Genomic DNA, 53,971 nt, shown 5'->3' on the forward strand with positions numbered 1-53,971 from the left:
CCGCGAAGCTCGACGAGAAGAGCGTAGACGATCTGGTCGAGGACGGCCGCGAATTCGTTCGTCGCAGTCCGGGCAAGGCGCTTGGTATCGCCGCAGTCGCCGGCTTCTTCCTGTCGCGCCTCTTCGGCCGTTCGCGCTGAACGCCGGGGCGCGGGGGCAAGAATGAGGGACGACGACAGCGATCGGGAGGCCGGAGAATATTCCGGCCCCCTCGACACGCCTGACGACTATGAACCCGAGGAGCAGGTGCAGGGCCACTCTGATCCATCACTCATGGATGACGTGGTGGCCTTGTTCGAGGACGGCAAGACGTATGCCGAAGCCGAAATTGCCTATCAAAAAAGCCGCGCCGGGTTTGCCGCCAATCAGCTTAAGGGGGCTGTGGCCCTCATTTTCGCCGCGTTTGGCGTATTTCACCTCGCCCTCATTGCCCTGGTCGTGGGTCTCGTTATCGCTCTGGTGCCCATCATCGGCCCGTGGGCCGCTACCGGTCTTGTCACGCTGGCGCTGATTATCGCCGGCGTTATCTTGCTACGGGTGCTGAAGGGACGGATCGATGCGATCCGTGACGCCTATTCGGAGAACGACCGATGAGTGATCGCCGCGCCCGTATGCTCGAAGATCGTTATTTGCGCGACAGTGCCCGCGCGCTCGTCGAGGCGGATTTCGAGAACCTTAAGGCGGATCTCGATCACAAAGGTCTGGCGACGCGTGCACTCGACACCTTCAAGGACGGGGCGGTCGACATATACGAGGAAGCCGTCGATATGGCCGATGACAACAAGGGTGCTCTCGCTGCGCTGCTTGCTGCCGTGGTCGTGTGGTTCGCGCGCAATCCAATCCTCGATCTGTTTGGTATGGGCAAGGACGACGACACGGATGATGAGCGCGCCGAACCGGCGGAACAATGATTGCGCCTCGCCCGTTCTAACTCCGAACACTAAATGCGGAGAAATCCATGTCCGAGACAGCCGAAAACACCAACGTCACCCCTATCAGCGCCGACAGCCAGCTGAGCGATGAACAGAAGCGCGCGCAGCTTCGCAAGAAGATCGAAGCCGGCGAGAAGCGCAATGCAGAACGCAGCTTCGCCGATCAAGCGAAGGACGTGGCCGATAGCGCAGTCGAATTTACCAAGAAGCATCCGTTTGCCGTCGTTGGCGGTGCCATCGTCATCGGACTTGCCATCGGTGCAATGACGCGTCCGGGACGTCGCTTGAGCCGCCGCGGTGGCGCACTTGCAACCCTCGCATTCGATAGCCTGCTCGCATATGGCGCACGCGCAATCGATGGCGCTGCAAATGCTGCTGAGTATGCCGGTGATCGGCTCGAAGATTTCGGCGATAGCGCTTCCACTACCGCACGTGGATTGCGTCGTGACGCAGCCTATCGTTTCGATGTAGCCAGCGATGCGCTCAAGGCGAATTCGCGCAAGGCCGCCCGGGTTGGCTCACGCAATGCCCGCTCGCTGAAGACTCGTTTCGGTTACTGATAACCTTCAAACCGATGCCAATGCGGCGCGGCAGGCTTGCCTGTCGCGCCGCTTTCGCTATGGGGCCGAGGCAATCTCCCTCCCCATCTGAGAAAGCGGTTCCATGGAAGAGAAAGAAGCCAAGCAGACACTGTACCTGGTCATGGGCGGCCGCGTGACCGATCCGCGCGACGTGACTTTTGCCGATCCTGAAAGCATCCACGTCGCCGGCGTATTCAGCGATTACGACTCGGCGGTCGATGCATGGCGCGCCAATGCGCAGCGCACGGTCGACGATGCCGAGATGAAATACGTCGTGGTCCACCTGCACAAGCTACTCGATCCCGCCGCCTGAAAAACCCGCATGGCCTATGCGATCCGTCCGTTTCGCGATGACGATGCGGAGGCGGTGGCTGACGTCTGCGCCGCGGCAATCGAGGCTATCGGTCCACGCGCCTATTCGAAAAAGCAGGTCGCTGCGTGGCGCGCGCGCCATCCGGGTGCGCAACGCTATCGCGATCTAGCCGCAGAAGGCGCAGAGATTATCGTCGCCGTCGACGACGCAGGCAATCCGGTCGCATATGCATTGCTTGAGCGCGATGGGCATCTGGACCATCTCTACAGCCACCCGGATCACACGCGGCAGGGCCTGGCGGATCAGTTACTGGCCGAAGCCGAAGTACTTGCGCGCAAATGGGGCGAGGAGCGACTTTACACCGAAGCAAGCGAGCTCGCCCGCCCGGCTTTCGAGCGGGTCGGCTACGCGGTGACGCACAAGCGAGAATTCGAGATCGACGGCGTAGCGATCCACAATTGGGCCATGGAAAAGGCGCTGGACTGACAGCACCTTTTCCGCCGCGCGCTCAGATGAACTCGATCTTCTCGATCAGGTAGAACTTGTCGCCCGAAGGAACGGTGACCTCGACCTCTTCTTCGACCTGCTTGCCGATGAGCGCGCGGCCGATGGGCGAATTGTAGCTGATCCGGCCTTTCGATGCGTCCGCCTCGGTCTGGCCCACGATCTGGTACTTGATCGGCTTGTCGTCCTCGTCGAGCAGAGTGACGGTCGCACCGAAGATCACCTTGTCGCCCGACAAGGTCGAAGGATCGATGATCTGCGCACGGCTGACCTTGTCCTCCAGCTCGGCAATTTGTGCCTCGACCTGACCCTGTCGTTCCTTAGCGGCGTGATACTCCGCGTTTTCCGACAGGTCGCCATGCGCGCGTGCTTCCTCGATCGCGTCGACGATCAGCGGGCGTTCCGCACGCAGCGTCTTGAGATCGGCAGTGATCTTTTCGTAGCCTTCGGCCAGCATCGGCACCTTTTCCATGGCGCGCGTCCTTCCTGTTCTCCCCTCCCCTTTTTCGACAATTCGAACCCGGCCCGCCGTTCTGCGGGGCCGATCGGGTTCGAATGTCGGGAGGAAATCGCGTTAATCTGTCAGCTATAATAGTCCTGCAGCGAACGCACTTCAAGCTGCTCCGGTGAAACCTCCGCAATCGCGCGCGCGGCGGCGAGGCTGGCGGCGGCGGTGGTGTAATACGGCAGCTTCTTCTCGAGCGCGGCTTCGCGGATGGACTGGCTGTCGAGCAGCGATTGCCAGCCTTCGGTGGTGTTGAAGATGAGCGCCACCTCGCCGTCGATGATCGCATCGACGATATGCGGACGCCCTTCGGCCACCTTGTTCACCTGCTCGACGTCGAGACCGCGATCCGCAAGGAAGCGATGCGTGCCACCGGTCGCGATGACGCGGAAGCCATGCTCGAGCAAAGTTTTCACTGCCGGCAGGATCACTTCCTTGTCGCTATCCTTGACCGAGACGAACAGCGTTCCCTCGCGCGGCGGGACCATACCTGCGCCCAGCTGCGACTTCAGGAAGGCGGCGGGGAAATCGCGATCGATGCCCATCACCTCGCCAGTCGACTTCATCTCCGGGCTGAGCACTGGGTCGGCACCGGGGAAACGCGCGAAGGGGAAGACGGCTTCCTTCACCGCCATATGCTTCGGACGGATGTCGAAGGGTTCGAACTCGTGCAGGCCCTCGCCCGCCATAACGCGCGCGGCAATCTTCGCGATCGGCCGGCCAATCGCCTTGGCGACGAAGGGCACGGTGCGGCTCGCGCGAGGGTTGACCTCGATGAGATAGACCTCGCCTTCCTTGACTGCGAACTGCACGTTCATCAACCCGCGCACCTGCAGCGCTTTGGCAAGCGCCTCTGCCTGGCGCTCCATCTCGGCGATGATATCGTCCGGCAGGCTGTAGGGCGGAATGGTGCAGGCGCTGTCGCCCGAATGGACGCCGGCCTCTTCGATATGCTGCATTACGCCCGCGATGCGGACCTCGAAACCATCGGCCACCACATCGACATCGCATTCCACCGCATCGCGCAGATACTGGTCGACCAGCACGGGGCTGTCGCCGGATACGTTCACCGCAGTGGCAATGTAGTCGTCGAGCTGCGCTTCGCTGTCGACGATCTCCATCGCGCGGCCGCCTAGGACGTAGCTCGGGCGCAGCAGCACCGGGTATCCGATACGCGCAGCCACGGCAGCAGCTTCGTCGCGACTGCGGGCGATGCCATTGTCAGGTTGCTTCAACTTGAGCTTGTTGACCAGCTTGGCGAACCGCTCGCGGTCCTCGGCCAGGTCGATCGCGTCGGGGCTCGTGCCCAGGATCGGGATGCCCTCCCGCTCCAGCGCATTGGCGAGTTTCAGCGGAGTCTGACCGCCGAACTGGACGATCACGCCGACGACTTCGCCCTTCGACATTTCGACGCGCAGGATCTCGAGCACGTCTTCCTCGGTCAGCGGCTCGAAGTAGAGGCGGTCCGACGTGTCGTAGTCTGTCGAGACAGTTTCCGGATTGCAGTTGACCATGATGGTCTCGAACCCTGCCTCGGCCAGCGCGAAACAGGCGTGGACGCAGCAATAGTCGAACTCGATGCCCTGCCCGATCCGGTTCGGGCCGCCGCCGAGAATGACGATCTTCTTGCGGTCGGACGGGTCGGCCTCGTCTTCGGGCTCGCCGAAAGTGGGGGCCTCGTAAGTCGAGTACATGTAGGGCGTGATTGCCTCGAACTCGGCGGCGCAGCTGTCGATGCGCTTGAAAACCGGAAAGACGCCGAGTTTGTGGCGCAACTGACGCACCTCTTCCTCGCTGGTCGCCCCGGCCATGGCGCGCAGGGCGTCGTGAAGCAGGCCCGAGCTTTTCGCCCGTGTCTCGCCCAGCCCGCCGGCCACGCCGACGGAACGCACCGCGAGTGTTGCAAGCCGCTTGTCGGAAAAGCCCATTGCCTTGAGGCGGCGCATCTCGTCGGCGCTATTGGGCAGGCCATTGTGGCCGATCATCTTCTCTTCGTAGATGATCGCTTCGATCTGCCGCAGGAACCAGGGGTCGAAACCGGTGATCTGGGCGATTTCCTCGACCGTGAACTCTTCGCGGAAGGCCTGCGCGATCTTGAGGATGCGGTCGGGGCGGCGCTGGCTGAGCGCGGCGGTGATCTTCTCCTTCGAAACGCCTTCCAGCTCGGGCACGCGATTGAAGCCGTCGAGCCCCGTTTCCAGGCCGCGCAGCGCCTTTTGCATCGATTCCGCAAAGCAGCGACCGATCGCCATCACCTCGCCGACCGACTTCATCGCGGTCGAGAGGTCCGGCTTCGATCCCTTGAACTTCTCGAAAGCGAAGCGCGGGATCTTGGTCACGACATAGTCGATGGTCGGCTCGAACGATGCCGGGGTCGCGCCGGTGATCTCGTTCTGGATTTCGTCCAGCGTATAGCCCACGGCCAGCTTCGCCGCGACGCGGGCGATGGGGAAGCCGGTAGCCTTGGAGGCCAGCGCCGAGGAGCGCGAGACGCGCGGGTTCATCTCGATCACGATCAGGCGGCCATCCTTGGGATTGACTGCGAACTGCACGTTCGAACCGCCTGTTTCCACACCGATTTCGCGCAGCACGTTGATGCTGGCGGTGCGCATGATCTGGTATTCCTTGTCGGTCAGCGTCAGCGCCGGGGCGACGGTGATGGAATCGCCCGTGTGCACGCCCATCGGATCGACGTTCTCGATCGCGCAGATGATGATGCAATTGTCCTTGCGGTCGCGCACCACCTCCATCTCGAACTCCTTCCACCCGAGGAGCGATTCCTCGATCAGGACTTCGGTGGTGGGCGAGGCATCGAGGCCCTCGCGCACGATCTTCTCGAATTCGGCCTTGTTGTAGGCGATGCCGCCGCCGGTGCCGCCCAGCGTGAAGCTGGGGCGGATGATCGCGGGCAGGCCGGTGCGTTCGAGCACTTCATAGGCCTCGTCCACGGTATGTGCCACGCCGCTGCGCGCGCTTTCGAGGCCGATGCTGTCCATCGCCTCGCGGAAGCGCTGCCGGTTTTCGGCCTTGTCGATGGCGTCGGCCTTGGCACCGATCATCTCGACGCCGTATTTCTCCAGCACGCCCATCTCGTCGAGCTTGAGCGCGCAGTTCAGCGCCGTCTGCCCGCCCATCGTGGGTAGCACCGCATCGGGCCGCTCCTTCTCGATGATCTTGGCGACGATTTCCGGCGTGATCGGTTCGATATAGGTTACGCCGTCCGGCCCGCCGTTTTCGCCCGCGACCATTTCCGGATCGGTCATGATCGTGGCCGGGTTGGAATTGACCAGGATGACCCGGTAGCCCTCCTCCTTCAGCGCCTTGATCGCCTGCGTGCCGGAATAGTCGAACTCGCAGGCCTGGCCGATGATGATCGGGCCAGCGCCAATGACGAGGATAGAGGAGATGTCAGTGCGTTTGGGCATTCTAGAGCCAATCTTTCATAATCGCGATGCTAATTGCGCCGATGGTTATTGCGACGATAACGCCAACCCAACCAGCCCAAGCTATTTCGGGTTTATCTGATTTTTGGGGGTGGGAACTCAGATTGTTTTCGACATTTACGACGACTTGTGGCGTAGTCTGAATGTCGTTCCCTGAGGTTTTTATGCTCTTGGCATGTGACGGAATGAGATCGCTCAATTCTGCGCGAGAAGCCTTCCAAACTGTATGCTCGTCCGTATCTTCGCGCTCGAATGCGCGTTCAGCTGTTGCCAGCCCTGCCCGGGTCACCTGATATCCTGACGCCCTCCAATTATCGAAATTTGAGCTGGCAAGACCAAGCGATACAAGGTGATTAAGTGATATTTTCGCACGTGCGTCCGTAGTCGCAGGATGAAATTTCGCAGCAACTTGCTTTGCTGTGATGGGACGCCCTGTTGTTTCAGCTTCCTCAACGAGAATTAGCAAACACGCACTGTCCATGTCCGCAAGCGACGCCACTAAAGCATTCCCACAAATTTCTCGAACAGGTAGAAACTGTCCTGCGGGCCGGGGCTCGCTTCCGGGTGATACTGGACCCCGAACGCCTTCTTGCCCTTGATCGAAATGCCGCAATTGGTGCCGTCGAACAGCGAGACGTGGGTCTGCTCAACCTCGGGCGGCAGCGTGTCGGCATCGACCGCGAAGCCGTGGTTCATGCTGGTGATCTCGACCAGCCCCTCGCTCTCGCCCCACTCGCCCCCGACGCGCTGCACAGGGTGGTTGGCGCCGCGGTGGCCCTGAAACATCTTGGCGGTCTTCGCCCCTGCCGCGAGGCCGAGCATCTGGTGGCCGAGGCAGATGCCGAACAGCGGCACATCCGCGTCCAGCAGTCCCTTGATCACCGGCACGGCATACTCGCCCGTCGCCGCCGGATCGCCCGGGCCGTTGGAGAGAAACACGCCATCGGGCTTCAGCCGCATGATCTCGTCAAGCGAAGTGCGCGCGGGCACCACCGTCACCTTCGCGCCCGCTTTCATGAGGTTGCGGAAGATATTGTCCTTCGCGCCGTAATCGATCGCGACCACATGCGGCTTCGCATTGTCCGCCTTCGCGTAGCCGGTACCGAGCTGCCAATAGCCGCCCTGCCAGTCCTCCAGCACGCCGCGCGTCACGCCGGGAACGAGGTCGAGGCCTTCCAGCCCGCTCCATTCCGCTGCCTGGGCCTTCAGCGCCTTCACATCGAACTGCCCGCGCGGGCTATGCGCGATCACTGCGTTCGGCGCGCCCGACAGGCGGATGCGGCGCGTCAGCGCGCGAGTGTCCACGCCCGACAGGCCTATCTTGCCATGGCTCACGCACCATTCGACGAATTCGTTCTGTGCGCGGAAATTGGAATGCGGGGTCACCGCCTGGCGCACCACCAGCCCGACTGCGCCGAGGCCGCGGCTTTCCACATCCTCTTCGTTCGCGCCGACATTGCCGATATGCGGGAATGTGAAGGTGACGATCTGGCTGTCGTAGGAGGGATCGGTCATCACCTCCTGGTAGCCGGTCATGGCGGTGTTGAAGCACACCTCGCCCACGGCAGAGCCGGTCGCGCCGAAGCCCTTGCCCCAGATGCAGGTGCCGTCCGCGAGAACGAGCACGCCCGTCGCGTCTTTGGGTTGCGCGTGCGAAAATACGGGCAGGGCCATGGGCTCTCCGAGTCAGGGGTTTCCGGCGATGTCGCTAAGCCCCACCGGCTAAGCGCGCTTGCGCATCCCGTCAAGCGGAACACTTGGCTTTGCGCCAGCTTGTTCTACATGAAGCGCCAACCATCCACAGTTTAGCGTTACGAGGCCCCATGCTCCGCGAGAAGATCCAGACCGAAACCGTCACCGCCATGAAGGCGAAGGACAAGGAGCGCACCGCCGCGCTGCGCCTGATCGGGGCCAAGATCAAGGATCGGGACATCGAGCTGCGGACCTCGGACAAGAAGCCCGAGGACGACGAGCTGGTCACCGACGTGTTGATGAAGATGGCCAAACAGCGCCGCGAATCGATCGCGATGTACGAGGATGGCGGCCGCCAGGAGCTGGCCGACAAGGAAAAAGCCGAGCTCGTTGTGATCGAGGAATTCCTGCCCAAGCAGATGAGCGAGGACGAAACCCGCGCGGCGATCGCGCAGATCAAGTCAGACCTGAATGCGGAGGGCATGAAGGACATGGGCCGCGTGATGGGCGAGCTGAAAGCCCGCCACGGCGCCTCGCTCGACATGAGCCGGGCCAGCGGCCTCGTGAAGGAGTCGCTTTCGTGAAGAGGCTCGCCCTGCTCGCCCTGCCCTTCGCCCTCGCCGCCTGTAGCGAGAGCGAGCCGGAGCCTGCGCCCACCCCCACCCCGACCGTTGCCGCACCGCGATTGCTGGTCGGCGCCGATCTGGACCTGTCGACGTTGGGCGCGAAAATCGTCGGCCCGCAAGGACCCGAGGTGGAGACGACGCTCAGCGCAGGCGGACGTCAGCTCGGCACGATGGTCAGTTACGTCGCCTGCCCCGAAGAGGTGACCGAGTGTGTGCCGGGCCAGCTGCCCGCCGATACGGTTTATACCTATGTGCATCAGATAACCTTGTCCGACGCCGATGAGGCGGAACCCGACGCGCAGCCAAGCGAGGGTCCGGAAGTCGTGGAAGCGCCCCCGACCCTGTTCCGCACCACGCAGCGCGCTCATGGCTTCAACCAGTCGATCGGATATTCGAAGGACCAGGCGCAAGCCGCGCTCGGCGATCCGGATGCAATCTCGATCAGCATCGACAATGGCAGCCTCATCTGGCGCGTGGTTGCCGGATCGGGCTGGCAACCGGGTTCGACCATCACCTTCTGGTGGCAGTCGACGCTTCCCCCGGCGGGCCCTGCCGATGCCTACCTGCTGGAGATCGACGGCGATCAGGCAAGCGCGACCGGACCGTTTCCTGCCGAACCGGAAAATCCGGCAGACGGAGCTGCTGGCAACTAGCGATTCGGCGGACCGGGTAGTAGGGATTCTCGCCCTATGGCCCTGTCACCCCAATGGCTCGACGAACTGCGCGCGCGGACCACGCTGTCCGCAGTGATCGGTCGTACCACGCGGCTGTTGAAGGCGGGCCGCGAGTTCAAGGCCTGCTGCCCGTTTCACAACGAGAAAACGCCTAGCTTCTACGTCAATGACGAGAAGGGCTTCTACCACTGTTTCGGCTGCGAGGCGCATGGCGACGCAATCCGCTGGCTGACCGACCAGCGCGGCATGCCGTTCATGGAGGCGGTGAAGGAGCTTGCCGCCGAAGCCGGGATGGAGCTGCCCGCTCCCGATCCGCAGGCTGCCAAGCGCGCAGAGAAGCGCGCCAGCCTGCACGATGTGACCGCGGCGGCGCAGGACTGGTTCGAAAGTAATCTGCGCGGCAGCGAAGGTGCGGCTGCACGCAGCTATCTTGCGAAGCGCGGGTTTACGGACGCCACGGTCCGCGAGTTCGGCTTCGGCTATGCTCCGGAGGACCGGCAGGCGCTCAAACGCGCGCTCGGCAAGTTCGACGAGGGCATGCTGTTTGATGCCGGCATGCGCATCATTGTCGAGGACAAGGAGCCCTACGATCGGTTTCGTGGCCGCTTGATGCTGCCGATCCACGATACCCGAGGCCGGGTCATCGCCTTCGGTGGCCGGATCCTCGATGCGGAGGCCAATCCCAAGGCACCCAAATACCTCAACAGCCCGGATACCCCGCTCTTCGACAAGGGCCGCACGCTTTACAACCTCCATCGCGCCGCGCCTGCCGCCCGCCAAAGCGGGCGGATGATTGTCGTCGAAGGCTATATGGACGCAATCGCGCTTGCCAATGCGGGTATCCGCGAAGCCGTGGCCCCGCTTGGTACGGCACTGACGGAGAACCAGCTCGGGTTGCTCTGGCGTCAGGTGGAACGCCCCATTCTGTGCTTCGATGGCGATAATGCCGGACAGCGCGCGGCTATGCGGGCCATAGGACGCGCGCTTCCCATGCTGCGCCCGGGTCATTCGTTGAGCATCGTGCGCCTGCCGACGGGCATGGACCCGGACGATCTCATTCGCGAGAAAGGCGTCGCGGCCCTTGAAGCCCTGCTTGAACGACCCGCGAGCCTGCTCGACACGTTGTGGGAGTTTGAGAAGGCCGCTGCTCCGCTGGACTCTCCCGAGGACAAGGCCGGCCTGAAGGCGCGCCTGCTCGATCATGTCGAAGCGATCCAGCATCCCGATATTCGCTCGCTCTACAAACGCGAACTGCTCGAGCGCTTCTCCACCTTCGCTTTTCCCCCCCGGCCCCAGCGTGATTATGGTCCGCGCACAAATTGGAAGAAGGGGGACTGGAAACGCCCCCTCCCCACACTCTCTCCGGATGTCGCGAACCAGCTGAAACGCGCCATGGCGGGAGGATCGCGCGACATGTTTTCGCGCGCCGTCATCGCCGGCCTCGTGCGCTTTCCCGATCAGATCGCCAGGCACGAGGATGCGCTGGCCGATTTCGCCCGGAGTGACCAAAATGTCGGCCCTGCAATAGATTTGTTGCTGGAGACCGCAGAAACGCTTGATTTGACCGGAGGATCGCCCATATCGCTCGAACGAGGCCTTCCCGCCCTGCCGGCAAAACCGAACTTCGCCTTCCTCGATGAAGGCACCGACCCGGATGAAGCGCGCGAGGATTTGGCCGAAGCTGTGTCGTTGCTGGTCGAAAGACCTGCGCTGGAGTCCGCCCTTGCGGAGGCTACGGCGCGTTTTGATCGCGACCCGGAAGGCTCCTTTGCCGAACAGGCCCGATTGCGTGAGCGCTTGCTGGCCCTTAACGAGCGATTGAAGCAGTTCGGGCGCAGGAAAGCGGCAGGGCCGGACGATTCGGATTCATGATTGCCGCGGAAGTGCACTCCGCGCGTAGCTAGAGATTGGGTTAACGCACCTTATGGCCACCAAGTCGAAGTCCGCCGACAAGGACGACGCGCCGCTGATCGATCTCAACGAGGCATCGGTCAAGAAGCTCATCACCAAGGCGAAGAAAAAGGGCTACGTCACTTACGACGAGCTTAACGATGCCTTGCCGCAGGGCGAAATGAGCTCGGACCAGATCGAGGATATCCAGTCCGCGTTGTCGGACATGGGCGTCCAGATCGTGGAAAGCGACGAGGAAGCAGAGGCGGCGGCCGAGGAAGCCGACGAGGTCGAGGAGATCTCCGTCGACGAAAAGCCCGGCAAGAAGGACGCGAAGAAGACCCCGGCCGCGGCGGCAAAGAAGACCGCTACCGGTGAACGAACCGACGATCCGGTCCGCATGTACCTGCGCGAGATGGGCGCGGTCGAGTTGCTGAGCCGCGAAGGCGAAATCGCCATCGCCAAGCGCATCGAAGCTGGCCGCGACATGATGATCATGGGCTTGTGCCAGAGCCCGATCACCTTCCACGCCATCATCCAGTGGTCCGAAGCGCTCAATAACGAGGAGATGCAGCTGCGCGAGATCCTCGATCTCGATGCTATGCTGTCCAAGGAGCCGCCGGCCGACAAGCTCGCCGACGATGCCGAGGACGATGACGACGACGGCGAGATCTCCGAGGAAACCGCCGGCCCGACAATCCGTGATGACGACGAGGACGAGGACGATGATTCCGACTCCGAGGACGAAGACGGCGAAGAGGGCTCCTCCAAGAAGGACGATGACGACGACGAGGACAACACCATGTCTCTCGCCCAGATGGAAGCCGCGCTAAAGCCGGATGCCATCGAGCGTTTCGCCCGCATCACCGACCTGTTCGGCAAGTTCGAGAAGCTTCAGAAGGAGCGGGTCGAAGTGATGGGCCGCGGTGAGAACTTCACCGCCGCGAAGGAAAAGAAATACGAGGCGCTGAGCGAGCAGCTTACGGCCGAGGTCGAAAGCGTTCAGTTCCATGCGACCAAGATCGAATTCCTGGTTGACAATCTCTACGCCTTCAATCGCCGGCTGACCGCTCTTGGCGGGCAGATGCTGCGCCTTGCGGAACGGCACAAGGTCAAGCGCGTCGACTTCCTCGACGCCTATATCGGCAACGAGCTCGACGACACATGGATGGACGAGCGGGTCAAGAAGGACAAGAAATGGGCTGCCTTCGCCGAGAAGGAAGCCGACGCGATCGATCGCATCCGGACGGAGATCGCCGACATCGCCAGCCAGACCGGTATGGCGCTGGAGGAATTCCGCCGCATCGTGAACATGGTCCAGAAGGGCGAGCGCGAGGCGCGGATCGCCAAGAAGGAAATGGTCGAGGCGAACCTGCGCCTCGTGATCTCGATCGCGAAAAAATATACCAACCGCGGGCTACAGTTCCTCGACCTGATCCAGGAGGGCAACATCGGCCTGATGAAGGCGGTCGACAAGTTCGAATACCGTCGCGGCTACAAGTTCAGCACTTATGCCACGTGGTGGATTCGCCAGGCGATCACCCGTTCGATCGCCGACCAGGCGCGCACGATCCGCATCCCGGTTCACATGATCGAAACGATCAACAAGCTCGTCCGCTGTTCGCGCCAGTTCCTGCACGACCAGGGCCGCGAGCCAACGCCCGAAGAGATGGCGGAGAAGCTCTCCATGCCGCTCGAGAAGGTGCGCAAGGTGATGAAGATCGCCAAGGAACCGATCAGCCTCGAAACGCCGATCGGCGACGAGGAAGATTCGCACCTCGGCGATTTCATCCAGGATCCGAACGCGATCATCCCGGTCGATGCGGCGATCCAGTCGAACCTGAAGGAAACGGTCACCCGCGTCCTTGCTTCGCTGACCCCGCGCGAAGAACGCGTGCTGCGCATGCGCTTCGGCATCGGCATGAACACCGACCACACGCTCGAAGAAGTCGGTCAGCAGTTCTCGGTGACGCGCGAACGTATCCGTCAGATCGAGGCCAAGGCGCTGCGCAAGCTCAAGCACCCGAGCCGGAGTCGCAAGATGCGCTCGTTCCTGGATCAGTGAGCGCGAAGCCATAGCGGCGGGGAGGCCGGGTGATGAAAAGCCTCGAAGCCGCGGGCGTTTACACCTACGCCGACTACGACGAGAAACCCGATCCCAGCCACCGCCCAATGTATCTTGCGCCGGTGTTGGAAGCTTTGCGCGAGATACCGCCCGGATCGCGCGTTTTGGACGCAGGCTGCGGGGGCGGCGACTTCGCAATAGGTCTGCATGAGGCAGGCTACGAAGTCCTCGGCAGTGACGCCTCGGCAAGCGCGATCCGCGCGGCCCGGGCGCTGGGCGTCGGACGGTTCGAACAAGCATCGCTTTACGACGATCTCCTCGCGCCCTTCGGCCATCCGGACATCTCGGCGATAGTCTGCGTCGAGGTCATTGAGCACCTCTACAGTCCGCTGACCTTCGTGCGCCGCGCGCACGAGGCGCTGCCCGATGGCGGACTCCTCATTGTAACGACGCCCTATTGGGGATGGCTCAAGAATGTGGCGCTGGCGGTCACCAACCGCATGGATCGCTCGCTCACCGCGCTGTGGGAAGGCGGCCATATCAAGCATTTTTCGCGCCGAACACTGACGCAGCTCCTGGAAGAGAACGGCTTCGAACCGGTGGCATTTCGCGGTGCCGGTGAAACGGCCAGACAGCGGCGGATACCCTACTTGTGGAGCGGCATGATGATGGCGTTTCGCAAACTTCCGACGGACAGCCGCAACAGCACAGGAAAAAGCGGCCCAGCGCGGTAGAAACTGCCAGCGCAATCGCCTATGTCGCCACCATGCGTATCGCCATAGCCTCCGACCACGCCGCCATCGAGCTCAAGGCGACCTTGCGCGACTGGTTGATCGAGCAGGGCCACGAGGTCGCCGATCTCGGCCCCGAGACTACGGACAGCGTCGATTATCCCGATTTCGGTTATAAGCTCGCCGGCGTCATCGCCGACGGAACTGCCGAGCGCGGCGTAGCCCTGTGCGGATCCGGAATCGGCATCTCGATGAGCGTGAACCGCAATCCTGCAGTCCGCTGTGCCCTCGTGTCCGAACCGCTTTCCGCCGCGCTTTGCCGCGAACACAATGATGCGAATTGCATCGCGATGGGCGCGCGTCTCATTGGCAGCGACATGGCGATAGCCTGCCTCACCGCTTTCCTCGAAATCGAATTCGGCGGTGGGCGCCACCAGCGTCGCGTCGACAAGCTCTCAAATCCGGAATTCTGAACATGGCTACTCTTCCCAAGGACACCGCACGCGAACCGATGGATCGCTTCTGGCATGACACGCTGGCTGAGGCCGATCCCGAAATTTACGGCGCCATTCGCAAGGAACTGGCGCGCCAGCAGGACAAGATCGAGCTGATCGCGTCGGAAAATATCGCCTCGACCGCGGTACTTGAAGCCACCGGTAGCGTGTTCACCAACAAATATGCCGAAGGCTATCCGGGCAAGCGCTATTATGGCGGATGCGACTATGCCGACGTGGTCGAAACGCTGGCGATCGAGCGCGCCAAGCAATTGTTCGGCTGCAATTATGCAAACGTCCAGCCCAACTCCGGTAGCCAGATGAATCAGGCGGTGTTCCTTGCCCTGCTGGAGCCGGGCGACACCTTCATGGGGCTCGACCTCAATTCCGGTGGCCACCTGACTCACGGTTCGCCGGTCAATATGAGCGGGAAGTGGTTCAATCCGGTCAGCTACGGCGTGCGTCAGGACGACGAGCTGATCGACATGGATGCCGTGATGGCGACCGCCAAGGAGCACAAGCCCAAGCTGATTATCGCCGGCGGCACTGCCTACTCCCGGGTCTGGGACTGGGAAGCCTTTCGCAAGGTGGCGGACGAAGTCGGCGCTTACCTGATGGTCGACATGAGCCACATCTCCGGCCTCGTCGCGGGCGGCGCGCACCCCTCGCCCTTCCCGCATGCCGATATAGTCACCACCACCACGCACAAGAGCCTCCGCGGTCCGCGCTCCGGCGTGATCCTCTGGAACGACGAGAAATACACCAAGCCGATCAACATGGCGGTGTTCCCTGGCATGCAGGGCGGTCCGCTGATGCACGTCGTCGCGGCCAAGGCAGTGGCCTTCGGCGAAGCGCTGCGGCCGGACTTCAGGGACTATGCCCAGCGCGTCGTCGACAATGCCCGCGCGCTGGCGAAAAGCATCGAGGCGAACGGGCTGCGTGTGGTTTCCGGTGGCACGGATAACCACTCGATGCTGGTCGACCTCACAGCCAAGGACGTGACCGGCAAGGCGGCAGAAGCGGGCCTCGACCGGGCATGGCTGACCTGCAACAAGAACGGCATCCCGTTCGATACGCGCAGCCCCTTCGTGACCAGCGGCGTCCGTCTGGGCACACCTGCGGGGACCACGCGCGGCTTCGGGCCCGCGGAATTCGAGCAAATCGGCAAGCTTATAACGGAGGTCGTCGACGGCTTGTCGAAAAATGGCCCCGAGGGCGATGCGCAGGTGGAAGAAAGCGTTCGCAAGCGCGTAAGCGAATTGTGTGACCAATTCCCCGTCTACCCCGGGAGATAGATGATGAGCCAGGACAATTACGACGGTGGCCACGACCTTGGCGAGCGGGCTCGCGAGGAAGCCAAGGCAATGGCCAAGGACGGCATGGCACACCCTTCGACCAAGCCCGTGCTGACGGGCGCGGCCATCGGGGTCGTCGCCGCAGCCCTCCTGCCGGTCATTACCTGGCCGGTCGGCCTCGCTGCGGGCGCAGGGATTGCATTCTACAACAGGATCAAGAAGTAAGCCTCTGAATGCGCTGCCCATTTTGCGCCCATGACGACAGCCAGGTGAAGGATAGTCGTCCGACCGAGGATTCCACTTCGATCCGTCGCCGCCGCCAGTGTTCGAGCTGCGGGGCGCGTTTCACCACGTTCGAGCGGGTTCAGCTGCGCGAGGTCACAGTGGTGAAGTCCGGTGGCAATGGAGAAAAGGCGCGTCGCCAACCCTTCGACCGCGCCAAGCTGGAACAATCAATAGCTCTCGCATGCCGCAAGCGCGACGTGCCGCAGGAGCGCATCGACCAGTTGGCTTCGGGAATCCAGCGTCAGGTCGAAACCGCCGGCGAGGCCGAAATCCCCTCGCAGCGTATCGGCGAGATGGTAATGGACGGGCTGCGCCAGATCGACAGCGTCGCCTATATCCGCTTCGCGAGCGTCTATCGCGACTTCAGCGAGGCACGCGATTTCGAGGAATTCGCCAGCACGGTGAAGGACGCCGCGAATGAGCGAGGCTGAGGCGCGCAAGCCGATCGTCGTGCTCGTCCGGCCGCAGCTTGGCGAAAATATCGGCAAGGCGGCTCGCGCAATGCTAAATTTCGGGCTGACAGAATTGCGTCTGGTCGAACCGCGCGACGGATGGCCCAACCCATCGGCAGGCCCGGCTGCTGCCGGTGCCGACATTGTGCTCGAACAAGCTCAGGTTTTCGCTTCGACCGCGGAAGCGGTGGCCGATTGCGCACATGTTTACGCGACCACCGTCCGCAAGCGCGGCGTAACCAAACCCGTAGTGACGCCTGAAGACGCGGCCCGCGAGGTTGCCGGGAACATCGGTCGCAGCGCTTTCCTGTTCGGTCCGGAACGTTCCGGCCTGGAGACCGAGGACGTGGCGCTTGCCCGCGCGATCCTGACCGTGCCGATCAATCCCGATTTCGGCTCGCTCAATCTGGCGCAGGCAGTGATCCTGTGCGCGTACGAATGGTCCAAGAATGAAACGCTCGTTCAGCCGACGCAGGAGGAATTGCTTCCGCCCGCTCCGCAGGACGAGCTGGAGGGTCTGATCGATCATCTTGATCGTATGCTGCAACCAAAGGGCTATTTCCTGCCGGAAAGCCGCGCTGAAGCAACCCGGCGTACCTTGCGTGGGGTGCTGACCAAACCGGGCTGGAATCACCTCGAGGTGCGCACGCTGCGCGGCGTACTATCTTCGCTGCAGCGCGAACCTAAGCCCTGATCCTATCCCATTCCTCTAACTCGTAAGCGATCGAGGTTTCGACCAGAAGGTCCCATATTTCGGCGATATTCCGTGTCGGAAGCTGTCGCATTTCAGCATCCGCAACGGCATTGCCGATCACCTCCGCCTTGCGCGCTTCGTCGCGCACGACATTACGGTCGGTCTTGATGCGGGCAGCCGCGCGCATGTATCCGAAACGGCGGTCCAGCAGCTCCATCAGCTGTCGGTCGGTCGTATCGACCCCGATCCGCACCTCGCGCATCTCGGTGCAGTCTTCGGGGAGCTTGAAAGTGTCGTCCATGGACCGGCCCACTGCCCTCCCCGGTGCTCTTTGTCGAGTATTGATCGCCACGCTTGACGAATGGCGCAAAACTGCTATTCGCGCGCCTCGCTAATTGGCCCCGCACCCCGGTGAAGCGGTGGCCGCGCCGGAACCTCGTGTTCCGACGGTGCGATGCCGGGTTGGATGGTCACCAGACGGGTGGCTCAGCAAATCGAAGGAAAGACTTATGTCGAAGCGCAAGAGCGCCAAGTACAAACTCGACCGCCGGATGGGTGAAAACATCTGGGGTCGCCCGAATTCCCCGGTCAACAAGCGATCCTATGGCCCCGGCCAGCACGGCCAGCGCCGCAAGGGCAAGATGTCCGACTTCGGCCTGCAGCTGCGCGCCAAGCAGAAGCTCAAGGGCTATTACGGCGACGTGACCGAGAAGCAGTTCAAGCGCACCTACAAGGAAGCGTCGGCCATGAAGGGCGACACCGGTCAGAACCTGATCGGTCTGCTCGAACAGCGTCTCGACATGGTCGTCTATCGCGCCAAGTTCGCCCCGACCATCTTCGCCGCCCGCCAGATCGTGAGCCACGGCCACATCTATCTCAACGGCGTGAAGACCAACGTCGCCTCGGCCCGCGTCAAGGTTGGCGACGTCGTCAGCCTGGGCAAGAAGGCGCAGGACATGGCGCTGGTCATCGAAGCACAGAGCCTGCCCGAACGTGAAATTCCGGACTACGTCGCGCCCGACGGCACCGACAAGGTGACTTTCACCCGCGTGCCGAAGCTCGACGAAGTGCCCTATCCGGTCACCATGGAACCGAACCTCGTGGTCGAGTTCTACTCGCGCTAAGAGGCAACGATATCGTCACGAAAGGGGCGGTCCTGCGGGGCCGCCCTTTTTCGTTTCAATTCGTCGTGTTTTCAGTGGTTTGACTGGAACTGCAATGCGGTCTGTAGGTTCGCAGATCACTATGACACAATACCGGTTCATCACCCCCAATCGTCGCGGGAAATGGTACGACAATCTGCGAGATGCGCAGGCGCGCGCCAATGCTATCGGTGCAGGATTTCTCGATTCCGCAGGCACTTTCGTACTCTATCGAGGGACTGTTCTGGAAATGCGGGAAAAAGCTATCCGTTCGGCCTAGATGCGCGCAGCGATCCGCAGGCTCTTCCAGATCATCAGCATGATGACGAGCGTTAATGCTCCACCCCAGAACCAGTACGGCAAAAGCAATGCTTCGGAAATCCGCCCGGTGTCGGACGGGCTCGGGCTGAACAGATAACCGATATCCTGATAGACGCTTACCGCGCCCTGCACACCGAGGAATTCGACTGCGATGCGCTGCCACTGGGCTTTGGCGCGTAGCGCGATCGCTATCGCCGCAATGCCGAAGAGCGGCAGCACCACCCACCCTACGACCGATCGCACCCAGATCAGCGTAGTCACGATCAAGGCGCCACCGAGCGCCAGCAGGACAATACGCGATGTCCGGCGCGAGCGGGCGGCGATGATCATGCCGCATCCGGCAATTGTCGGTCCGAGCAGGCCGGCCGCTGCGACCGCGGCATTCTCGAGTGCCCACAACCGGCCAGAATATTGTGCGAAACCCGACCCATTCGCTTCGATCACCAGGCGCTCGAAATCGGCGCCCAGCATGATCGCGGTGAGGCCATGCGCCATCTCGTGCCACCAGGTCGACAGCAACGTAAACGGCATCAGCGCCAGCGTGCCGATCTGCGTCTGCCACGCGATGATCGTCAGGACCGCAAACGCGACGATGTAACTCTGTTCGCGCTGGACGGAGGGTTTCACCTCATCCTCCGTATAGGGCAGGCCCAACTTGGCAGGTGCCACGGGCGACTGTCGGTTCTGGTCCATCCGAGGTGTGTTATCGGGCAGGCCACCTAACGCAAGTAATGCCTGCGGAATTCGCCCGCGAAGGTAGCAAAGCGCCCTTCGCCGATTGCATCGCGCATGGCCTGCATCAATTGCTGGTAGAAGGCGATGTTGTGCTCGGTCATCAGCATGGCGCCGAGGATCTCATTCGAGCGGACGAGGTGGTGAAGGTATGCCCTGCTATAGTTTCTGCAGGTATCGCAGGTGCACCGGCTGTCGAGTGGTTCCTGATCCTCGGCGAAGCGCGCATTGCGCAGGTTCATCGGACCGGTCCAGGTAAAGGCCTGCCCATTTCGCCCTGAACGGCTCGGCAGGACGCAGTCGAACATGTCGACACCGCGCTCGACTGCGCCGACCAGATCGTCGGGCTTGCCCACGCCCATCAGATAGCGCGGGCGGTCCTGCGGCAATTGAGCCGGCGCGAAATCGAGCGTTGCGAACATGGCCTCCTGCCCCTCGCCCACAGCAAGCCCGCCGATTGCATATCCATCGAAGCCTATGTCGGTAAGCTTTTCGGCACTGATCCTGCGCAGCTGCTCGTCCAGCGCGCCCTGCTGGATACCGAACAGGGCCGAGCGCGCAGCGTGCTCCTCACCGCTGTCGAAGCCGTCGCGGCTGCGCTTTGCCCACCGCATGCTCATTTCCATGCTCGCCGCAATCTCGTCGCGCGGGCGATCGGCGCGGGGGCATTCATCGAAGGCCATCACGATATCGCTGCCGAGCAGCCGCTGGATTTCCATGCTGCGTTCGGGCGTGAGCATGTGCTTCGAGCCATCGAGGTGGCTGCGGAATTCGACACCCTGTTCGGTGAGCTTGTTGAGGTCTGACAGGCTCATGACCTGATACCCGCCGCTGTCGGTCAGGATCGGCCGCTGCCAGTTCATGAATGAGTGCAAGCCTCCAAGGCGCGCGACACGCTCTGCCCCGGGACGCAGCATCAGGTGATAGGTATTGCCCAGAATGATGTCCGCGCCGGTCTTGCGCACCGTTTCGGGTTTCAGGGCCTTTACGGTCGCGGCAGTTCCTACCGGCATGAAGGCGGGCGTGCGAATCTCGCCGCGTCGCATCGCGATCAGTCCGGTGCGCGCGGCCCCGTCTGTCGCTGAAATGGTAAAGTCGAAGCGCGGTGGCATGGTTCAGAACCCGTAGATCAATGTCGCGCGGGTCAGCGTATCGGTCGAAACCTTGCCTGCCGGAGGATTGCTGTCGTAATCAACCTGGTAGGACATGCGCGCGCGCAAGCTGTCGCTGACCTTGAAGTCGAGCCCGGTGACGAGATTGAGCGTGGTGTTCGAGCTGTCGACCAGCAACACGGCTTCGCCACCCGTTTCCGCGACGGCGTTGGCGTCTTGTGTCAGCGTCAGCCGCTCGAAGATCTGCCAGTCGAAGTCGAACCCTGCAAGGCCGGCAAGGCGCTGCTCGCTACGTCCGTCGGTATAGTCGGTGATGCGAAAGGCAGGTCCGGCTTTGACGGCCAGGCTGAGCCCGTCGCGGTCGACGATCTTGTAACCGAGACCCCCCGAGACGGCATAGCGCGCGTCGATCCCCTGGATCTGGTCTCGCTCAAATTGAGCGAGGCCATAGGCGAAGAGATCATCCGTGAATTGCCAGCGCGGCTCGTAAGCTGCGAAGAGCTGCTCGCGACTGGTCTCGCCGTTTTGACGCTGATAATCGAAGCGTGCACGCACGCGGTGCGACCAGTCGATCCCTTCACGCTTGAGCTTCAGCCCCGCAGCAACGCCGATCGTGTCGCTGTTACCGCTAGACTGGAAACCGCCAAGCTCGCCCTCGCCCTCCCAGCGGTCGAACAGGCCCGCCTGGCGGATGGCGGCCTGCTCGGCTTCGGCGGCAGCGGCTTCGCGAGCCAGCTTCTGCTGCGCCCATTCCTTCTCGATCGCAGCAATCTCAGAAGTGTCGTCGGGCCATGTCGTGCGGGCGAGCTCGAGCACGGTGGCTACTTTGGCTTCGTCTCCACTGGCGATGGCCGCTTCGATCATCTGGCGAGCACCAAGAGGCAATTCTGCCTGTGCCGGGAAGGCGATGAGCAGAACAGCGGGCACTATGAAGCGGGGCAAGCAGGTCTTCGACATGGCCGCAGCGCCTAGCGCGCAACTTTCGCCTTCGCCACCCTGCAAACAAAATGGCCGGCCTTCCAAGAGAGAAGACCGGCCATCTCGGATTGCTGGTCAATTAGAACCGCAGGCCTACGCCGGCCGTCGCACGAACCGTGTCGAACGAAATCGTGTCGAGATTGGCGCGCACGAACAGGCCGCCAACCGGGAGATCGAGACCGAGGCCGACCAGATAGTCGCTTTCGGTATCGTCGATGCCGCTGAAATCGATCGTGTCGTCGTTGATAATCTCGTTGTAATCGACCTTGACCGCCTGAATGCCGCCGCGGGCATAGACCTTCGCACCGCCCGGGGCACGGATGCCGAGGCGTGCATTGGCACCGTAATCGCCATCCAGCGCATCGGTGCCGAAGTTGTAATTGCCTTCAGCACCGATGAAGAGGCTCGGACCGACAGGGAAATCGTATCCCGCGAAGACGCCGAAGATCGGGCTGGAGTCGTCGAATTCAAAACCCGGAGCGATTTCTTCGACCTCGTCGTCGAGGCCGAGATCGTGAACGCCGGCCTGTACGCCGATAAAGCCATTGCCGGGCACCACGCTCTGCGCTTGTGCGGCGCTCGGAAGCGCGATTGCTGCCGCTGCAACAGCGGCGGTGAGTGCGATTTTTTTCATTATTGTTTCCGTCCTTGAAATTCCGCGCCGTTTCCCTTGGCGCGGCGCCAGAATTGCGCTCGCACGGCTGACGTTTTCATGAATGATGATTGCGGCTCGCCGACAGCGAGGCACTCAGGAACGCAAGCGCCAGCCTGTCCGGAAGATATGGGCGATGACGCCGGTACAAACGGCGAGGAAAGCGACGGTGATGCCGAAACTGATCCAGATATTCACATCGCTGCTGCCGTAAAACGTCCATCGCAGCCCGCTGACGAGATAGACGATGGGGTTGGCCAGCGCGATCGTGTCCCACGGCTTGGGCAGCATGTCGATCGAGTAGAATGTCCCGCCGAGGAAGGTCAGAGGCGTGAGGAACAGCATCGGAATGATGCCCAGCTTTTCGAAATTGTCAGCCCAGATGCCCAGGATAAATCCGAACAGGCTGAACGCCGCGGCCACCAGCATGATGTAGAACATCGCGAGCAACGGGTACGCGATGCTGTAGTCCACGAAGAGTCGCGCAGTCAGCAGGATAATGGCGGCAAGGATCAGGCTCTTGGTCATCGCTGCCCCGACGAAACCGATCAGCGTTTCGGCGACCCCCACCGGCGCGCTCAGCAATTCGTAGATCGTGCCAGTGAAGCGCGGCATGTAGATGCCGAAGCTGGAGTTGCTGGTCGTTTCGCCAAGCAAGGTCAGCATCAGCAGTCCGGGGATGATGAAAGCGCCGTAATCGACGCCGCCAAGGTCTGGCATTCGCCCGCCGATCGCCGCACCGAAAACGATGAAATAGAGCGAGGTCGTCAGCACCGGCGCAAGCACGGACTGGAAGGCCGTGCGCAGGAAGCGCAGCAGCTCGCGCTTGTAGATCGACCAGGTGGACCGCCAACCGATCATCAGGCCTCCTCTCCCAGCAAGGCAACGAAAATATCTTCGAGGCTGCTCTCGCGCGTCTCGATGCCTGTATAGTCTATCCCGGCGCGGGTCAGCGCCTTGGTCAGGTCCGCGACTTCCGCCTTCCCACGACCCGTGCCATCGCCGCCGCGATAGCAAAGCGAATGCCCGCCCTCTTCCAGCTCGACCGGGAAATGAGCGATGGCGGCGGGGATCGTATCGAGCGGCTCAGCCAGCGAAATGTGCGCCTCGGTCCGGCCGAGCTTCGACATCAGCGCTTCCTTCTCGTCGACCGCGATGATCCGACCCTGGCGGATGATACCGACGCGGTCGGCCATTTCCTCGGCTTCCTCGATATAGTGGGTCGTTAGGATGATCGTCACGCCGCGGGCGCGCATCTGGTCGATGATCGCCCACATCCCCTTGCGCAACTCGACGTCTACGCCCGCCGTGGGCTCGTCGAGAAACAACAGATCCGGCTCATGCGCCAGAGCCTTAGCGATCAGGACCCGTCGCTTCATCCCGCCGGACAAGGCCATGATCCGTTCGTCGCGCTTGTCCCACAGGCTGAGGCTGCGGAGGATCTCCTCGATCCGTTCAGGGTCGGGAGGCAGTCCGAAGAGGCCTCGGGAGTAGCTCACTGCGCGGACAACGGGCTCGAACATGTCGGTGCTCAGCTCCTGGGGAACCAGTCCGATGCGGCTGCGGGCCTTGCGCCAGTCGGTGGCGAGGTCGTGGCCGAAGGCACGAATTGTGCCGTCGCTCGGGCGCACTAGGCCGCATACCGCGCCGATCAGCGTGGTCTTGCCTGCGCCGTTAGGCCCGAGCAACGCGAAGATTTCTCCCCTGCGGATAGTCAGATCGACATCGTCGAGCGCCTTCAGCCCGCCGGGATAGACCTTGGTCAGGCCGCTGAGTTCAAGAATCGGCTCCACTCAGCCGTGGCTAGCGGCAATCCAGTTCCCGTGGAAGCCCGGGGGGATAAGATGCGGGATGTGCACCGAAGCCACCGGCTCGAGCGTGATCGCCTCGAGAATTTCGAGAGTGCTGGTCCGCGCATTGCGATCGATGACATATCCCATGATCCAGCCATCTCCTTCGGCTGCATCCTCGTTGCGCGGCACGAAGACGAACTCACCGGGTATGCGCCCTTCCCCGAAATTGTGTTCGATCCGCTCTCCGGTCTGGAGGTCGTGTCGATAAATCGGAAGTGCGGAGAAGAATTCGAGATCGCCCTCGAGCGCATCGCTCCACAGGTACCGATAGGGCTTTGTGAAGTAGCGCTCGTCCGGTCGCGGGAATTCCTGCCCCGACGAATCAAGCGTAGCGCGCTCGACGGAATGCGCCGCCGGATCGACCGTCCAGCGTTCCAGGCCCAGCGGTTTGCCATAGGGTCCGGGCATCTCGCCGTCGAAAATCGTCTCATAGGCGCACAGGTCGATCACAACCTTGCCGTCAGCCTCGAAACTGTTGCCGACGTGGAAGACGTAGCAGGGGTCGACATCGCACCAGACGATGTCCTCCGCCGTGCCAGTACGTGGCAACAGCCCGACGCGGGCCCGGTGCTCGCGATTCCACCGATAGGGGAAGCGCTGGCCGGCCAACATCGCCTTCATGGAGAAGGTCACCGGCAAGTCGAGAATGACGACGTAGTTCTCGGTGATGGAGCAATCGTGGATCGAGGGACCATGAGCGACCGGGATCGTCAATTCGCGCAAGACATTACCGTCGCGATCAAGCGCCACGTGCCGGATGCGATCGGGACGTTCCGCCTCGTAACAGACTGCATGCAATTCGCCGGTCACCGGACACTGATGCGGGTGCGCGGTGAAGGATCCGGCAAGACCACCGCCAAAATTGCTATAGGCGATGCTTTCAAGATGATTGTCGAGTTCGACCGGGTAGGAGCCGGCCTCAACGAGCGCCATGATCCGGCCGCCGATATCAAGGATATTGGTATTTACCGTGTCGCCGAAGCCCCGGCGGGGTCCGCCGACGGCGGCCGGGCCGCCCTTTTCGGCGAGCGTGTTCGAGCGGATGAAGCGATTGCGATACCACTCGGCCTTGCCGCCCGTGAGCCGGACGCCATGGACCATGCCATCGCCAATGAACCAGTGGTGCCCCTTCCCTGCGTCGCCATAAGGGTTCGGCCCGATGCGGACATAGCGGCCATCGAGTTCCTCAGGGATCGTTCCGGTGACGACCAGGTCCTCGATAGTCTTTTCCTCCGTCATCGGGGTATGAACACCGGTGAGGAAAGGATTTTGCGATGGCTCCGGCAGGCGCGTGCGGTTGATGCTCGCCACAGCCTGAATGGCCGGAGTGACGGCCTTGCGGATGGTCTTCTCGATGACACTTGCCATGTGCGAATCGCCTCGTCTAAAGTGAACGCTGTAAACATAGAGAGAATGCTAACAGTGTCAACATCGCCGGAGACCTACCACCATGGCAGCCTTCGTGACGCGCTCTTGCAGGAAGGACTTGCAGCGCTGGAAGGAGAGGATGGGAAAGAGCCGTCACTGCGCGAACTGTCGCGGCGGGTCGGAGTATCGCCGACCGCCGTCTATCGACATTTTCCCGATAAGCAGGCCCTCACGCGGGCTCTGGCCACCGAGGGCGCTAAACGGTTGAGCGAAGCGCAGCACGAGGCCGCTAGCCACGCAAATGACCTTCCGACACGCTTCGCCCTGACCGGGAGGGCTTACGTCCGCTTCGCACTCGCCCACCCGGTCCTGTTCCGGCTGATGTATACCCAAGGGGCTCCGGCCGAGCACAGCGAACAGGCGGATCCCGCCCGCGCATTGCTCGACGACCTGACCAGCCAATTGTCACGCACCAAGGAAGAGGCCGAGCGGCTTGCGCTACAGGCCTGGTCGATCGCGCATGGTATCGCGATGCTGATGCTCGATGGTCGCATCCGTGCGGACGATGCGCTGATCGACCGTCTGCTCGACACCGCAAGCCTTTTCCCGGTTCAGGGCAGGAGCAGCGAGGAGTCCCCGTAGCTGTAGAAGCGGTACTCGTTATCGATGGCATGTTGATAGGCCGCCATCATCCGCTCTCGGCCCATTAGTGCGCTGACCAGCATCATCAGCGTCGATTTGGGCAGGTGGAAATTGGTCATGAGTCCACCCACCGCGCGAAAGCGATAGCCGGGCGTGATGAAGATGTCGGTGTCGCCTGCAAACGGCCCGATAACGCCATCGGCATCCGTCGCGCTTTCGAGCAAGCGCAGGCTCGTGGTGCCGACAGCGACGATCCGCCCGCCGGCCTCCCGCGCGGCGTTCAGGCGCTCGGCCGTTTCCGGTTCGATGCGGCCCCATTCCGAATGCATCGCGTGATCGTCGGTGTCTTCCGCCTTCACCGGAAGGAACGTCCCCGCGCCGACATGCAATGTCAGCGTCTCGCGCGCGATGCCCGCCTCGTCCAGCGCGTCGATCAACCGCGGCGTGAAGTGCAGCGCGGCGGTCGGCGCGGCAACCGCACCATCTTCGCGCGCGAACATGGTCTGGTAGTCCTCCCGGTCCTGCGCGTCGGTGGCCCGCTTGCCCGCGATATAGGGCGGCAGCGGCATGCGCCCGGCCCGTTCCAGCAGCACCTCGACCGGCTCTTCGCCATGGAAGCCGAGCACGAAGCTGCCATCGGCAAGGCGCTCTTCGGCCGTGGCGAAGACATCGCCGCCGAATTCAACCGTATCACCAGTGCGCAGGCGCTTTGCGTTGCGGATGAATGCCTGCCAACGGCGCAAGTCGATACGCTTGTGGAGCGTGGCGCCGATTCTGGCCTCGCCCCGCCGTCCCTCCAGCTGGGCTGGAATGACGCGAGTATCGTTGAAGACGAGCACGTCGCCACGCCGGAGCAGGCGCGGCAAATCACGCACCCCGACATCCTCGAACGCCCCTTTCCCCCGCACGACCAGCATGCGCGCCGCATCCCGCGGACGTGCAGGGCGCAGCGCGATCCGCTCTTGCGGGAGGTCGAAATCGAAAAGGTCCACCTTCATGACGGGGCCGATTAGGCGCGCCGCCATGAAGGCGCAAACCCTATTCCTGGATAGGCGCGTTAAGGTCGTCGACGCTGATTTCGTCAGCGGCGCGCGGGGCAGTGTTGACCGGCACCGGCTTGTTGTCCGATGCAATCGACGCCTGAACGATGCGCGTCGGATTTGCCGGCGGTTCGCCACGCTCGATTGCATCGACCGCCGCCATGTTCGAGATCACCCGGCCGAAATTGGTGTAGTTCTGATCGAGGCTGAAGCGCGGGTAGAAAACGATGAAGAACTGGCTGTTGGCGCTGTTCTCGTCAGAGGCGCGCGCCATCGACACCGTGCCGCGCACATGCGGCATCGGATTGAATTCGGCGTTGAGATTGGGCAGTTCGGACGACCCGCGGCCAGTGCCGGTGGGATCGCCTGTCTGCGCCATGAATCCGTCGATCACACGGTGAAAGATGATTCCATCGTAAAAGCCTGCGCGAGTCAGCCTCTTGACCCGCTCGACGTGATCGGGCGCCCAGCTGGGCATCAGGCGGATGCCGACGCGCTGGCCATTGGAGAGGTCGAGCAGCAGAATATTCTCCGGCTCGACCGCCATGTCGAAATTCACCGGATCGTAGGTCCGCTGGGTCGGCGTGGCTGAGGTCGCCTCGGCGTCCTGCGCGATACCGGCAGTCGGCAGAGTTGCGACAAGCGCCGCAGCGGCAAGGGCAAGCGTGGTCTTGATCATGGAAATTCCGTGAAGTTTCATGGATTGACGCCCGTCTAGCGAGCGCGGTCTGTCGGTTCAATGAATAGCATGGGGACGCTCAATAGTCGCCGAGCCGACCCATCTTCTCCACGCGCGCGATCACGTCCTCGCATACCGGCGGGCTGACGAAGGGAGTGATGTCACCGCCGAACAAGGCGATTTCCTTCACCAGTCGCGAGGCAATCGGCTGAAGCGAAACGTCCGCCATCAGGAATACTGTCTCGATATCATCGTCCAGTTGCTGGTTCATGCCTGCCATCTGGTACTCATACTCGAAGTCCGCGACCGCGCGCAGGCCGCGGATGAGGACATTGGCACCCATTTTCTGAGCGAATTTCACCAGCAGGGCATTGAAGCCGACGACCTCGACATTCTCCAGCCCCATCGCGGCAATTTCGCGCTCGACCATGGCGAAGCGTTCCTCGGTCGAAAACATCGGATTCTTGGACGGGTTGGTCGTGACCCCGATGATCAGTCGGTCAACCAGCTTGGATCCGCGACGGATGATATCCGCATGGCCCAGCGTGATGGGGTCGAAGGTGCCCGGATAGATGCCGATCCGCTCTGCCATCAATGATCCCTCTTCACGATGAAGCGCGCCAACTCGGTAAGCAGGCGGGCGTCCGCGCCGTGGTTTGCAAGGTGGGTGCCGGCCTGCTCGACCAGCATTTCGGCCTGCGCGCGTGCCTTGTCCACGCCCATCAGCGTGACGAAAGTCTGCTTGCCCTGCCCCTCGTCCTTGCGCAGCGCCTTACCGGCCTTGTCTTCGTCACCTTCGACATCGAGCAGATCGTCGGCGATCTGGAAAGCGAGCCCGATATCGCGGGCATAGGCCCGCAAATGGACGCGCCCTTCCGGGGGGACCCGGCCGAGTACCGCCCCCATCTCGACGCTCGCGGCCAGCAGCGCACCAGTCTTGAGCTGCTGCAATCGAGTGATCTGGCGCAGGTCGTACTCTTCCTCTTCGGAAACGATATCCATCATCTGGCCGCCTGCCATGCCGTCGTGCCCGCTCGCCCGTGAAAGAGTCGCGACAAGCTCGGCGCGAACGAAGGGATCGGTGCTGGTGTCCGGCTGCGTCAGAATGTCGAAGGCAAGCGCGTGGAGGCAGTCCCCCGCCAGCACCGCCGTCGCCTCGTCAAAGGCTTTGTGCAAGGTCGGCTTGCCATGGCGCATGTCATCATCGTCCATGCACGGCAGATCGTCATGGATCAGCGAGTACGCATGAATTGCCTCCACCGCGCAGCCAGCATTGACCGCCGCATCGCGATTGACACCATACAGATCGGCAGTTGCCACCAGCAGCAGGGGGCGGACCCGCTTGCCGCCGCCGATCGCGGCATAGCGCATCGCTTCGACAAGCCGCGCCCGACTGTCCTGCGGCACCGGGAGGAAGGCGTCGAACGCGCTGTCCACATCGGCCTGGATGCGCTCGAACGCGTTGGCGAGAATATCGGGCATGCCCGTCATCGCGGTCACGCAGCGCCGCCCGCGTCGAAGGGCTCGGTTCCGGTCGGCTGGCCATTAGCGCCCTGCACGATCTTCTCGATCCGGGCTTGCGCGGCGTCGAGCCGGGCCTGGCACGCTTTGCGCAGGTTTTCGCCCCGTTCGTACAGCTCGATGCTTTCATCGAGCGGCACATCGCCGCTTTCGAGCCGGCGGACGACTCCCTCGAGGGACTTCAACGCCTCTTCGAAACTCATCTCTGCTATGGGCTTGTCTTGCTCTGTCATCGCAGGCGAGCATTGACCGCACGCGCGTGGGCGGTCAAGTAAACCGCAGACAGGGGGATCGGATATGACGTGGATTGTCGCTTACATCGCAGCCGCGATTGCCTTTGGCCTGCTTGATGCGCTGTGGCTCGGTTGGGCGGGCGACAATTTCTACAGGCCGCGGTTGGGCGATATGCTGGCCGACAGTTTCCGCATGGCACCCGCCCTCGTTTTCTACGCGGCCTATATCGCCGGCATCGTCTGGTTCGCTGTGCGGCCGGGCCTTGAGAATGGTGTCGGAGCCGCAGTGCTGAATGGCGCGCTGCTCGGCGCACTGTGCTACGCCACCTACGATCTCACCAATCAGGCGACCATGCGCCAATGGTCAACCATGGTGACGATCGCCGACATTTGCTGGGGTGCCTTCGCCACTGCCATCGCCGCCGGCGCGGCGACCTTTGCGGCAACCCGTTTGACGTAAGGCGCGCGCGATGTTCATCGGCCATTTCGCCCCCGCCCTTGCAGCGAAAGCCGTGACCCGCGATGCCCCGCGCCTCGGCACGCTTTTCATTGCCGCGCAACTGATCGATTGGGCGTTCTTCCTCTTCGCCATGATCGGCATCGAGAACTTGCGCATCGTTCCCGGGATCACCGCCATGAACCCGCTGGACCTTTATCACATGCCGATAAGCCATTCCCTGCTCGGCACTGCAGGTTTCGCAATAGCGTTCGCTCTGGTGGTGTACCTGGTTTCGCGCAATGCGGTGGCTGCAACTTGGGCGGGCATAGTTGTGATCAGCCACTGGGTGCTCGACCTGCTCGTCCATCGCCCCGACCTGACCCTTGCAGGCGGCGAGGAAAAGCTCGGCCTTGGCCTATGGAACCAGCCCCTTATCGCGATGCCGCTGGAACTCGGCCTGATCGGCCTCGCCTTCTGGTGGTATATGCGCCGCACGAAGGGCCCCATCGTGCCACCTCTGATATTGCTGGCTATCATGCTTGTGATGCAGGCGATCAACTGGTTCGGACCCGAACCGAAAGCAGCCGATCTGGCCATGAAAGCTACCGCGCTGTTTGCCTTCGCCGTGGTGACGGCAATCGCCTATTGGGTGGATCTGACCAGGTGGCATAAGAGCGAAGTGGGACTAGCGGTCAGCAGCGCGCCCCGCTAAGGGCGCGGGCCATGAGCGAAATCACTGCAGACGTCGTCGCCCAGCACGGTCTTTCCGAAGAAGAATACCAGCGCGTCCTGAACGCGCTCGGCCGCGAACCAAACCTTGTCGAACTCGGCATATTCTCTGTCATGTGGAGCGAGCACTGCTCCTACAAGAGCTCACGCCTGCACCTGAAGAAGCTGCCGACCGAGGCACCGTGGGTGATCTGCGGCCCCGGCGAGAACGCGGGTGTCATCGACATCGGCGACGGGCAAGCCGCCATCTTCAAGATGGAGAGCCACAACCACCCGAGCTACATCGAGCCCTATCAGGGTGCGGCGACCGGCGTCGGCGGCATCCTTCGCGACGTCTTCACCATGGGCGCGCGGCCGGTAGCGAACGCCAATGCGCTGCGCTTCGGGCGGCCCGATCACCCGAAAATGAAGCACCTCGTCCAAGGCGTGGTCGCGGGCATTGGCGGCTACGGCAATTGCGTGGGCGTTCCGACAGTGTGTGGGGAGACGAATTTCCACCCCGCCTATGACGGCAATATCCTCGTCAACGCGATGACCGTGGGCGTCGCCGATGCGGACAAGATCTTTTACAGCGCGGCGACCGGCGTCGGTAATCCGATCGTCTATGTCGGCTCTAAGACCGGACGCGACGGCATCCATGGCGCGACGATGGCAAGCGCCGATTTCGAGGAAGACGCCGACGCCAAGCGCCCCACGGTGCAGGTGGGCGACCCCTTCACCGAGAAGCTGCTGATCGAGGCCTGCCTCGAATTGATGGCGACCGACGCCATCGTCGCGATCCAGGACATGGGCGCGGCGGGCCTGACCTCCTCCAGCGTCGAGATGGCGACCAACGGCAAGGCCGGCATCCGCCTCGACATGGACAAGGTGCCGTGCCGCGAAGAGGGCATGACGCCCTACGAAATGATGCTGAGCGAAAGCCAGGAGCGCATGCTCATGGTGCTCAAGCCCGGCAAGGAAGAGATGGCGGCCGCGATTTTCGAGAAGTGGGAGCTCGATTTCGCGGTGATCGGCGAGGTAACCGATACGCAGCACATGGTGCTCGAATTCGGCGGCGAAGTCGTTTGCGACATCCCGCTCGGCCCCCTTGCGGCCGATGCGCCGGAGTATGACCGGCCCTACCTTTCAAAGGAAGAATACACCGCCTGGGCTGGTATCAAGCCGATGACCGAGCGGCCCGATACAGACGATGTCGGCCGCGATCTCATGACGCTGCTCGCCTCGCCCAACCTGTCTTCGCGCAGGTGGATTTCGGAGCAGTACGACAGCCAGGTCGGTGCGGATACGCTCCAGACCGGCGGCGATGCAGGCGTGGTCCGCGTACACGGTACGAGGAAGGCGCTGGCGATCAGCACCGATTGCACCCCGCGCTATGTCCACGCAGACCCCTATGAGGGCGGCAAGCAGGCGATCGCCGAGGCCTATCGCAACCTGTGCGCCGTGGGCGCACGCCCATTGGCGGTGACCAACTGCCTAAACTTCGCCAATCCGCAGCGCCCCGAGATTATGGCGCAGTTCGTCCATGCACTGGAAGGCATGGGTCGCGCCTGTCGCGTGCTCGACTTCCCGATCGTGAGCGGCAACGTCAGCCTCTACAACGAGAGCAAGGCGACCGGCGGCGGTTCGGCCATCCTGCCCACGCCCGCCATCGGCGGTGTCGGCCTGATCGACGACTACGACCGCATGATGACCATGCCGTTCAAGGCGGAAGGCGAGGCGATCTACCTCGTCCACGCCGAGGAATGGGCAACCGCCGACCCTGAGCGCTCGCATCTCGGCAAGTCGCTGTGGCTTTCGGAGATTCATGGCCGCGACGAGGGCCGAACCCCGCCAACCGACCTCACGGTCGAGAAGAATGCGGGCAAGATTGTCCTGCAACTGATTGCCGATGGTCTCGTCAGCGCAGTGCACGATGTGTCCGACGGCGGTCTCGCAATCGCGCTTGCCGAAATGGCCATGGCGGGCGGGATTGGCGCGGACGTGGAGTGGAACGAGGAATATTCGAAGGCCGCATGGTGGTTCGGCGAAGACCAGGGCCGCTATGTCGTGACCGTTCCCGACACGCAGGCGCTGAATGAGGCGCTCGCCAAGGGTACCGAGAACGACGAGACCGCGTCGATCGGCTTCCGACGCATCGGGGTGACCGGTGGTACCACGCTGTTCGGCCAGTCGATTGAAGAGATGCGCGCTGCACACCGCAGTTTCTTCAGCGAGTGGATGGACGCCTGAGATCGGCACTGATGGCCGCCGTGCAGTTCATTCTACACTACGGCGGCCACTGGCTTGTGCCGCTCGTCATCGCCCGCGTCGTCGCGAACAAGGAATGGCTCCGCTTTGCGATTGTGATGCTGGCCGCAAACCTCATCGATCTAGATCATCTGCTCGCCGAGCCGATGTTCGATCCCGACCGCTGCAGCATCGGCTTTCACCCTCTGCATGGGTGGGTCGCGGCCCTGGCTTATCTCGCCGCTCTGGCCGTCCCAAGATGGTGGGCGCGCGGCTTCGGCCTCGGAGCCTTGTGGCACCTGGCGGTCGACTATGGCGACTGTCTCATGCAGGGTGCCTGACATGACCGCTGGCTATTCCGAAACCCCGCTCGCCAAAAAGCTCTCCCTGCGCGATGGCCAGCGGGTCTGGTTTTTCGAGATGCCGGAAAGCGTGCAGGACGAAATTGGGGAATACGCCCTCGAGCTGACCTTCGTAGCTAGTCCCGACGAGCGCCTCGATGCCGCGCACATTTTCGTTGCCGAGCAAGCCTTACTTGAGCGGAAACTCGCGGAATTGCGCCGCAGCATCGCTCCCGACGGGCAGGTCTGGGTCAGCTGGCCCAAGAAAGGCTCCGGCGTCGCAACCGAGATCGACGAGCACGATGTGCGTGAGGCAGGCCTTGCCATCGGCTTCGTCGATACGAAGAAATGTGCGGTCGACGAAACCTGGTCCGGTCTGAAGTTCGTCATCCGCAAGGAGCTGCGCTGATCGGTACCGGCGCCAACCTGGAAACTTTGACATGCGCGATCACGATACCCTGCCCTATTCCACCCCTGCCCTCGCTGATGGCGAGCGGGTCGCGCGCGCACTCCGCATGCGCGATCGGCTGAAGCAACGCCGCAGCTGCCGCTATTTCTCCGACGCCCCGGTTCCTCGCAAGGTAATCGAGGCTGCCATCGAGGCCGCAGGCACCGCGCCAAATGGTGCCAATCACCAGCCCTGGCACTTCGCTGTCGTCTCTTCTGCCGACATGAAGCGAAGAATTCGCGAAGCCGCAGAGGAAGAGGAGCGCGCCTTCTACAGCGGCAAGGCAAGCGATGAATGGCTCGACGCCCTCGCCCCGCTCGGCACCGACGCGGAAAAACCATTCCTTGAAACTGCACCTTGGCTGATCGTGGTCTTCGCGCAGCGCAAGGGCGGCTTCGATGAAGATGGGGAAACCCAGAACTACTATGTCAACGAAAGCGTCGGAATCGCTTGCGGCATGCTGATCGCAACGCTGCACGAGGCTGGCTTGGCGACACTGACTCACACGCCGTCACCAATGGGTTTCCTGCGCGAAATCTGTGGGCGCCCCGCTCACGAAAAGCCGGTCATGATCGTGGTCGCAGGGCTTCCAACCGAGGATGCGACAGTTCCGGTCAAGGCGACGCGCAAGAAACCGCTATCGCAAATCTCCAGCTGGCTCTGATGCTCAGGCGGTGATCGGATCGTCCTGCCTGCGCGGGGCGAGCAGATCGTAGGGATCGATCCCTTCCTCGCGCCAGATGCGATGGCACTCGGTGTACCAATAGGGGGCCGGGATGTTGAGTTCCGCCCGCGCTTCTCGCAAATCCTTGGCAAGCAGGTCGCGGATCGAAAGGCCCACCAACGGAGGGCAGGCCTTCCCGGTTCGGTGGGCTTCGCGCGTGGCCTTGAGCACCGGTGCCCTGCTGTCGCGCTGCAGGCGCTTGATGTGGAGCGAGCCGGCATAACCGAGAAGCAGATGACCCTGGCTCGGCGCCTGGCCGTGCGTGAACAGCAGCACGCATTGTTCGCCGAGCGCATCGCGCCCGTAGCCGGTGAGCACGTGCATCAGGTCGTGCGTATCGCGCTGGCGAAAGCCAAACCATTGGATAAGGTCAGGATAGGTCGGTCGGCCGGCCTTCTGCGATTCCTCGACCAGACCTGCCGCAGTCAGACCCTCGCGCTCCATGAAGTCGCAATATGCCTGCGCGACGCTGCCCTCCGGATAGGCGCGCAGGGCCTCGTGGTCGTCAAGCAGCGGCGGCAGGAAAGGCTCGTACTTGCGCAGTGTCTCGCCTGTTTCGCTCAATGCCAGCGCACGCACGCGGGGCAAGAAACTGCGTGAAGGCAGGGCATCGTAAATCTGGAAAACGACCGCGGTGTTTTCCTTGTCCTTCAGCAACTCGCGGAAGCTGCGAACCGCGTGCAAGGGACGGTACTTCGGAGTTGGACGGTCCGGATGTCTCAGCGGCGTTCCGTCACGCGCGGCCTCTCCGGCGGCGGCGTGAGTGCTGGGGTATTTCACGTAAGCAACCCTTTCTTTCCGCCTACATACCCCGCCGACACCTGTTTGCATTGGACAGGAGCGTCATGGCATTCAGCCCTGAACCCACTCCGATTGCGGAATGTCGAACAGCTTGAGGATCGCTGTCAGATCCTTGCTGACGATGCGCCCGCTTGCAGCATCGCGCGCCTTCGGCTTGGCGCGGTAGGCGATGCCGTAATCCGCGGCCTTAATCATGGGTATGTCGTTCGCCCCGTCACCCGTCGCGAGCACGCGAGCGCCCTCGCCAAGTTGCGCGCGCTCTTCCTCCAGCGTCGCCAATTTGGTCGATGCGTCGCTGATCGGTCCCGCCAGTCCCCCAGTCAGCGTGCCACCATTTACGCCGAGCCGGTTGCCCACTACGCGCTCGAAGCCGAGTTGCTCGGCGATCGGATCGGCGAAATGGTGAAAACCGCCGGTCACAAGTACCGCGCGGCAACCTTTGGTCCTCAATGTCTGCACCAGTGTCCGGGCGCCCGGCACGGGGGTGATCCGCTGGGCGAGGCATGTGTCGATAGCACCTTCGTCCAGCCCCTGCAGCAAGCCCACGCGTTCGGTCAGGGCTGCAGCAAAATCGAGCTCGCCCTGCATTGCCCGCTCGGTAATCGCCGCCACCTGCTCTTTGATTCCGGCGAAATCGGCCAGTTCGTCGATACATTCCTGCCCGATCATGGTTGAATCCATGTCGGAGACAAACAGGCGCGGCACCTCGATCTCGTGATCGGCGACCAGCATGTCGCATTCGCCGAAATGTTCGACGATAGCCGCCGTCAGTTGGCCCTGCTCTCCGTGCGGGAGGGAAAGCTGCAGTACGTCGCTGCAGAAATCGAGCATGCCCGCCATCGCCACCGGCGTGCCCGCATTCGACAGCGCTTGGGAAAGCGAGTCGAGGCGGGTTTCGATGCCTTGCTGGTCTGCTATCAGCCGGGCGATGAGCACTGCGCAATCTCCTGAAAATCAAGCCGTGGCGCTCATCGCAGGGCCGACTGCGAGCGGCAAGAGCGATCTCGCGGTCAGGCTGGCGCAGCGCATCGAGGCGAGCGGCCGGCCGAGTGCCGTCGTCAACGCCGATAGCCAGCAGGTCTATGCCGATCTCGAGATCCTGTCGGCGCGCCCGGGCAAGCACGAGATGGGCGGCATCGAGCATCGCCTATTCGGAACCTGGGACGGTGCGCAGCCCTGCTCTGCGGCGGATTGGGCCGGACAGGCGAAGCAAGAGATTGCCGATCTGCACGCGCGCGGCGGCGTGCCGGTGCTCTGCGGCGGAACCGGCCTCTACATCCGCACCTTGCTCGACGGCATCTCGCCCGTTCCGCCGATCGATCCGGATATCCGGGCGCAGGTGCGCGCGCTGCCCGTCGAGGCCCTACGCAAATGTCTGATCGGCGAAGACCCTGCCAGCGCCGCCCGCCTCAACGAGCGCGACATCCAGCGCATGAGCCGCGCGCTGGAAGTGGTCCGCTCGACCGGACAGTCTCTGGGATGGTGGCAGGAGCGCAAAGCGGGCGGGATTGCCGAGGATATCAGTCTTCATCCGCTTGTCCTGATCCCCGACCGAGACTGGCTTTACGAACGCTGTGACCGGCGGTTCGACTGGATGCTGGAGGCGGGCGCCATCGAGGAAGTTGCGACCCTGGCCAGGCGCGGGCTTGATCCAACCCTGCCGGTGATGCGGGCGATCGGCGTCCCCGAAATCCTCGCTTATCTTGAGGACGAGCTTGATCTCGCCAGCGTGGCCGAGGCGGGAAAGACCGCCACGCGGCAATACGCCAAGCGGCAGTTCACGTGGTTTCGCAACCAGCCCCCACGCGACTGGCCACGGGCGGATAAGAAAACTATCGCTGAATACGATTTTTTTGTTTCTTTATTTCAATGAGGCGGTTGACCGCGCAATTCACCTATGCCAAGCAGGATCCACTTCGGCCCGGTGCTACAGACCCCAGCACCGGGCCGATTTTTGCCTTTGCAACTTGCCGAAACGGCAGGAGGACAACGTGACGACCGAGCGCAGCGGTGCGGCCATATTGATCGAATGCCTGAAGCGGCAGGGTGTCGAATTCGTATTCGGCTATCCCGGCGGCGCGGTCCTGCCGATCTATGACGAGCTCTTCGCAGACGAGGATATTCGCCACATCCTTGTCCGCCACGAAGCCGGCGCTGCGCATGCGGCGGAAGGTTACGCGCGCTCGACCGGCAAGCCCGGGGTGGTGCTGGTGACCAGCGGCCCGGGAGCGACCAATGCCGTGACCGGTATCGCCGACGCCTATATGGATTCGATTCCAATGGTCGTCATCACCGGCCAGGTCCCGACGGCGCTCATTGGCACGGATGCCTTCCAGGAAGCCGACACCGTCGGCCTCACGCGCCACTGCACCAAGCACAACTACCTTGTGAAAGATCCCGAGCGCCTGCGCGCGACGATCGAAGAGGCGTTTCGTATTGCCACTACCGGCCGCCCCGGACCGGTCGTGGTCGACATTCCCAAGGACGTTCAGATTGCCCTCGCCAATTGGGAAGATCAGGACGAAACGCCCCTGCCCTCGCATCGCTACCAGCCCCGGATGGTCGGCGCGGCGGACGAGATTGCCGAGGCCGTGGAGATGCTTGCCGCGGCGGAGCGTCCGGTGTTCTATACCGGCGGCGGCGTGATCAACGCCGGTCCGGGCGCGACGGACCTGCTCCGCGAATTGCAGGCGGTAACCGATGCTCCCGTCACCAGTACGCTGATGGGTCTTGGCGCTTTTCCCGCCGACCATCCGGACTGGCTCGGCATGCTGGGTATGCACGGCACGTTCGAAGCCAATATGGCGATGAACAAGGCTGATCTCATCGTGGCGATCGGCGCGCGCTTCGACGACCGTGTGACCGGCCGGCTCGATGCCTTCGCTCCGCAGGCGAAGAAAATCCACATCGACATCGACCGTGCGCAGATCAACAAAATCGTGCCCGTCGATCTCGGTATCGTCGGCGATTGCGCGCATGTGCTCGACCAATTGCTTGAGGGCTTCAAGGCTCGTAAACCGCGCGACCTCAGCGAATGGAAGGCCCGCATTCTCGGCTGGAAGGCGCGCGATTGCCTCGCCTATCCCGACCGCCGCGACGCGATCATGCCGCAAAAGAGCATCGAGCGGCTGTTCGCGCTCACGAAGGATCGCGATCCGATCATCACGACCGAAGTCGGCCAGCACCAGATGTGGGCGGCGCAGTACTTCGGTTTCATGGGCCCGAACAAATGGCTGACCTCCGGCGGGCTCGGCACGATGGGCTATGGTCTGCCCGCTGCGATAGGCGCGCAGCTGGGCAATCCGGACGCGCTGGTTATCGACGTCGCCGGTGAAGCCAGCATTCAGATGAACATTCAGGAGTTGGGGACCGCAAGCCAGTTCCGACTGCCGGTGAAGGTCTTCATCCTCAACAACGAGTATATGGGGATGGTCCGCCAATGGCAGGAGCTGACCTATGAAAGCCGCTATTCAAATAGTTACAGCGATTCCCTGCCAGACTTTGTGAAGCTGGCCGAAGCATATGGCTGGAAAGGTATCCGGATCGAGGATGAAAGCCAGCTTGACGCCGGCATCGAGGCCATGCTTGCGCACGATGGGCCGGTGATGGTTGATTGCATGGTTGCCAAGGAGGCCAATTGCTTCCCAATGATTCCGAGCGGCGCGGCGCATACCGACATGCTGCTGTATGGCGATCAGGTCGATGGCACGATGGACGACGAAGCCAAGGCTTTGGTGTAGGGGCGCAATCTGATGAAAATCGCCGAACAGGCCGCGGAACGGCATGTCCTCAACGTGATCGTCGACAACGAGCCGGGCATCCTCGCCAAGATCACCGGAATGTTCACCGCGCGCGGCTACAACATCGACAGCCTGACCGTGGCCGATATTTCGGAAGATCACGCGATCAGCCGGATTACCATCGTCACTAATGGCCCAGAGCCGGTGATCGACCAGATCCGCGCGCAGTTGGAGCGGCTGGTGCCGGTGCACAAGGTCATCGATTTGACCGAGGAAGGCGCCCACGTAGAGCGCGAACTTGCGCTGGTTAAGGTCGCAGGCAAGGGCGACAACCGCGTCGAGGCCTTGCGCATCGCTGAGCTGTTCCGCGCCAATGTTGTCGACACCACGACGCAGAGCTTCGTCTTCGAACTGACCGGCGCGCCGGACAAGATCGACAGCTTTATCGCCTTGATGCGCGAACTCGGGCTCGTCGAGGTCGGGCGCTCGGGAATCGTGGGGATGATGCGCGGGGCGGAGAAAATCTAAAGTCATCCCAGCGAAGGCTGGGATCGCTTTCCATCCGGGTTCGGCCTAACCGCACCCGATCCCGGCGTCCGCCGGGATGACGAATGAGGGATATGATGCAAGTCTATTACGATGCCGATTGCGACCAGCAGCTGATCAAGGACAAGAAGGTCGCCATCGTCGGTTATGGCAGTCAGGGCCACGCTCACGCCCAGAACCTGCGCGACAGCGGTGTTGGCGAGGTCGTCATCGCGCTGCGCGAAGGATCTGCTACGGCGAAGAAGGCCGAAGGTGCCGGATTTACCGTTAAGACCGTGTCCGAGGCTGCCGAGTGGGCCGACGTCCTCATGATCCTCGCACCGGACGAGCATCAGGCGGCCATCTACGCGAACGAGGTCGCGGGCAATATGCGCCCCGGCACCGCCCTCGCCTTTGCGCATGGCCTCAATATCCATTTCGGCCTGATTGACCCGCCCGGCGACGTCGATGTCATCATGATCGCCCCCAAGGGGCCCGGCCACACGGTGCGCGGCGAATATATCAAGGGCGGTGGCGTGCCCTGCCTCATCGCCGTCCACCAGGAGAGCAATCAGTCGGGCGGCAACGGCTTCGCCAAGCAGCTCGCGCTGTCCTACGCCAGCGCAGTCGGCGGCGGCCGGTCGGGCATTATCGAGACCGATTTCAAAGAAGAGTGCGAGACCGACCTCTTTGGCGAACAGGCAGTGCTGTGCGGCGGAATCACCCACCTCATCCAGGCCGGTTTCGAAACGCTGGTCGAGGCCGGCTACGCGCCCGAAATGGCCTATTTCGAATGCCTGCACGAGACCAAGCTGATCGTCGACCTGCTCTACGAAGGCGGGATCGCCAACATGCGCTATTCGATCTCGAACACGGCCGAATACGGTGACATCAAGACCGGCCCGCGCATCATCACGGATGAGACCAAGGCCGAAATGAAGCGCGTCCTCAAGGACATCCAGTCGGGCCGCTTCGTCAAGGATTTCGTGCTCGACAACCAGGCCGGCCAGCCCGAGCTGAAGGCAAGCCGGAAGGCCGCAGCGGCCCATCCGATCGAGCAGACCGGGGCGCAGTTGCGCGCCATGATGCCGTGGATCGGCGCCAACAAGCTGGTCGACAAGGAACGTAACTAGTCGAAAACTAAATGACTTTCGCCGGAAGCGGGAGAAGAAACGTCGCATGACCGACATGACCTTCTCCTGCGCCTGCGGAACCGTCACCGGCACGATTGCCGATGTCGGGCCAAGCCATGGCGACTATGTCTATTGCCACTGTACCGATTGCCAGGCGGTTCCGAAACTGCTTGGCGCGGAGGAGCGCATTCTCGAGCAGGCAGGCGGCACTGCGCTCTATCAGACCCGATGCGCACGCGTGTCGTTCCAATCTGGCAAGGACCGGCTGGCAGGCGTGCACATGACCGATAAGCCTACATTGCGCTGGTATGCGAGCTGTTGCGACACGCCGCTGTTCAACACCTACGCCAATGGCAAGCTGCCGTACACGACGATCCTCCTCGCAAATTGCAACGCTGAGGGGCGCGCTGCGCTAGGCGAGCCACGTGGTCACCTGCACCTTGCCGACGCGCCGGGCGATACGGATGGGCTGAAACCCATGTCGATGGCCGCTTTGCTGCGCAGCTTCTTCAAGCGGCTGGTAAAGGACGTTTTTTCCGGCGACCGGCGGCGAAACCCGCTGTTCGATCCGTCGACGCTGCAACCGATTGCGACGCCGCGACGGCTGACTAGCGAAGAGCGCGCGCAACTGGACACATAAGCCTCTTGGAACGTCAGCTTGGCTCGCGGTTTCCTTGTAAGAGCAAACCGGAGACCAAGCGTGAAGAAACCGATCTTAGCCCTCGCCCTGACTGCGGGAGCAACTCTTGCCGTAACCTCGATTTCTGCCCAAGAGAGCCCGCAAATCCCGGGTGCGATGGACGTGAGCCAGGTCGAAGCTGGCACTTACAAGACCGATCCGGCGCACACCTTGGTGCAATGGAGCGTCAGCCATTTCGGCTTCAACGACTATTTCGGACTGTTCGGCGATATCGAAGGCACCATGACGCTCGATCCGGCCGACATCGCCTCGACCGAGTTCGACATCACCATCCCCATAACCAGCGTGGCCGTGCCAAGCGAAGGGCTGCGCGACCATTTGCTCCGCCCCGGCAAGGATGGGGGCGCGCCTGACTTCTTCGGCCCCGATCCCGATGCGGCGCGCTTCGTGTCGACCTCCGTGCGGCAAACGAGCGATACGACTGCCGTAGTGACCGGTCAGCTGACGATGAATGGCAATACCGGCCCCGTGACGATGGCGGTCGAGTTCACCGGAGCGGGCCAGAACCCGATGAGCGAGGCACAGACGGTCGGCTTTCATGGCCGCGCCACTATCGACCGCACGCAATGGGGCATCGATTACGCGGCTCCGATGGTCGGCAGCGAGGTGGATCTCGACATCAGCGCCGCCTTCGAACGACAGTAAGTCCACTCGACAAGCGCATCGCGAGCCGCCACGAGACGCGCGATGCGCTTGTCCGACTGCCATAACATCGACGATTTCCGGAAGCTGGCCAAAGCGCGGCTGCCGTGGCCGGTATTCGACTATATCGACGGCGCCGCCGATGACGAGCTGACCAAGGCGCGCAACACCAGCGCGTTCGATGAGGTCGATCTGGTGCCCGATGTCCTCGCTGGGGTAGGCAAGATCGATATGTCTTGTACGATCATGGGGCGTCGAAGCGCGCTGCCCCTGATGCTTAGCCCGACGGCGCTCCAGCGGGCGTTTCATCGCGATGGCGAGCGGGCCGTGGCGCTGGCCGCAGAAAAATTCGGCGTGTGGTTCGGCATCTCCAGCCTCGCCACCCATTCGATCGAAGAAATCGCCGCGCTTACGAGCGGACCCAAACTGTTCCAGCTCTACGTCCACAAGGACAGGGGCCTCAACGCCAGCATGATCGAGCGTTGCCAGCAGGCAGGCTTCGATGCGCTGGCGCTGACCGTCGACACGATCGTTTCCGGCAAGCGCGAACGGTGCTTGCGTTCCGGCTTCACCACGCCGCCGCGCTTCACGCCGTCCGCTCTATGGAGCTATGCCACGCGGCCGCGCTGGACGCTCGACTATGTTTTCGGGCCGAAGTTCCGCCTCCCCAATCTCGACGGGTATGTGCAGGAAGGCACCGGCAAGGCGGTCAGCATCCAGGAGTATTTCAACACCATGCTCGACACAGGCATGGACTGGGATACCGCGGCGCGCATTCGGCAGGACTGGGGCGGGACCTTCGCGCTGAAAGGCGTAATGAGCGCTGCCGACGCGCGCCGCGCGGTGGAGATCGGGGCGGATGCGATCTGGATTTCCAATCATGGCGGGCGGCAACTCGATGGCAGCCGTGCGCCCTTCGACCAGCTGCGCGAAATCGTCGAAGCAGTCGGCGGCGAGATCGAAATCGTGCTCGATGGCGGCGTGCGGCGTGGAACGCATGCGCTCAAGAGCCTTGCCGCGGGCGCCACCTCCGCGTCGGGCGGAAGGCTCTACCTCTATGCTCTGGCCGCCGCCGGGCAGGAGGGGGTCGAGCGGGCGTTGCAAATCCTGAAGGAGGAAATCGAGCGCGGCATGCGCCTGATGGGCGTCACCTCGATCCACCAGCTGACCCCTGACCGCTTGCGCTGGCGCTAGGGCATCGTTCCGAAACAGGCGCGCAGTTCCTCGACGAACAGGTCCGGCTGCTCCCACGCGGCGAAATGCCCGCCTTTCTCGAGCTCGTTCCAGTAGACGAGGTTGGAAAGGCTCCGCTCGACCCACTCGCGCGGCGCGGGCAGAATTTCTTTCGGGAAGGCACTGGCCCCGGCAGGTATGGCCACAGTGCCTTCGCCGAACTTGCCGAAGCTTTCCCAGTAGAGGCGCGCGGCCGAGGCGCCGGTGGCGGGCAGCCAATAGAGCATGACGTCGTCCAACACCTGGTCCATCGACAGCGTATCCCAGGGCGATCCGCCATTGTCGGTCCAGTAGAAGACCTTTTCAAGGATCCAGGCCGCCAGACCGACCGGCGAATCCACCAGCGAATAGCCGATGGTCTGCGGCCTCGTGCTCTGTTGCTTGGAGTATCCCGAATCCCATTGCTTGTAGAAGCCGAGCCTCTGCAGGGCGCGCTGCACTTTCGGGTCGGCGCTCTGCATGTCGTCCGGCCCGGGCCTTCCGATCGGCATGTTGAGGTGGATACCCCGGCACCCTTCCGGCGCGAGCTGGCCGATCGCGGTCGTTACTGCCGCGCCCCAGTCGCCGCCTTGTGCGACCCACTCCAAATAACCGAGCCGCCGCATCAGCTCGGTCCATGCCTTGGCAATGCGTTCGACACCCCAGCCCGTGCTTGTCGGCTTGCCCGAGAATCCATAGCCGGGCAGCGATGGCGCAACGACATGAAACGCGGGTGCATTCGTGTCCGCTGGCTCGGCCAGCGCGTCGATCACGCCGAGAAATTCGACCACCGACCCTGGCCAGCCATGCGTCATGACCAGCGGGATTGCATCGGCGCGCGAACTGCGGCGATGAAGAAAATGGATCGCCAGGCCGTCGATCTGGGTCGTGTATTGGCCAATCGCATTGAGCCGCGCTTCGCATCGACGCCAGTCGTATTCGATGCGCCAATAAGCGATGAGCTCCTTGAGCGCCGCCAGCTTCGTGCCTTGCGACCAGTCGTCAACCGGCTCTTCCTCCGGCCAGCGCGTCCGGTCGAGCCGCGTGGCAAGATCGACCAGATCGTCCTCGTCTATCGCGAGATGAAACTCCTGGATGGCGCTCACGAATTGGCTCCGGTCGCGGCCTGCGATGCCGCCACCACACGCTGCATGTCGGCGAGCAGGATGGTGCTTGTGGCCTTGGCCAACACCGTGCCCTCCTCGTCGAGCAAATGCCCTTCGTAAAAACTGGTCCGCTTGCCGTGACGTTCTACCCAGGCCTCGGCAATGACCAGCCCCGGCCGGGTCGGCGCGAAATAGCTGACCTTCAGTTCCAGCGTCATCGGCACGATGCTGCCGCCATTCCTGGCAATGGCCGCATGCGCCATGGCGGCATCGATCCATCCACTGATGAACCCGCCCTGCACCACGCCGCCGGAATGGCACTGCTCGGGCTTTGCCTCATATTCGAGCCGCGCCTTGCCGTCGGGATCGAGCGACACGATGCGCACCAGCCCCATGGTTTGATAAAGCGGATTTTCGCGATGCATCGCTGCCCCAGCCTCCCCACGCAATATAGTTTCCTGCGATGCCCGAGACTGTTTTGCTTTACAACCTGATCGCTTGTTAGCATATCGGCTGCCATGCACAAAACACTCGGCCTGACCCTGCGACTTATCCGCCCCTGGGCGTGACTGCTGGCGTGCCAACCCGCGGCGCGCAAGGCGCCCAGGGGACCAAGCAGCCAACCTAGTCCAACCTCAACCGAGTTTTCCCATGACAATGCTCCGTAACCCGAGCGCCAAATACGCGCCCTTCCCGCAGGTCCCCCTGTCCCATCGCCAGTGGCCGAGCCGCACGATCACTTCCCCGCCCCGCTGGCTCAGCACCGATTTGCGTGACGGCAATCAGGCGATTGTCGACCCGATGGATGCGCACAAGAAGAACCGGTTCTTCGACCTGCTGGTCGAGATTGGGGTGAAAGAAATCGAGGTCGGATTTCCCAGCGCGGGCGCGACGGAGTTCGATTTCATCTCCGGCCTCGTGCAATCGGGCCGCGTGCCCGACGACGTCATCGTACAGGTCCTCACGCAGAGCCGCGAGGACCTCATCCGCACCAGCTTCGCCAGCCTGGCCGGGGCGAAACAAGCCATCGTCCACCTCTACAACGCCGTCAGCCCGGCGTGGCGCGAAGTGGTCTTCGGCATGAGCAAGGATCAGGTGAGGGACATCGCGGTGCACGGCGCCAAGGTCATGCGTGACGAGGCTGCCAAGCAGCCCGATACCGACTGGCACTTCCAGTATTCGCCCGAAACATTCTCCACCGCCGAACTCGATTTCAGCCTGGAGGTTTGCGAGGCTGTGATGGAGGTCCTCGCGCCCTCGCCCGAGCATCCGATCATCCTCAATCTGCCTGCCACGGTCGAGGCGGCGACCCCGAATATCTATGCCGACCAGGTCGAGTATTTCATCCGCAACTTGCCCAATCGGGAAAGCGCGGTGATCAGCCTGCATACACACAACGACCGCGGAACCGGCGTCGCCGCAGCGGAGCTGGCGCTGATGGCCGGCGCGGACCGGGTGGAAGGCTGCCTATTCGGCAATGGCGAGCGCACGGGCAATTGCTGCCTCGTGACCATGGCTCTCAACATGTACACGCAAGGCATTGATCCGAAGATCGATTTCTCCGACATCGACCGCGTGATCGAGACCGTTGAATATTGCAACGAACTGCCGGTCCACCAGCGCCATCCCTATGGCGGGGAACTGGTCTACACCGCCTTTTCCGGCAGTCACCAAGACGCGATCAAGAAGGGGTTCGCCGCGCACGAAAGCCAGAATTCCCCGCGCTGGCGCGTACCCTATCTGCCGATCGATCCGGCCGATCTCGGCCGCAGCTATGAAGCCGTGATCCGCGTCAATTCGCAGAGCGGAAAGGGCGGTTTCGCCTGGGTGCTCGAACAGAACCAGGGGCTCAAGCTGCCCAAGAAGATGCAGGCCGATTTCAGCCCGCATGTCCAGCGCATGGCCGACGAACTGGGCCGCGAGCTCAACGCTGCCGATATCTGGCGCGCCTTTCAGCACGCCTATCACGTCCAGACGCAGGACAAGCACTTCCAGCTAGTCGATTACGAGGAACGCCGCGCGACGGATGGCACCCACTTGTTCAGTGGCACGATCGCTGTCGACGGCACCGAACGATCGGTTTCCGGGCGGGGGAACGGCCTCATCTCCAGTGTCCTCTCGACTTTGGAAGACGCTTTCGGTCTCTCGCTGGAAATTGTCGACTATACCGAACACGCTCTGTCCACTGGCCGCGACAGCCGCGCCGCCGCCTACCTGGAATGCCGCAACGCCGACGGCCGCACCATCTGGGGCTGCGGTATCGACGAAGACGTCGCAACCGCGAGCGTCAGGGCGGTGCTGAGCGCGGCCAATTCTGCCGTAGGCTAGGACGTCCTCCTTTTCGATACGTGAAGCTGACAGCCGCGGGCTGCGATTGCCCGCAACGACGGCGGAGCTATCGCTGCCGGTCGGCAGGTGAGCCGGGTTCGCGGGAAGAATCGTCTGGCCTTTGGAGCACCTGCATCGGTTTTCCGGCAATCTCCGCTCGCGCTTTCGCGGCAGCCCACAGCACCGGGTGCGGCGCTGTGGCGTAAGCCCTTGGAGTCGTATCCATGAAGCGGCGGAAGTCGCGAATGAAATGCGCTTGGTCGACATACTGATTGTCGAGCGTGTCGCTCCATTCCAGCGAGGGATCCAGCATGAAACGCGCCAGGCTTCGCAGGAACCGCTGGCGGCGCAACAACAACTTCGGACTAAATCCGAAAGCGGACAGGGACAGCCGTTCAAGCGCGCGTATCCCTATGCCGCTCCGCTCGGCGAAGGCGCTGACCGAAGTAATTTCGGGATCGAGCAAGGCGTCGTGCGCCTTGAGTATGTCCCCTTCCCTTCGCACCGAACGGTCGAGCATACCCAGCAAATGCGCGTCGATACGGGCCGCCACGTCGGGCAACGAACGGTCAGCCGCGTCACAACCGAGCAATGGCGCGAAGGCGGCGAAGCTGCTCTCGCGGTCGATAACCTCCCAGCGGTCGGCAAAGTCGCTCGCGGGCAAGCGAACAAGCCTCGCCCAGCCAAGCGGCAGCAGGCTGACTGTCCAGTATCGGCCCGGGGCGAGCGAGAAATGCGTCGCGTGACTGGTCGGCCCGATCGCACAGATGGGATTGCAGGTCCGCAATGGCCCGGGGCCAGTGCAGGCGGCCATGTCGCCTCCGGCAGTCATGCGGATATTCGGCCATTCGGGATAGACCTGATCGAACACCGTCGGTGTGCCCGGATCGACAATCGTCAGGGAGTAGGTCGAAACATAGCGACGCAAGGGTTCGGCAGGCAGCACGTAGCTGACCGTAACTGCGCGGTCTTGACGGGTGCCTGTATCGAGAATCGCGAACTCTCCCCCCTGTGAGAACCCACTAGCACGGCGTCTCTACTAAGCAGGTAGGCGTATTTCCAGCAAAGGATTGCAGTGCGGGTTGAAGGCAGGCGCCTGCAACTCGAGCGCATGCCGCTCACCGCCCGAAATGTCCGCGTTTGAAGCGTGTGGCATCAGCCGAGTTTCCTACAGGCTCGCGCGATCCTAGAAAGCGGCTATGACCCTTGACCGCTCTCCATGGAGAACCAGCACGCAATGACGGGTGGAAGAAGCCTCCCGGCTTTTCCTTGCCAGGACTGTGGTCCATGTGGTCCATGTGACTGGACTGGCACGGGGGCTATCCAACACAGGCCCTACGATGCCGGCACGAGTGGAGAGAGCCTGACATGAGTGCGACCGAAGAGATCCTCGAACCCGATCTGCCGATCATCGACCCGCATCACCACCTTTGGGACCTGCGCCCGCTGGTACCCGCTTTCCCGGAGCCGCGGCACGACTTCATCGAGGCGATCGCGGGCGCGGACTACTACACGTTCGACGAGCTTTATGCCGACACCCATTCGGGCCACAACGTCGTGGGCACGGTGTTCATGGAATGTGGCGCCTTCTACGACGCGAGCCGCGACGAGGCGATGAAGCCGGTGGGCGAGGTAGAGTTCGTCAACGGCGTCGCGGCGCAAGGCGCGAGCGGTCTCTACGGCAACTACTGCCCGTGCGCGGCGATCGTGGGGCACGCGGACCTGACGCTGGGCGATGCGGTAAAACCGGTGATCGAAGCGCTGGTCGCGGCGGGCAATGGGCGCTTTCGCGGTATCCGCCACGCCGCAGCCTGGGACGCCGATCCGGAGGTGCTCGGCCCGCCGTTTCACGCGCCGGAAGGGCTTTACGGGTCCGATGCCTTCCGCGCAGGCTTCGCCGCCTATGCCGAACATGGACTGACCTTCGATGCCTGGCTGCTGGAGCCGCAGCTGGGCGACGTGCTGAAGCTGGCCAGGGCCTTCCCCGACCAGCAGATCGTGCTCGACCACTGCGGCACGCCGCTCAACATCGCCTGCTATCGCGGCAAGTTGCACGAGCGCTTCGACACCTGGCGCAAGTCCATCCACGCACTGGCCGAATGCCCGAATGTCGCGGTCAAGCTGGGCGGGCTCGCGATGGCTTTCTGCGGTTTGCCCGAAGACGGCCCAGCCAAGGGTCATGGGTCGGAGCATCTGGCAGCCTTGTGGCGGCCCTATATCGAGACCTGCATAGAGGCCTTCGGACCGGATCGCGGCATGTTCGAAAGCAACTATCCCGTCGACCGCTGGGGCGCGAGCTATCCGGTGCTGTGGAACGCCTTCAAGCGGCTGGCGCAGGGCCATAGCGCGGATGAGAAGCACGCACTCTTCGCCGGCACCGCTGCACGAATCTACGGCATTGAGCACGTCCTGCACACAGCCTGACCCTTCCGTAACGTCAATCTCGACAAGCGTGTCTGCGCGCCATAGGTCGCAACCTGCAACTGACCCGAGAGGACCTGCCGCATGCCCCTGCCCGCCCCGTTCGACAAGCTCCGTATCCCCGTCATCGGCTCGCCGCTGTTCATCGTCTCGGGGCCGGAACTGGTCATCGCGCAATGCAAGGCGGGGATCATCGGCGCGTTCCCGGCGCTGAACGCACGGCCCCAGAGCCAGGTCGACGAATGGCTTCACCAGATCACCGAGGAACTCGCCGCGCACAATCGCGACCATCCGGATCGCCCGGCCGCGCCCTATGCGGTGAACCAGATCGTGCACAAGTCGAACGATCGGCTCGATGCCGATATGCAGACCTGCGCGAAATGGCAGGTGCCCATGGTCATCACCTCGCTCGGCGCGCGTGAGGAGGTCTTCCAGGCGGTCGACAAGTGGGGCGGCATCACGATGCACGACGTCATCAACGACCGTTTCGCGAGGAAGGCGATCGAAAAGGGCGCAAGCGGCCTCATCCCGGTCGCTGCCGGTGCGGGCGGCCATGCGGGCACGCTGAGCCCATTTGCGCTGATGCAGGAAATCCGCAGCTGGTTCGACGGACTGGTCGCGCTGTCGGGGTCGATCGCCCACGGCCGCTCGATCCTGGCCGCGCAGGCGCTGGGTGCGGACTTCGCCTACATTGGCTCGCCCTGGATAGCCGCCACCGAAGCCAATGCTGATGAGAACTACAAGAAGGGCATCGTCGAAGGCGATGCGAGCGGGATCGTCTACACCAATCTCTTCACCGGCGTACACGGCAACTACCTGCGCTCGAGCATCGAAGCCTCAGGCCTCGATCCCGATAATCTCCCCGAAAGCGATCCGAGCAAGATGAACTTCGGCAGCGGGGGCAATACCAAGGCCAAGGCGTGGAAGGACATCTGGGGCTCGGGTCAGGGCATCGGCACTGTCAAGGAGAGCGCCCCGGTGGAGGACACAGTGGCGCGTCTGGAGCGCGAATACGAAGCCGCGAAGGCTGCACTGGCAGAAGCGACCGCCTAGGCCTCCTGCCAAAGCTGCTCTGCCAGCGCATCGAGCGAGCTGAAATCCGCTTCCGCGCGCAGCGGGTCGCGCCGATTGAGGTGGAGAGGATCACGTCGGTCGAGCAGGCGCAACCGAAGGCGGTCCTGCAGACGCGCCAATCGTCCGAGCGCTGCCGCATGGGCTGAATTGCCACGGCGCCTTCGGGACCTCGACCACACTGCCTCGATTTGTCCGACCTTTTCGATGACCATCGCATTATAGTCGCGATGCGGCCCGCGGTGCAGCGGCATTCCAAGCCTGCGCACCGCTTCCTCCCGCGCCGGGAGCAATAGGCCGTTGCGCCGGAAATCGTCAAAGCCGATCCTCTCCAGCCCAAGGTGATCGAAAAACCGATTGAAGCACGGGAGCATCAGCAATTGACACGGGAGCAGATGATGCCGCTGGAGCGCTGGATCATGCATTGGCGAACCTGACCGATTGACCGACCGAAACGGCAATTTCGCGCGTCTGGATATCAAATCATGTGCCCGCGCGACCGCCATCGCAAATCAGGATGGCTGAGCCCTGATGAGCTTTGCCTCTGGATCATCGGACAGCACGACTTCAGGCAGGCCCGGCCATGAGTAGCGCTGGGGGAATTCCACGGGAGCATGGCCGACAAGTGTGTCGATAATCCGTGAGCCTAACCTGGATACCTCGATCCGATTGCCCGCAAAGCCGGTTTCTATTCGCAGTTCCCGGCCCACGAGAAAGGCAAGCCCATGAGTTACAAGCGCGCCATCGGATTCGAAATCGAAACCCACCAAGCCGGGCGCCGGAAATGGTCCGCCGTCCTGCCACTCCGACGCCAATTGGACGAAAAGGTCGGGCGCCAGGATGCATTGCGAAGGTGTCCACATGACGGCGCGCACGGCGCCATAAGTCCTGATAATGTCTGCTGCGATACCGATCAGAGTGCGCAAAACGGGCACGGTGTGTGCCCCCTTCACCAGATGGGGCCCCGGAAACAGGCCGACGGCCTCGGTCGCGTCTTCGACATTGGCCGAGATGGAGCCGAAGCGGAAACGTGCGCTCACACTGTCCACAGGGAGGCCGGGATCGAGGCCGAGAAGATCGAAGGTCAGCCCGTCCCGCAAAAGTTCAAGCCAATTTTCGTTTGCGTGCCTCGATGGCCGTCCGCCCTCCACTTGCCCTGCCACAATGCCATTCTCCAGTGACGGATCGTGGCTGATAAAGGTCCTCGCGAATTGACGGACGTCTTCGCGAAAATCCGCAATGGCTGGACGACAGCCCGGATCGAACAGCAGCGCTATGCCCGCCGTCAATCCATGCGTTTCACCCGACGCCACCTTTCGCGACCCCTCAACTATCGAACAGTCCCCCCGACAATCCGCGCTATTTCCTTCAACCTCGGACTCTTGTCGAGTCGGATCGCCGATATTTGATCCGATATGGTTGCTTTTGTTTAGAAAATGCCCGCCTCCAGCCCCTCGGCCAGCGCCTTGCCCATTGTGGCGGCGTTTTCCAGATCGATAGGTTCAACAGTCTTCTGTGCAGCGATATCTTTAGACGTCTGGGCGTTGGTGATGACGATCCACGGCTCGGTGACACGCTTCAATCGCCACCCTTTCGCAATCCGGTCCAGCTGTCGCTGTGCACCCTCCCCATCACTCCCGGCAGCGATCATCGTGGCGTAGGGTCGACCCTCGATCCTGCCAAGCACGGGGTAGTAACAACGGTCGAACATCTCCTTCATCGCTCCACTCATCGTCGCAAGATTCTCGGGGCATGCAAACAGGTATCCGCCAGCCTCGAGGAGATGTGGGGGCATGACATCGGCAGCCTTCATCAGGTGAGCGCGACCGCCGGCCCCCTCGGCCGCAGCCCGAGCGAGCGATTCCGCAGTGCCGGTGCGACTATGCCATGCGATAAGAAGCTTCGATGATGCCATTGCCGACACACCATCGCTGCCACCTGTCGATTGTCAATCGCACGCCGTTCCCAGCAAGCGCACCACACGTTAAAGCAGTGGCATGGCTTCGCAGGCGCTTTCCCACGTTTATGGCGTGTCACGCTCTTTGACCGGGCGCGCCTGGCGCTGGCGGGGCGGCAACATGGATCTTAGCGCTGGAGCAGCTTCCGGTCGCGACATCGTCGACCGACTGATGATGGCCCGCGGTGCCCCTGTCGACGATCTCGAACGCCATCGCAATCCGACACTGCGCAACTTCTTGCCAGACCCCTCGATATTTCGGGACATGGAAACGGCGGCGGACCGCTTGGCACAGGCAGTCCTCGCCCAGGAAAAGGTTACCATCTACGGCGATTACGATGTCGACGGGGCGACCAGTTCCGCGCTGCTGATAAGGCTGCTCCGCGAACTCGGGCTGGAAGCCGACTATTATATCCCCGATCGCCTCCTCGAAGGCTACGGCCCGTCGGGCGAAGCGCTGGTCCGGCTCGGCAATCAGGGCAGCAGCCTCGTGGTCACGGTAGATTGCGGGGCGATGGCACATGACGCGCTGGCAATGGCGCACGATGCAGGTGTGGACGTCATCGTGGTCGATCATCATAAATGCTCGGCCGAGCTTCCCAAGACCGTCGCGCTAGTCAATCCGAACAGGCTAGACGAAGCGGATGATGCTGCTTCGCACGGGCATTTGGCAGCTGTCGGCGTAGCTTTCCTGCTCGGCGTTGCACTCGTCAGGACGCTCCGCCAGCGTAGTTTCTTCGCAGATCGCGCGGAGCCCAATGTCCTCTCCCTTCTGGACCTCGTTGCCTTGGGCACAGTGGCCGATGTCGCGGCACTTCATGGCCTCAATCGGGCATTTGTAGCGCAGGGCCTGAAGGTGATGGCCAAGCGCGAGAATATCGGGATGGCGGCATTGTTCGACGCCAGCAGGCTCAAGCGTGCACCGGTCTGCAGCGATCTCGGCTTCGCATTGGGGCCGCGTATCAATGCCGGCGGGCGTGTCGGCGAGTCGACGCTCGGTGTGCGCCTACTCACGACGCAATGCGTGGAGGAAGCACGAGAGATCGCGGCACAGCTGTCTGCGCTCAACGATGAACGGCGCGCAGTCGAGGCGGCCGTGCAGGAAGAGGCCGAGGCGCAACTGGCTGGCCAGCACAACCGCGCTGTCCACGTCCTGGCCGGGCGCGGCTGGCACCCCGGGGTCATCGGCATTGTGGCTGGCCGGATCAAGGAAAAGACCGGCAAGCCCTCGCTCGTCATCGCACTCGACGATGAAAGTGGCCAAGGCAAGGGATCGGGCCGGTCGATATCAGGCGTCGATCTGGGTGCCGCAATCATCCAAGCCAAGGACGAAGGCCTGCTGGTGGCAGGTGGTGGCCATGCAATGGCGGCCGGCCTCACGATCGATGCCGCCCGCCTTGATGAATTTGCCGAGTGGATCGACAGCTTGCTGCAGGGCCGGGTCGCTCACGCCTTTGCGGACCGTGAGATGCTCCTCGACATTGCAGTTGCACCCGGCGGGCTGGTGCCCGACCTCGTCCAGTCACTCGAGCAAGGCGGTCCCTATGGCGTCGGCTGGCCGGGCCCCAGGGTTGCGGTCGGGCCGGTGCGCCTGGTCAAATGCGATATCGTCGGCAGCGACCATGTGCGAGTGATCGCGGCTGGCGACGACGGGCGCAGCTTCAAGGGTATCGCGTTTCGCGCTGCCGACAGCGATATGGGCCAGGCACTGCTGCATGGTTCGAGCGGGCGGCGGCTGTGGCTGGCCGGGCGCGCGAAGATCGACGACTGGGGCGATCGACCGCAGGCCGAATTGCACCTGGAAGATGCCGCTTGGGCAGATTGAGCTTCTGCGATGCAATTGCCAGACAATCGAGGGTTGACGCCCTGCCCCGCCCCGCTTAAGTGCGCCGCCACGCCACCGATGTGGCCCCTTCGTCTAGCGGTCTAGGACGCGGCCCTTTCACGGCTGAAACACGGGTTCGAGTCCCGTAGGGGTC

Annotated in this window: 61 protein-coding genes and 1 tRNA gene (1 of these 62 cut by a window edge); 37 read left to right on the plus strand and 25 right to left on the minus strand. The window is 62.6% G+C overall.

What is annotated here, in order from left to right; genetic code table 11:
- From P8Q88_RS14725 to P8Q88_RS14750, 6 genes are all read left to right on the plus strand, one after another.
- A protein-coding gene (locus P8Q88_RS14725; protein ID WP_278324613.1) for a hypothetical protein crosses the window boundary here: on the plus strand, positions 1-140 show its final stretch. It extends 496 nt beyond the left edge of the window; 140 of the gene's 636 nt are visible here — the last part of the coding sequence; its start codon lies off the left edge, out of view; the stop codon is at positions 138-140.
- A gap of 22 nt (positions 141-162) precedes the next feature.
- Entirely contained in the window at positions 163-594 is a 432-nt protein-coding gene (locus P8Q88_RS14730; protein WP_278324615.1) for a phage holin family protein, read from the plus strand.
- Positions 591-911 carry a hypothetical protein gene (locus P8Q88_RS14735; RefSeq protein ID WP_278324616.1) on the plus strand — a complete coding sequence of 107 codons (321 nt, stop codon included), beginning with the start codon at positions 591-593 and terminating at the stop codon, positions 909-911. Before P8Q88_RS14730 ends, P8Q88_RS14735 begins: the two co-directional genes overlap by 4 nt.
- 47 nt (positions 912-958) lie before the next feature.
- Entirely contained in the window at positions 959-1,492 is a 534-nt protein-coding gene (locus P8Q88_RS14740) for a hypothetical protein (protein WP_278324617.1), read from the plus strand.
- Positions 1,493-1,595: 103 nt separating this feature from the next.
- Positions 1,596-1,826: a DUF4170 domain-containing protein gene (locus P8Q88_RS14745; protein ID WP_278324618.1), complete on the plus strand. Its 231-nt coding sequence runs from the start codon at positions 1,596-1,598 to the stop codon at positions 1,824-1,826.
- A 9-nt stretch (positions 1,827-1,835) separates the two neighbouring features.
- Positions 1,836-2,312: a GNAT family N-acetyltransferase gene (locus P8Q88_RS14750; protein WP_278324619.1), complete on the plus strand. Its 477-nt coding sequence runs from the start codon at positions 1,836-1,838 to the stop codon at positions 2,310-2,312.
- Positions 2,313-2,334: 22 nt separating this feature from the next.
- On the opposite strand, the gene greA is transcribed toward P8Q88_RS14750, so the two are convergent.
- From greA to carA, 4 genes are all read right to left on the minus strand, one after another.
- Entirely contained in the window at positions 2,335-2,802 is a 468-nt protein-coding gene (gene greA / locus P8Q88_RS14755) for a transcription elongation factor GreA (RefSeq protein WP_278324620.1), read from the minus strand.
- Positions 2,803-2,912: 110 nt separating this feature from the next.
- Positions 2,913-6,260 carry a carbamoyl-phosphate synthase large subunit gene (carB, locus tag P8Q88_RS14760; protein ID WP_278324621.1) on the minus strand — a complete coding sequence of 1,116 codons (3,348 nt, stop codon included), beginning with the start codon at positions 6,258-6,260 and terminating at the stop codon, positions 2,913-2,915.
- Position 6,261: 1 nt separating this feature from the next.
- Complete coding sequence (locus P8Q88_RS14765; RefSeq protein ID WP_278324622.1) at positions 6,262-6,777, minus strand: hypothetical protein; 516 nt, start codon at positions 6,775-6,777, stop codon at positions 6,262-6,264.
- A complete protein-coding gene (carA, locus tag P8Q88_RS14770) occupies positions 6,777-7,952 on the minus strand; it encodes a glutamine-hydrolyzing carbamoyl-phosphate synthase small subunit (RefSeq protein ID WP_278324623.1) in 1,176 nt (391 codons plus the stop codon). The genes P8Q88_RS14765 and carA overlap by 1 nt, the downstream gene beginning before the upstream one ends.
- A gap of 149 nt (positions 7,953-8,101) precedes the next feature.
- On the opposite strand from carA, the gene P8Q88_RS14775 reads away from it, so the two are divergent.
- From P8Q88_RS14775 to P8Q88_RS14820, 10 genes are read left to right on the plus strand one after another with little or no spacing between them, the layout of a single operon-like run.
- Entirely contained in the window at positions 8,102-8,554 is a 453-nt protein-coding gene (locus tag P8Q88_RS14775; protein WP_278324624.1) for a GatB/YqeY domain-containing protein, read from the plus strand.
- Positions 8,551-9,249 (plus strand): hypothetical protein, encoded by a 699-nt coding sequence (locus tag P8Q88_RS14780; RefSeq protein WP_278324625.1) that lies wholly within the window; start codon positions 8,551-8,553, stop codon positions 9,247-9,249. The genes P8Q88_RS14775 and P8Q88_RS14780 overlap by 4 nt, the downstream gene beginning before the upstream one ends.
- Positions 9,250-9,285: 36 nt before the next feature.
- Positions 9,286-11,142, plus strand: a complete 1,857-nt coding sequence (gene dnaG / locus P8Q88_RS14785; RefSeq protein WP_278324626.1) for a DNA primase — start codon at positions 9,286-9,288, stop codon at positions 11,140-11,142.
- 52 nt (positions 11,143-11,194) lie between these two features.
- Positions 11,195-13,225: an RNA polymerase sigma factor RpoD gene (gene rpoD, locus P8Q88_RS14790; RefSeq protein ID WP_278324627.1), complete on the plus strand. Its 2,031-nt coding sequence runs from the start codon at positions 11,195-11,197 to the stop codon at positions 13,223-13,225.
- A 32-nt stretch (positions 13,226-13,257) separates the two neighbouring features.
- Positions 13,258-13,959, plus strand: a complete 702-nt coding sequence (locus P8Q88_RS14795) for a class I SAM-dependent methyltransferase (protein ID WP_278324628.1) — start codon at positions 13,258-13,260, stop codon at positions 13,957-13,959.
- A 32-nt stretch (positions 13,960-13,991) separates the two neighbouring features.
- Positions 13,992-14,429, plus strand: coding sequence for an RpiB/LacA/LacB family sugar-phosphate isomerase (locus P8Q88_RS14800; RefSeq protein ID WP_278324629.1), 438 nt, complete (start codon positions 13,992-13,994; stop codon positions 14,427-14,429).
- A 2-nt stretch (positions 14,430-14,431) separates the two neighbouring features.
- A complete protein-coding gene (gene glyA / locus P8Q88_RS14805) occupies positions 14,432-15,745 on the plus strand; it encodes a serine hydroxymethyltransferase (RefSeq protein ID WP_278324630.1) in 1,314 nt (437 codons plus the stop codon).
- 3 nt (positions 15,746-15,748) lie between these two features.
- The gene (locus P8Q88_RS14810) at positions 15,749-15,970 is read left to right on the plus strand and encodes a hypothetical protein (protein ID WP_278324631.1); all 222 of its coding nucleotides are present in this window, start codon (positions 15,749-15,751) and stop codon (positions 15,968-15,970) included.
- Between the two features lie 8 nt (positions 15,971-15,978).
- Positions 15,979-16,461, plus strand: coding sequence for a transcriptional regulator NrdR (nrdR, locus tag P8Q88_RS14815; RefSeq protein ID WP_278324632.1), 483 nt, complete (start codon positions 15,979-15,981; stop codon positions 16,459-16,461).
- Positions 16,448-17,176: an RNA methyltransferase gene (locus P8Q88_RS14820; protein WP_278324633.1), complete on the plus strand. Its 729-nt coding sequence runs from the start codon at positions 16,448-16,450 to the stop codon at positions 17,174-17,176. The genes nrdR and P8Q88_RS14820 overlap by 14 nt, the downstream gene beginning before the upstream one ends.
- On the opposite strand, the gene P8Q88_RS14825 is transcribed toward P8Q88_RS14820, so the two are convergent.
- Positions 17,166-17,477, minus strand: coding sequence for a chorismate mutase (locus P8Q88_RS14825; RefSeq protein WP_278324634.1), 312 nt, complete (start codon positions 17,475-17,477; stop codon positions 17,166-17,168). The two genes, P8Q88_RS14820 and P8Q88_RS14825, sit on opposite strands and share 11 nt — an antisense overlap.
- A 208-nt stretch (positions 17,478-17,685) precedes the next feature.
- On the opposite strand from P8Q88_RS14825, the gene rpsD reads away from it, so the two are divergent.
- The gene (gene rpsD, locus P8Q88_RS14830) at positions 17,686-18,300 is read left to right on the plus strand and encodes a 30S ribosomal protein S4 (RefSeq protein WP_278324635.1); all 615 of its coding nucleotides are present in this window, start codon (positions 17,686-17,688) and stop codon (positions 18,298-18,300) included.
- Positions 18,301-18,421: 121 nt separating this feature from the next.
- Positions 18,422-18,598: a hypothetical protein gene (locus tag P8Q88_RS14835; RefSeq protein WP_278324636.1), complete on the plus strand. Its 177-nt coding sequence runs from the start codon at positions 18,422-18,424 to the stop codon at positions 18,596-18,598.
- On the opposite strand, the gene P8Q88_RS14840 is transcribed toward P8Q88_RS14835, so the two are convergent.
- The 7 genes from P8Q88_RS14840 to P8Q88_RS14870 form a co-directional block, all read right to left on the minus strand.
- Entirely contained in the window at positions 18,595-19,332 is a 738-nt protein-coding gene (locus tag P8Q88_RS14840) for a M50 family metallopeptidase (protein WP_278324637.1), read from the minus strand. The two genes, P8Q88_RS14835 and P8Q88_RS14840, sit on opposite strands and share 4 nt — an antisense overlap.
- Before the next feature lie 26 nt (positions 19,333-19,358).
- The gene (gene tgt, locus P8Q88_RS14845; RefSeq protein WP_278324638.1) at positions 19,359-20,483 is read right to left on the minus strand and encodes a tRNA guanosine(34) transglycosylase Tgt; all 1,125 of its coding nucleotides are present in this window, start codon (positions 20,481-20,483) and stop codon (positions 19,359-19,361) included.
- A 3-nt stretch (positions 20,484-20,486) separates the two neighbouring features.
- A complete protein-coding gene (locus tag P8Q88_RS14850; protein ID WP_278324639.1) occupies positions 20,487-21,440 on the minus strand; it encodes a DUF481 domain-containing protein in 954 nt (317 codons plus the stop codon).
- Between the two features lie 100 nt (positions 21,441-21,540).
- The gene (locus P8Q88_RS14855; RefSeq protein WP_278324640.1) at positions 21,541-22,095 is read right to left on the minus strand and encodes an outer membrane protein; all 555 of its coding nucleotides are present in this window, start codon (positions 22,093-22,095) and stop codon (positions 21,541-21,543) included.
- A gap of 114 nt (positions 22,096-22,209) precedes the next feature.
- The gene (locus tag P8Q88_RS14860; RefSeq protein ID WP_278324641.1) at positions 22,210-22,974 is read right to left on the minus strand and encodes an ABC transporter permease; all 765 of its coding nucleotides are present in this window, start codon (positions 22,972-22,974) and stop codon (positions 22,210-22,212) included.
- A complete protein-coding gene (locus P8Q88_RS14865) occupies positions 22,974-23,906 on the minus strand; it encodes an ABC transporter ATP-binding protein (RefSeq protein ID WP_278324642.1) in 933 nt (310 codons plus the stop codon). The genes P8Q88_RS14860 and P8Q88_RS14865 overlap by 1 nt, the downstream gene beginning before the upstream one ends.
- Entirely contained in the window at positions 23,907-25,334 is a 1,428-nt protein-coding gene (locus P8Q88_RS14870) for an 8'-apo-carotenoid 13,14-cleaving dioxygenase (protein ID WP_278324643.1), read from the minus strand.
- Positions 25,335-25,379: 45 nt separating this feature from the next.
- Here P8Q88_RS14870 and P8Q88_RS14875 point away from each other — a divergent pair, with 45 nt between their 5' ends.
- Complete coding sequence (locus P8Q88_RS14875) at positions 25,380-25,976, plus strand: TetR/AcrR family transcriptional regulator (protein ID WP_278324644.1); 597 nt, start codon at positions 25,380-25,382, stop codon at positions 25,974-25,976.
- Here the strand turns inward: P8Q88_RS14875 and queA are convergent.
- The 5 genes from queA to P8Q88_RS14900 form a co-directional block, all read right to left on the minus strand.
- Positions 25,946-26,974: a tRNA preQ1(34) S-adenosylmethionine ribosyltransferase-isomerase QueA gene (queA, locus tag P8Q88_RS14880; RefSeq protein ID WP_278324674.1), complete on the minus strand. Its 1,029-nt coding sequence runs from the start codon at positions 26,972-26,974 to the stop codon at positions 25,946-25,948. The two genes, P8Q88_RS14875 and queA, sit on opposite strands and share 31 nt — an antisense overlap.
- A 40-nt stretch (positions 26,975-27,014) precedes the next feature.
- Complete coding sequence (locus P8Q88_RS14885) at positions 27,015-27,695, minus strand: peptidylprolyl isomerase (RefSeq protein ID WP_278324645.1); 681 nt, start codon at positions 27,693-27,695, stop codon at positions 27,015-27,017.
- Between the two features lie 79 nt (positions 27,696-27,774).
- Positions 27,775-28,287: a pantetheine-phosphate adenylyltransferase gene (gene coaD / locus P8Q88_RS14890; protein WP_278324646.1), complete on the minus strand. Its 513-nt coding sequence runs from the start codon at positions 28,285-28,287 to the stop codon at positions 27,775-27,777.
- Positions 28,287-29,186, minus strand: a complete 900-nt coding sequence (locus P8Q88_RS14895; protein WP_278324675.1) for a polyprenyl synthetase family protein — start codon at positions 29,184-29,186, stop codon at positions 28,287-28,289. The genes coaD and P8Q88_RS14895 overlap by 1 nt, the downstream gene beginning before the upstream one ends.
- Before the next feature lie 5 nt (positions 29,187-29,191).
- Positions 29,192-29,449 carry an exodeoxyribonuclease VII small subunit gene (locus P8Q88_RS14900; RefSeq protein WP_278324647.1) on the minus strand — a complete coding sequence of 86 codons (258 nt, stop codon included), beginning with the start codon at positions 29,447-29,449 and terminating at the stop codon, positions 29,192-29,194.
- Between the two features lie 64 nt (positions 29,450-29,513).
- On the opposite strand from P8Q88_RS14900, the gene P8Q88_RS14905 reads away from it, so the two are divergent.
- From P8Q88_RS14905 to P8Q88_RS14930, 6 genes are read left to right on the plus strand one after another with little or no spacing between them, the layout of a single operon-like run.
- Positions 29,514-29,909, plus strand: coding sequence for a DUF2177 family protein (locus P8Q88_RS14905; protein ID WP_278324648.1), 396 nt, complete (start codon positions 29,514-29,516; stop codon positions 29,907-29,909).
- Positions 29,910-29,919: 10 nt separating this feature from the next.
- Positions 29,920-30,600, plus strand: coding sequence for a hypothetical protein (locus tag P8Q88_RS14910; protein WP_278324649.1), 681 nt, complete (start codon positions 29,920-29,922; stop codon positions 30,598-30,600).
- A gap of 11 nt (positions 30,601-30,611) precedes the next feature.
- Positions 30,612-32,846: a phosphoribosylformylglycinamidine synthase subunit PurL gene (gene purL / locus P8Q88_RS14915; protein WP_278324650.1), complete on the plus strand. Its 2,235-nt coding sequence runs from the start codon at positions 30,612-30,614 to the stop codon at positions 32,844-32,846.
- Between the two features lie 11 nt (positions 32,847-32,857).
- Entirely contained in the window at positions 32,858-33,184 is a 327-nt protein-coding gene (locus tag P8Q88_RS14920) for a DUF6122 family protein (protein ID WP_278324651.1), read from the plus strand.
- A 1-nt stretch (position 33,185) separates the two neighbouring features.
- Positions 33,186-33,593 (plus strand): DUF3052 family protein, encoded by a 408-nt coding sequence (locus tag P8Q88_RS14925; RefSeq protein ID WP_278324652.1) that lies wholly within the window; start codon positions 33,186-33,188, stop codon positions 33,591-33,593.
- Positions 33,594-33,624: 31 nt separating this feature from the next.
- Complete coding sequence (locus P8Q88_RS14930; RefSeq protein WP_278324653.1) at positions 33,625-34,296, plus strand: nitroreductase family protein; 672 nt, start codon at positions 33,625-33,627, stop codon at positions 34,294-34,296.
- Between the two features lie 3 nt (positions 34,297-34,299).
- Here P8Q88_RS14930 and P8Q88_RS14935 read toward each other — a convergent pair whose 3' ends face one another.
- Positions 34,300-35,136 (minus strand): Coq4 family protein, encoded by an 837-nt coding sequence (locus tag P8Q88_RS14935; protein ID WP_278324654.1) that lies wholly within the window; start codon positions 35,134-35,136, stop codon positions 34,300-34,302.
- A gap of 72 nt (positions 35,137-35,208) precedes the next feature.
- Positions 35,209-36,093, minus strand: a complete 885-nt coding sequence (gene serB / locus P8Q88_RS14940) for a phosphoserine phosphatase SerB (protein ID WP_278324655.1) — start codon at positions 36,091-36,093, stop codon at positions 35,209-35,211.
- Between serB and miaA the strand changes: the two genes are divergently transcribed.
- The 7 genes from miaA to P8Q88_RS14975 all read left to right on the plus strand — a co-directional run bounded on the left by miaA (position 36,086) and on the right by P8Q88_RS14975 (position 43,091).
- Positions 36,086-37,030, plus strand: coding sequence for a tRNA (adenosine(37)-N6)-dimethylallyltransferase MiaA (gene miaA, locus P8Q88_RS14945; protein WP_278324656.1), 945 nt, complete (start codon positions 36,086-36,088; stop codon positions 37,028-37,030). The genes serB and miaA overlap by 8 nt on opposite strands.
- A 118-nt stretch (positions 37,031-37,148) precedes the next feature.
- Complete coding sequence (gene ilvB, locus P8Q88_RS14950; protein ID WP_278324657.1) at positions 37,149-38,897, plus strand: biosynthetic-type acetolactate synthase large subunit; 1,749 nt, start codon at positions 37,149-37,151, stop codon at positions 38,895-38,897.
- A gap of 12 nt (positions 38,898-38,909) precedes the next feature.
- A complete protein-coding gene (gene ilvN, locus P8Q88_RS14955; RefSeq protein WP_278324658.1) occupies positions 38,910-39,425 on the plus strand; it encodes an acetolactate synthase small subunit in 516 nt (171 codons plus the stop codon).
- Between the two features lie 95 nt (positions 39,426-39,520).
- Positions 39,521-40,555 (plus strand): ketol-acid reductoisomerase, encoded by a 1,035-nt coding sequence (gene ilvC, locus P8Q88_RS14960; protein ID WP_278324676.1) that lies wholly within the window; start codon positions 39,521-39,523, stop codon positions 40,553-40,555.
- Positions 40,556-40,601: 46 nt separating this feature from the next.
- Positions 40,602-41,195, plus strand: coding sequence for a DUF6151 family protein (locus tag P8Q88_RS14965; protein ID WP_278324659.1), 594 nt, complete (start codon positions 40,602-40,604; stop codon positions 41,193-41,195).
- A gap of 60 nt (positions 41,196-41,255) precedes the next feature.
- Complete coding sequence (locus P8Q88_RS14970) at positions 41,256-41,900, plus strand: YceI family protein (protein ID WP_278324660.1); 645 nt, start codon at positions 41,256-41,258, stop codon at positions 41,898-41,900.
- 42 nt (positions 41,901-41,942) lie between these two features.
- Positions 41,943-43,091 carry an alpha-hydroxy acid oxidase gene (locus P8Q88_RS14975; RefSeq protein ID WP_278324661.1) on the plus strand — a complete coding sequence of 383 codons (1,149 nt, stop codon included), beginning with the start codon at positions 41,943-41,945 and terminating at the stop codon, positions 43,089-43,091.
- Here P8Q88_RS14975 and P8Q88_RS14980 read toward each other — a convergent pair.
- A complete protein-coding gene (locus P8Q88_RS14980) occupies positions 43,088-44,215 on the minus strand; it encodes an epoxide hydrolase family protein (protein ID WP_278324662.1) in 1,128 nt (375 codons plus the stop codon). The two genes, P8Q88_RS14975 and P8Q88_RS14980, sit on opposite strands and share 4 nt — an antisense overlap.
- The gene (locus P8Q88_RS14985; RefSeq protein WP_278324663.1) at positions 44,212-44,640 is read right to left on the minus strand and encodes a PaaI family thioesterase; all 429 of its coding nucleotides are present in this window, start codon (positions 44,638-44,640) and stop codon (positions 44,212-44,214) included. Before P8Q88_RS14985 ends, P8Q88_RS14980 begins: the two co-directional genes overlap by 4 nt.
- Before the next feature lie 226 nt (positions 44,641-44,866).
- Between P8Q88_RS14985 and leuA the strand changes: the two genes are divergently transcribed.
- Positions 44,867-46,543 carry a 2-isopropylmalate synthase gene (gene leuA, locus P8Q88_RS14990; protein WP_278324664.1) on the plus strand — a complete coding sequence of 559 codons (1,677 nt, stop codon included), beginning with the start codon at positions 44,867-44,869 and terminating at the stop codon, positions 46,541-46,543.
- A 67-nt stretch (positions 46,544-46,610) separates the two neighbouring features.
- On the opposite strand, the gene P8Q88_RS14995 is transcribed toward leuA, so the two are convergent.
- Entirely contained in the window at positions 46,611-47,489 is an 879-nt protein-coding gene (locus tag P8Q88_RS14995; protein WP_278324666.1) for a helix-turn-helix domain-containing protein, read from the minus strand.
- Between the two features lie 422 nt (positions 47,490-47,911).
- Here P8Q88_RS14995 and P8Q88_RS15000 point away from each other — a divergent pair, with 422 nt between their 5' ends.
- Together P8Q88_RS15000 and P8Q88_RS15005 are read left to right on the plus strand one after the other, a co-directional pair.
- Positions 47,912-48,967 (plus strand): amidohydrolase family protein, encoded by a 1,056-nt coding sequence (locus P8Q88_RS15000; RefSeq protein ID WP_278324667.1) that lies wholly within the window; start codon positions 47,912-47,914, stop codon positions 48,965-48,967.
- Positions 48,968-49,048: 81 nt separating this feature from the next.
- A complete protein-coding gene (locus P8Q88_RS15005) occupies positions 49,049-50,017 on the plus strand; it encodes an NAD(P)H-dependent flavin oxidoreductase (protein WP_278324668.1) in 969 nt (322 codons plus the stop codon).
- Here the strand turns inward: P8Q88_RS15005 and P8Q88_RS15010 are convergent.
- From P8Q88_RS15010 to P8Q88_RS15020, 3 genes are all read right to left on the minus strand, one after another.
- A complete protein-coding gene (locus P8Q88_RS15010; protein WP_278324669.1) occupies positions 50,014-50,460 on the minus strand; it encodes an AHH domain-containing protein in 447 nt (148 codons plus the stop codon). The genes P8Q88_RS15005 and P8Q88_RS15010 overlap by 4 nt on opposite strands.
- Positions 50,461-50,547: 87 nt before the next feature.
- Complete coding sequence (locus P8Q88_RS15015; protein WP_278324670.1) at positions 50,548-51,348, minus strand: hypothetical protein; 801 nt, start codon at positions 51,346-51,348, stop codon at positions 50,548-50,550.
- A 116-nt stretch (positions 51,349-51,464) separates the two neighbouring features.
- Complete coding sequence (locus P8Q88_RS15020) at positions 51,465-51,950, minus strand: flavodoxin family protein (protein ID WP_278324671.1); 486 nt, start codon at positions 51,948-51,950, stop codon at positions 51,465-51,467.
- Positions 51,951-52,032: 82 nt separating this feature from the next.
- Between P8Q88_RS15020 and recJ the strand changes: the two genes are divergently transcribed.
- Together recJ and P8Q88_RS15030 are read left to right on the plus strand one after the other, a co-directional pair.
- Positions 52,033-53,817: a single-stranded-DNA-specific exonuclease RecJ gene (recJ, locus tag P8Q88_RS15025; protein WP_278324672.1), complete on the plus strand. Its 1,785-nt coding sequence runs from the start codon at positions 52,033-52,035 to the stop codon at positions 53,815-53,817.
- Positions 53,818-53,899: 82 nt separating this feature from the next.
- A tRNA-Glu gene (locus P8Q88_RS15030) sits at positions 53,900-53,971 on the plus strand.

The sequence above is a fragment of the Qipengyuania marincola genome, from assembly GCF_029688625.1.
Taxonomy (GTDB): Bacteria; Pseudomonadota; Alphaproteobacteria; order Sphingomonadales; family Sphingomonadaceae; genus Qipengyuania.

What these genes read in the sequence shown, in the direction of transcription:
- P8Q88_RS14730 (WP_278324615.1), top strand. Translation starts at nt 163, where the DNA reads ATGAGGGACGACGACAGCGATCGGGAGGCCGGAGAATATTCCGGCCCC.
- P8Q88_RS14735 (WP_278324616.1), top strand. Translation starts at nt 591, where the DNA reads ATGAGTGATCGCCGCGCCCGTATGCTCGAAGATCGTTATTTGCGCGAC.
- P8Q88_RS14740 (WP_278324617.1), top strand. Translation starts at nt 959, where the DNA reads ATGTCCGAGACAGCCGAAAACACCAACGTCACCCCTATCAGCGCCGAC.
- P8Q88_RS14745 (WP_278324618.1), top strand. Translation starts at nt 1,596, where the DNA reads ATGGAAGAGAAAGAAGCCAAGCAGACACTGTACCTGGTCATGGGCGGC.
- P8Q88_RS14750 (WP_278324619.1), top strand. Translation starts at nt 1,836, where the DNA reads ATGGCCTATGCGATCCGTCCGTTTCGCGATGACGATGCGGAGGCGGTG.
- greA (WP_278324620.1), bottom strand. Translation starts at nt 2,802, where the DNA reads ATGGAAAAGGTGCCGATGCTGGCCGAAGGCTACGAAAAGATCACTGCC.
- carB (WP_278324621.1), bottom strand. Translation starts at nt 6,260, where the DNA reads ATGCCCAAACGCACTGACATCTCCTCTATCCTCGTCATTGGCGCTGGC.
- carA (WP_278324623.1), bottom strand. Translation starts at nt 7,952, where the DNA reads ATGGCCCTGCCCGTATTTTCGCACGCGCAACCCAAAGACGCGACGGGC.
- P8Q88_RS14775 (WP_278324624.1), top strand. Translation starts at nt 8,102, where the DNA reads ATGCTCCGCGAGAAGATCCAGACCGAAACCGTCACCGCCATGAAGGCG.
- dnaG (WP_278324626.1), top strand. Translation starts at nt 9,286, where the DNA reads ATGGCCCTGTCACCCCAATGGCTCGACGAACTGCGCGCGCGGACCACG.
- rpoD (WP_278324627.1), top strand. Translation starts at nt 11,195, where the DNA reads ATGGCCACCAAGTCGAAGTCCGCCGACAAGGACGACGCGCCGCTGATC.
- P8Q88_RS14795 (WP_278324628.1), top strand. Translation starts at nt 13,258, where the DNA reads ATGAAAAGCCTCGAAGCCGCGGGCGTTTACACCTACGCCGACTACGAC.
- P8Q88_RS14800 (WP_278324629.1), top strand. Translation starts at nt 13,992, where the DNA reads ATGCGTATCGCCATAGCCTCCGACCACGCCGCCATCGAGCTCAAGGCG.
- glyA (WP_278324630.1), top strand. Translation starts at nt 14,432, where the DNA reads ATGGCTACTCTTCCCAAGGACACCGCACGCGAACCGATGGATCGCTTC.
- P8Q88_RS14810 (WP_278324631.1), top strand. Translation starts at nt 15,749, where the DNA reads ATGAGCCAGGACAATTACGACGGTGGCCACGACCTTGGCGAGCGGGCT.
- nrdR (WP_278324632.1), top strand. Translation starts at nt 15,979, where the DNA reads ATGCGCTGCCCATTTTGCGCCCATGACGACAGCCAGGTGAAGGATAGT.
- P8Q88_RS14820 (WP_278324633.1), top strand. Translation starts at nt 16,448, where the DNA reads ATGAGCGAGGCTGAGGCGCGCAAGCCGATCGTCGTGCTCGTCCGGCCG.
- P8Q88_RS14825 (WP_278324634.1), bottom strand. Translation starts at nt 17,477, where the DNA reads ATGGACGACACTTTCAAGCTCCCCGAAGACTGCACCGAGATGCGCGAG.
- rpsD (WP_278324635.1), top strand. Translation starts at nt 17,686, where the DNA reads ATGTCGAAGCGCAAGAGCGCCAAGTACAAACTCGACCGCCGGATGGGT.
- P8Q88_RS14835 (WP_278324636.1), top strand. Translation starts at nt 18,422, where the DNA reads ATGACACAATACCGGTTCATCACCCCCAATCGTCGCGGGAAATGGTAC.
- P8Q88_RS14840 (WP_278324637.1), bottom strand. Translation starts at nt 19,332, where the DNA reads ATGGACCAGAACCGACAGTCGCCCGTGGCACCTGCCAAGTTGGGCCTG.
- tgt (WP_278324638.1), bottom strand. Translation starts at nt 20,483, where the DNA reads ATGCCACCGCGCTTCGACTTTACCATTTCAGCGACAGACGGGGCCGCG.
- P8Q88_RS14850 (WP_278324639.1), bottom strand. Translation starts at nt 21,440, where the DNA reads ATGTCGAAGACCTGCTTGCCCCGCTTCATAGTGCCCGCTGTTCTGCTC.
- P8Q88_RS14855 (WP_278324640.1), bottom strand. Translation starts at nt 22,095, where the DNA reads ATGAAAAAAATCGCACTCACCGCCGCTGTTGCAGCGGCAGCAATCGCG.
- P8Q88_RS14860 (WP_278324641.1), bottom strand. Translation starts at nt 22,974, where the DNA reads ATGATCGGTTGGCGGTCCACCTGGTCGATCTACAAGCGCGAGCTGCTG.
- P8Q88_RS14870 (WP_278324643.1), bottom strand. Translation starts at nt 25,334, where the DNA reads ATGGCAAGTGTCATCGAGAAGACCATCCGCAAGGCCGTCACTCCGGCC.
- P8Q88_RS14875 (WP_278324644.1), top strand. Translation starts at nt 25,380, where the DNA reads ATGCTAACAGTGTCAACATCGCCGGAGACCTACCACCATGGCAGCCTT.
- queA (WP_278324674.1), bottom strand. Translation starts at nt 26,974, where the DNA reads ATGAAGGTGGACCTTTTCGATTTCGACCTCCCGCAAGAGCGGATCGCG.
- P8Q88_RS14885 (WP_278324645.1), bottom strand. Translation starts at nt 27,695, where the DNA reads ATGATCAAGACCACGCTTGCCCTTGCCGCTGCGGCGCTTGTCGCAACT.
- coaD (WP_278324646.1), bottom strand. Translation starts at nt 28,287, where the DNA reads ATGGCAGAGCGGATCGGCATCTATCCGGGCACCTTCGACCCCATCACG.
- P8Q88_RS14895 (WP_278324675.1), bottom strand. Translation starts at nt 29,186, where the DNA reads ATGACGGGCATGCCCGATATTCTCGCCAACGCGTTCGAGCGCATCCAG.
- P8Q88_RS14900 (WP_278324647.1), bottom strand. Translation starts at nt 29,449, where the DNA reads ATGACAGAGCAAGACAAGCCCATAGCAGAGATGAGTTTCGAAGAGGCG.
- P8Q88_RS14905 (WP_278324648.1), top strand. Translation starts at nt 29,514, where the DNA reads ATGACGTGGATTGTCGCTTACATCGCAGCCGCGATTGCCTTTGGCCTG.
- P8Q88_RS14910 (WP_278324649.1), top strand. Translation starts at nt 29,920, where the DNA reads ATGTTCATCGGCCATTTCGCCCCCGCCCTTGCAGCGAAAGCCGTGACC.
- purL (WP_278324650.1), top strand. Translation starts at nt 30,612, where the DNA reads ATGAGCGAAATCACTGCAGACGTCGTCGCCCAGCACGGTCTTTCCGAA.
- P8Q88_RS14920 (WP_278324651.1), top strand. Translation starts at nt 32,858, where the DNA reads ATGGCCGCCGTGCAGTTCATTCTACACTACGGCGGCCACTGGCTTGTG.
- P8Q88_RS14925 (WP_278324652.1), top strand. Translation starts at nt 33,186, where the DNA reads ATGACCGCTGGCTATTCCGAAACCCCGCTCGCCAAAAAGCTCTCCCTG.
- P8Q88_RS14930 (WP_278324653.1), top strand. Translation starts at nt 33,625, where the DNA reads ATGCGCGATCACGATACCCTGCCCTATTCCACCCCTGCCCTCGCTGAT.
- miaA (WP_278324656.1), top strand. Translation starts at nt 36,086, where the DNA reads ATGAGCACTGCGCAATCTCCTGAAAATCAAGCCGTGGCGCTCATCGCA.
- ilvN (WP_278324658.1), top strand. Translation starts at nt 38,910, where the DNA reads ATGAAAATCGCCGAACAGGCCGCGGAACGGCATGTCCTCAACGTGATC.
- ilvC (WP_278324676.1), top strand. Translation starts at nt 39,521, where the DNA reads ATGCAAGTCTATTACGATGCCGATTGCGACCAGCAGCTGATCAAGGAC.
- P8Q88_RS14965 (WP_278324659.1), top strand. Translation starts at nt 40,602, where the DNA reads ATGACCGACATGACCTTCTCCTGCGCCTGCGGAACCGTCACCGGCACG.
- P8Q88_RS14975 (WP_278324661.1), top strand. Translation starts at nt 41,943, where the DNA reads ATGCGCTTGTCCGACTGCCATAACATCGACGATTTCCGGAAGCTGGCC.
- P8Q88_RS14985 (WP_278324663.1), bottom strand. Translation starts at nt 44,640, where the DNA reads ATGCATCGCGAAAATCCGCTTTATCAAACCATGGGGCTGGTGCGCATC.
- leuA (WP_278324664.1), top strand. Translation starts at nt 44,867, where the DNA reads ATGACAATGCTCCGTAACCCGAGCGCCAAATACGCGCCCTTCCCGCAG.
- P8Q88_RS15000 (WP_278324667.1), top strand. Translation starts at nt 47,912, where the DNA reads ATGAGTGCGACCGAAGAGATCCTCGAACCCGATCTGCCGATCATCGAC.
- P8Q88_RS15005 (WP_278324668.1), top strand. Translation starts at nt 49,049, where the DNA reads ATGCCCCTGCCCGCCCCGTTCGACAAGCTCCGTATCCCCGTCATCGGC.
- P8Q88_RS15010 (WP_278324669.1), bottom strand. Translation starts at nt 50,460, where the DNA reads ATGCATGATCCAGCGCTCCAGCGGCATCATCTGCTCCCGTGTCAATTG.
- P8Q88_RS15020 (WP_278324671.1), bottom strand. Translation starts at nt 51,950, where the DNA reads ATGGCATCATCGAAGCTTCTTATCGCATGGCATAGTCGCACCGGCACT.
- recJ (WP_278324672.1), top strand. Translation starts at nt 52,033, where the DNA reads ATGGCTTCGCAGGCGCTTTCCCACGTTTATGGCGTGTCACGCTCTTTG.